Annotated in this window: 48 protein-coding genes and 1 other RNA gene (1 of these 49 running past the window's edge); 37 read left to right on the forward strand and 12 right to left on the reverse strand. The window is 63.2% G+C overall.

What is annotated here, in order from left to right:
- The 7 genes from G8E10_RS12275 to G8E10_RS12305 all read left to right on the forward strand — a co-directional run.
- A protein-coding gene (locus G8E10_RS12275) for an amino acid permease (protein ID WP_167129216.1) crosses the window boundary here: on the forward strand, positions 1–579 show its final stretch. 1,005 nt of this gene lie to the left of the window's left edge; only the last 579 of its 1,584 coding nucleotides appear in the window; its start codon lies beyond the left edge, outside the window; the stop codon is at positions 577–579.
- A gap of 89 nt (positions 580–668) precedes the next feature.
- On the forward strand, positions 669–2,033 hold the full coding sequence (locus G8E10_RS12280; RefSeq protein ID WP_167129218.1) for a glutamine synthetase family protein: 1,365 nt from the start codon (positions 669–671) through the stop codon (positions 2,031–2,033).
- Positions 2,034–2,106: 73 nt separating this feature from the next.
- Positions 2,107–2,538, forward strand: a complete 432-nt coding sequence (locus G8E10_RS12285) for a helix-turn-helix domain-containing protein (RefSeq protein ID WP_167129220.1) — start codon at positions 2,107–2,109, stop codon at positions 2,536–2,538.
- On the forward strand, positions 2,531–2,947 hold the full coding sequence (locus G8E10_RS12290) for a type II toxin-antitoxin system VapC family toxin (protein ID WP_167129223.1): 417 nt from the start codon (positions 2,531–2,533) through the stop codon (positions 2,945–2,947). The genes G8E10_RS12285 and G8E10_RS12290 overlap by 8 nt, the downstream gene beginning before the upstream one ends.
- 116 nt (positions 2,948–3,063) lie before the next feature.
- On the forward strand, positions 3,064–4,449 hold the full coding sequence (locus tag G8E10_RS12295; RefSeq protein ID WP_167129225.1) for an aldehyde dehydrogenase family protein: 1,386 nt from the start codon (positions 3,064–3,066) through the stop codon (positions 4,447–4,449).
- Positions 4,446–5,591, forward strand: a complete 1,146-nt coding sequence (locus G8E10_RS12300) for an iron-containing alcohol dehydrogenase (protein ID WP_132662919.1) — start codon at positions 4,446–4,448, stop codon at positions 5,589–5,591. Before G8E10_RS12295 ends, G8E10_RS12300 begins: the two co-directional genes overlap by 4 nt.
- 185 nt (positions 5,592–5,776) lie before the next feature.
- Complete coding sequence (locus tag G8E10_RS12305; protein WP_132447555.1) at positions 5,777–6,469, forward strand: ParA family protein; 693 nt, start codon at positions 5,777–5,779, stop codon at positions 6,467–6,469.
- A gap of 37 nt (positions 6,470–6,506) precedes the next feature.
- Here the strand turns inward: G8E10_RS12305 and G8E10_RS12310 are convergent, their stop codons facing one another.
- Positions 6,507–7,808: an NAD(P)/FAD-dependent oxidoreductase gene (locus tag G8E10_RS12310; protein ID WP_167129227.1), complete on the reverse strand. Its 1,302-nt coding sequence runs from the start codon at positions 7,806–7,808 to the stop codon at positions 6,507–6,509.
- A gap of 230 nt (positions 7,809–8,038) precedes the next feature.
- Positions 8,039–9,430 carry a L,D-transpeptidase family protein gene (locus tag G8E10_RS12315; protein ID WP_132447952.1) on the reverse strand — a complete coding sequence of 464 codons (1,392 nt, stop codon included), beginning with the start codon at positions 9,428–9,430 and terminating at the stop codon, positions 8,039–8,041.
- A gap of 203 nt (positions 9,431–9,633) precedes the next feature.
- On the opposite strand from G8E10_RS12315, the gene G8E10_RS12320 reads away from it, so the two are divergent.
- Both G8E10_RS12320 and G8E10_RS12325 read left to right on the forward strand, forming a co-directional pair.
- A complete protein-coding gene (locus G8E10_RS12320) occupies positions 9,634–10,473 on the forward strand; it encodes a DUF4432 family protein (protein WP_425530836.1) in 840 nt (279 codons plus the stop codon).
- 76 nt (positions 10,474–10,549) lie between these two features.
- On the forward strand, positions 10,550–10,891 hold the full coding sequence (locus tag G8E10_RS12325; RefSeq protein ID WP_092934460.1) for a protein tyrosine phosphatase family protein: 342 nt from the start codon (positions 10,550–10,552) through the stop codon (positions 10,889–10,891).
- An 89-nt stretch (positions 10,892–10,980) separates the two neighbouring features.
- Here G8E10_RS12325 and G8E10_RS12330 read toward each other — a convergent pair whose 3' ends face one another.
- On the reverse strand, positions 10,981–11,871 hold the full coding sequence (locus G8E10_RS12330; RefSeq protein ID WP_281517557.1) for an alpha/beta fold hydrolase: 891 nt from the start codon (positions 11,869–11,871) through the stop codon (positions 10,981–10,983).
- 222 nt (positions 11,872–12,093) lie between these two features.
- Between G8E10_RS12330 and G8E10_RS12335 the strand changes: the two genes are divergently transcribed.
- Both G8E10_RS12335 and ettA read left to right on the forward strand, forming a co-directional pair.
- A complete protein-coding gene (locus tag G8E10_RS12335; protein ID WP_167129234.1) occupies positions 12,094–13,146 on the forward strand; it encodes a ribonuclease T2 family protein in 1,053 nt (350 codons plus the stop codon).
- A 151-nt stretch (positions 13,147–13,297) separates the two neighbouring features.
- Positions 13,298–14,947, forward strand: coding sequence for an energy-dependent translational throttle protein EttA (ettA, locus tag G8E10_RS12340; protein WP_110799222.1), 1,650 nt, complete (start codon positions 13,298–13,300; stop codon positions 14,945–14,947).
- Between the two features lie 307 nt (positions 14,948–15,254).
- Here the strand turns inward: ettA and G8E10_RS26290 are convergent, their stop codons facing one another.
- A complete protein-coding gene (locus tag G8E10_RS26290) occupies positions 15,255–15,770 on the reverse strand; it encodes a P-loop nucleotide/nucleoside kinase family protein (protein WP_167129236.1) in 516 nt (171 codons plus the stop codon).
- Between the two features lie 154 nt (positions 15,771–15,924).
- Here G8E10_RS26290 and G8E10_RS12350 point away from each other — a divergent pair, with 154 nt between their 5' ends.
- Complete coding sequence (locus G8E10_RS12350; protein WP_167129238.1) at positions 15,925–16,938, forward strand: ArsR/SmtB family transcription factor; 1,014 nt, start codon at positions 15,925–15,927, stop codon at positions 16,936–16,938.
- Positions 16,939–17,853: a methylenetetrahydrofolate reductase [NAD(P)H] gene (gene metF, locus G8E10_RS12355; RefSeq protein WP_167129240.1), complete on the forward strand. Its 915-nt coding sequence runs from the start codon at positions 16,939–16,941 to the stop codon at positions 17,851–17,853. It abuts the gene before it with no gap.
- 476 nt (positions 17,854–18,329) lie between these two features.
- On the opposite strand, the gene G8E10_RS12360 is transcribed toward metF, so the two are convergent.
- A complete protein-coding gene (locus G8E10_RS12360; protein WP_167129242.1) occupies positions 18,330–19,268 on the reverse strand; it encodes a DMT family transporter in 939 nt (312 codons plus the stop codon).
- A gap of 337 nt (positions 19,269–19,605) precedes the next feature.
- Between G8E10_RS12360 and G8E10_RS12365 the strand changes: the two genes are divergently transcribed.
- Positions 19,606–20,904 (forward strand): cation:proton antiporter domain-containing protein, encoded by a 1,299-nt coding sequence (locus G8E10_RS12365; RefSeq protein ID WP_343289739.1) that lies wholly within the window; start codon positions 19,606–19,608, stop codon positions 20,902–20,904.
- A 68-nt stretch (positions 20,905–20,972) separates the two neighbouring features.
- Here G8E10_RS12365 and G8E10_RS12370 read toward each other — a convergent pair whose 3' ends face one another.
- From G8E10_RS12370 to G8E10_RS12385, 4 genes are all read right to left on the reverse strand, one after another.
- Complete coding sequence (locus G8E10_RS12370) at positions 20,973–22,232, reverse strand: lytic murein transglycosylase (RefSeq protein WP_281517544.1); 1,260 nt, start codon at positions 22,230–22,232, stop codon at positions 20,973–20,975.
- Positions 22,233–22,377: 145 nt separating this feature from the next.
- Entirely contained in the window at positions 22,378–23,178 is an 801-nt protein-coding gene (locus G8E10_RS12375) for a glycoside hydrolase family 25 protein (protein ID WP_110799216.1), read from the reverse strand.
- A gap of 243 nt (positions 23,179–23,421) precedes the next feature.
- Entirely contained in the window at positions 23,422–24,072 is a 651-nt protein-coding gene (locus G8E10_RS12380; protein ID WP_167129246.1) for a class I SAM-dependent methyltransferase, read from the reverse strand.
- Positions 24,073–24,077: 5 nt separating this feature from the next.
- Positions 24,078–25,358, reverse strand: a complete 1,281-nt coding sequence (locus G8E10_RS12385; RefSeq protein ID WP_167129248.1) for a BtaA family protein — start codon at positions 25,356–25,358, stop codon at positions 24,078–24,080.
- Positions 25,359–25,592: 234 nt separating this feature from the next.
- On the opposite strand from G8E10_RS12385, the gene G8E10_RS12390 reads away from it, so the two are divergent.
- Both G8E10_RS12390 and G8E10_RS12395 read left to right on the forward strand, forming a co-directional pair.
- Positions 25,593–26,975 (forward strand): putative bifunctional diguanylate cyclase/phosphodiesterase, encoded by a 1,383-nt coding sequence (locus G8E10_RS12390; RefSeq protein WP_167129251.1) that lies wholly within the window; start codon positions 25,593–25,595, stop codon positions 26,973–26,975.
- Between the two features lie 225 nt (positions 26,976–27,200).
- The gene (locus G8E10_RS12395) at positions 27,201–28,565 is read left to right on the forward strand and encodes a serine hydrolase domain-containing protein (RefSeq protein ID WP_167129253.1); all 1,365 of its coding nucleotides are present in this window, start codon (positions 27,201–27,203) and stop codon (positions 28,563–28,565) included.
- 149 nt (positions 28,566–28,714) lie between these two features.
- Here G8E10_RS12395 and G8E10_RS12400 read toward each other — a convergent pair whose 3' ends face one another.
- On the reverse strand, positions 28,715–29,749 hold the full coding sequence (locus G8E10_RS12400) for a lytic transglycosylase domain-containing protein (protein ID WP_167129255.1): 1,035 nt from the start codon (positions 29,747–29,749) through the stop codon (positions 28,715–28,717).
- Positions 29,750–30,028: 279 nt separating this feature from the next.
- Positions 30,029–31,243, reverse strand: a complete 1,215-nt coding sequence (locus tag G8E10_RS12405; RefSeq protein WP_092934434.1) for a pyrophosphate--fructose-6-phosphate 1-phosphotransferase — start codon at positions 31,241–31,243, stop codon at positions 30,029–30,031.
- A gap of 336 nt (positions 31,244–31,579) precedes the next feature.
- On the opposite strand from G8E10_RS12405, the gene G8E10_RS12410 reads away from it, so the two are divergent.
- The 17 genes from G8E10_RS12410 to murB all read left to right on the forward strand — a co-directional run bounded on the left by G8E10_RS12410 (position 31,580) and on the right by murB (position 50,209).
- Positions 31,580–32,287 carry a J domain-containing protein gene (locus G8E10_RS12410; RefSeq protein ID WP_110734637.1) on the forward strand — a complete coding sequence of 236 codons (708 nt, stop codon included), beginning with the start codon at positions 31,580–31,582 and terminating at the stop codon, positions 32,285–32,287.
- A complete protein-coding gene (locus G8E10_RS12415; protein WP_167129257.1) occupies positions 32,284–33,048 on the forward strand; it encodes an N-acetylmuramoyl-L-alanine amidase in 765 nt (254 codons plus the stop codon). The genes G8E10_RS12410 and G8E10_RS12415 overlap by 4 nt, the downstream gene beginning before the upstream one ends.
- Before the next feature lie 205 nt (positions 33,049–33,253).
- Entirely contained in the window at positions 33,254–33,886 is a 633-nt protein-coding gene (locus G8E10_RS12420) for a lytic transglycosylase domain-containing protein (RefSeq protein WP_245419864.1), read from the forward strand.
- A gap of 55 nt (positions 33,887–33,941) precedes the next feature.
- A complete protein-coding gene (locus G8E10_RS12425) occupies positions 33,942–35,123 on the forward strand; it encodes an NAD(P)/FAD-dependent oxidoreductase (RefSeq protein ID WP_167129258.1) in 1,182 nt (393 codons plus the stop codon).
- 64 nt (positions 35,124–35,187) lie between these two features.
- An RNA gene (gene rnpB, locus G8E10_RS12430) (RNase P RNA component class A) lies at positions 35,188–35,590 on the forward strand.
- 439 nt (positions 35,591–36,029) lie between these two features.
- Positions 36,030–36,470: a division/cell wall cluster transcriptional repressor MraZ gene (mraZ, locus tag G8E10_RS12435; protein WP_245417094.1), complete on the forward strand. Its 441-nt coding sequence runs from the start codon at positions 36,030–36,032 to the stop codon at positions 36,468–36,470.
- 14 nt (positions 36,471–36,484) lie between these two features.
- Positions 36,485–37,510: a 16S rRNA (cytosine(1402)-N(4))-methyltransferase RsmH gene (rsmH, locus tag G8E10_RS12440; protein ID WP_167129259.1), complete on the forward strand. Its 1,026-nt coding sequence runs from the start codon at positions 36,485–36,487 to the stop codon at positions 37,508–37,510.
- A 3-nt stretch (positions 37,511–37,513) separates the two neighbouring features.
- Positions 37,514–37,918, forward strand: coding sequence for a cell division protein FtsL (ftsL, locus tag G8E10_RS12445; protein ID WP_167129260.1), 405 nt, complete (start codon positions 37,514–37,516; stop codon positions 37,916–37,918).
- A complete protein-coding gene (locus G8E10_RS12450; RefSeq protein WP_110799206.1) occupies positions 37,918–39,669 on the forward strand; it encodes a peptidoglycan D,D-transpeptidase FtsI family protein in 1,752 nt (583 codons plus the stop codon). The genes ftsL and G8E10_RS12450 overlap by 1 nt, the downstream gene beginning before the upstream one ends.
- Before the next feature lie 64 nt (positions 39,670–39,733).
- The gene (locus G8E10_RS12455; RefSeq protein ID WP_167129261.1) at positions 39,734–41,227 is read left to right on the forward strand and encodes a UDP-N-acetylmuramoyl-L-alanyl-D-glutamate--2,6-diaminopimelate ligase; all 1,494 of its coding nucleotides are present in this window, start codon (positions 39,734–39,736) and stop codon (positions 41,225–41,227) included.
- 4 nt (positions 41,228–41,231) lie between these two features.
- Positions 41,232–42,668 carry a UDP-N-acetylmuramoylalanyl-D-glutamyl-2,6-diaminopimelate--D-alanyl-D-alanine ligase gene (locus G8E10_RS12460; RefSeq protein ID WP_167129263.1) on the forward strand — a complete coding sequence of 479 codons (1,437 nt, stop codon included), beginning with the start codon at positions 41,232–41,234 and terminating at the stop codon, positions 42,666–42,668.
- A gap of 74 nt (positions 42,669–42,742) precedes the next feature.
- Entirely contained in the window at positions 42,743–43,843 is a 1,101-nt protein-coding gene (gene mraY / locus G8E10_RS12465; protein ID WP_110728203.1) for a phospho-N-acetylmuramoyl-pentapeptide-transferase, read from the forward strand.
- 4 nt (positions 43,844–43,847) lie between these two features.
- Entirely contained in the window at positions 43,848–45,236 is a 1,389-nt protein-coding gene (gene murD / locus G8E10_RS12470; protein ID WP_167129265.1) for a UDP-N-acetylmuramoyl-L-alanine--D-glutamate ligase, read from the forward strand.
- Positions 45,237–45,308: 72 nt separating this feature from the next.
- Entirely contained in the window at positions 45,309–46,463 is a 1,155-nt protein-coding gene (ftsW, locus tag G8E10_RS12475) for a putative lipid II flippase FtsW (RefSeq protein WP_110728201.1), read from the forward strand.
- Between the two features lie 226 nt (positions 46,464–46,689).
- Positions 46,690–47,814: an undecaprenyldiphospho-muramoylpentapeptide beta-N-acetylglucosaminyltransferase gene (gene murG / locus G8E10_RS12480; RefSeq protein ID WP_167129267.1), complete on the forward strand. Its 1,125-nt coding sequence runs from the start codon at positions 46,690–46,692 to the stop codon at positions 47,812–47,814.
- Entirely contained in the window at positions 47,811–49,238 is a 1,428-nt protein-coding gene (gene murC, locus G8E10_RS12485) for a UDP-N-acetylmuramate--L-alanine ligase (RefSeq protein WP_132447533.1), read from the forward strand. The genes murG and murC overlap by 4 nt, the downstream gene beginning before the upstream one ends.
- On the forward strand, positions 49,235–50,209 hold the full coding sequence (gene murB / locus G8E10_RS12490; RefSeq protein WP_110807538.1) for a UDP-N-acetylmuramate dehydrogenase: 975 nt from the start codon (positions 49,235–49,237) through the stop codon (positions 50,207–50,209). Before murC ends, murB begins: the two co-directional genes overlap by 4 nt.
- A 445-nt stretch (positions 50,210–50,654) precedes the next feature.
- Here the strand turns inward: murB and G8E10_RS12495 are convergent, their stop codons facing one another.
- A complete protein-coding gene (locus G8E10_RS12495; RefSeq protein ID WP_167129269.1) occupies positions 50,655–51,959 on the reverse strand; it encodes an MFS transporter in 1,305 nt (434 codons plus the stop codon).
- 459 nt (positions 51,960–52,418) lie between these two features.
- Between G8E10_RS12495 and G8E10_RS12500 the strand changes: the two genes are divergently transcribed.
- The 4 genes from G8E10_RS12500 (at position 52,419) to ftsZ (ending at position 57,456) form a co-directional block, all read left to right on the forward strand.
- Positions 52,419–53,345: a D-alanine--D-alanine ligase gene (locus G8E10_RS12500; RefSeq protein ID WP_167129271.1), complete on the forward strand. Its 927-nt coding sequence runs from the start codon at positions 52,419–52,421 to the stop codon at positions 53,343–53,345.
- A 47-nt stretch (positions 53,346–53,392) separates the two neighbouring features.
- A complete protein-coding gene (locus tag G8E10_RS12505) occupies positions 53,393–54,268 on the forward strand; it encodes a cell division protein FtsQ/DivIB (RefSeq protein WP_167129473.1) in 876 nt (291 codons plus the stop codon).
- Entirely contained in the window at positions 54,265–55,596 is a 1,332-nt protein-coding gene (gene ftsA / locus G8E10_RS12510) for a cell division protein FtsA (RefSeq protein ID WP_110728194.1), read from the forward strand. Before G8E10_RS12505 ends, ftsA begins: the two co-directional genes overlap by 4 nt.
- Before the next feature lie 87 nt (positions 55,597–55,683).
- A complete protein-coding gene (gene ftsZ, locus G8E10_RS12515) occupies positions 55,684–57,456 on the forward strand; it encodes a cell division protein FtsZ (RefSeq protein ID WP_132447530.1) in 1,773 nt (590 codons plus the stop codon).
- Positions 57,457–57,671 lie beyond the last annotated feature (215 nt).

The following is a 57,671-nucleotide window of genomic DNA, read 5'->3' on the forward strand; positions in this document are numbered from 1 at the left end:
CTGTTGTGCCAGTGGCTCTGCGGCCTTGCGACCGTTACGTCGGTTTCCCGTATGATCTTCGCCTTCTCGCGTGACGGCGGCCTGCCGGCCTCCAAGGCTCTGGCCAAGGTCAGCCCGAAGTTCCGCACGCCTGTTGCGGCCATCTGGACGGGGTCGATCCTCTCGGTGCTCTTCGTCTGGGGCTCGTCGCTGATCACCATCGGCGAAACGCCGGTCTACACCATCGTCGTGTCCTGCACGGTCATCTTCCTGTTCTTCTCCTTCGCCATTCCGATCACGCTCGGCCTCTTTGCCTGGGGTACGTCGAAGTGGCCGGCACAGGGACCCTGGAATCTCGGCGAGGGCGTCTTCAAGCTCTTTGCCGGCCTGACGGTTCTGGCCATGATCCTGATCTTCGTTCTCGGCGTGCAGCCGCCGAACGGTCCGGCGCTCTACGTCACCGTCGGCTTCCTCGTGCTGACCGGCGTGATCTGGTTCGGCTTCGAGAAGCGCCGATTCCGCGGTCCGCCGATCGGCGAAGAGGTCAAGCGCCGCGCGGCCGAGATCGCCGCCGCCGAAAAGGCCGTGGGCCAGGCGTAACACCCTCTGCAAGCGAGGCGGCACCCGAAAGCCGGGTGCCGCCGATGACAGACACCAACGCATTCCGAAAATCGCAGACAGGACGCCCGATGACCTACTCGTTCGAAGAGCTGAAGACCGACGTTGCCGAAGGCCGTATCGATACGGTTCTTGCCTGCCAGATCGACATGCAGGGGCGGCTGATGGGGAAACGCTTTCAGGCCGAGTATTTCGTCGAGAGTGCATTTGAGGAAACGCATAGCTGCAACTACCTGCTCGCCACCGACCTCGAAATGGAGACGGTGACCGGATACAAGTCCACGAGCTGGGAGTCGGGCTATGGCGACTATACGATGAAGCCGGATCTCGGCACGCTGCGCCGGATTCCGTGGCTCGAAGGTACGGCGCTGGTGCTCTGCGACGTGCTCGATCACCACACGCATCAGGAAGTCCCGCATTCGCCGCGCGCCATCCTCAAGCGGCAGGTCAAGCGGCTGGAAGCCATGGGGCTGAAGGCCTTCATGGCGAGCGAGCTCGAATTCTTCCTGTTCGACCAGACCTACGACCATGCGCGCCAAAGCGGCTATCGCGACCTGAAGCTCGCCAGCGGCTACAACGAGGACTACCACATCTTCCAGACCACCAAGGAAGAGGACGTGATGCGCGCCATCCGCAAGGGGCTGCAGGGCGCCGGCATTCCGGTCGAGAATTCCAAGGGCGAGGCGTCCTCCGGTCAGGAGGAGATCAACGTTCGCTATGCCGAAGCGCTCGACATGGCCGACCGTCACGTCATCATCAAGAACGGCTGCAAGGAAATCGCCTGGGCGAAGGGCAAGGCGATCACCTTTCTCGCAAAGTGGCATATGAATGCGGCCGGCTCCTCTTCGCACATTCACCAGTCGCTCTGGAGCCTTGACGGCAAGACGCCGCATTTCTTCGACAAGCAAGGCGAGTACGGCATGTCGGAGACGATGCGGCACTACATTGCCGGTCTGCTGACGCATGCGGGCGAGATCACCTATTTCCTCGCGCCCTACATCAACTCCTACAAGCGTTTCATGGCCGGGACGTTCGCGCCCACGAAGGCCGTCTGGTCGAAGGACAACCGCACGGCCGGTTATCGCCTCTGCGGCGAGGGCACGAAGGGCATCCGCATCGAGTGCCGCGTCGGCGGCTCCGACCTCAATCCCTATCTCGCCATGGCAGCGCTGCTGGCCGCAGGGATTGCCGGCATAGAGGGCAATCTGGAACTGGAGGCGCCGTTCGTGGGCGACGCCTATTCCGGCAAGGACATTCGCGAGATCCCGAAGACGCTGCGCCACGCGACCGACCTCATGACGAACTCGGCCATGCTGCGTCAGGCTTTCGGCGACGACGTGATCGATCACTATACCCGTGCCGGCACCTGGGAGCAGGAGGAATACGATCGCCGGGTCACGGACTGGGAGGTGGCGCGAGGTTTCGAGCGCGCGTGAGATTATCACAACATTGAGATAAGTGGTGACAATATCGCATCTTTGGTGTATTTTTCACATCATGATGCGGAGAATGTACATGGCGATCAATACTGTGTGGTTTCATGACAGGCTCAATACAAAAGGGAAATCCCTGCGGGATCTCGCGCGGTTTCTCGGGCTCGATCCCAGTGCCGTTTCGAGAATGTTGAAAGGAGAGCGGAAGATGACCGCGGAAGAGCAGGACCAGATCGCCGAGTTTCTGGGCGTCGGCATTCTTGATGTCGCGGCGCATCGCCGTGGGGACCCGCAAGGCTTCCATGAGCATGGGTTCCGTGAAAGTATTCAGCAGGCTTATGTGCCGCAGGGCGGGCAAACGTCCCGCGTGCGTCTCGTCGAGTCTTCCGATCCCGCCTTCGTTCACCCGGCTTTCGGGTGCATGGTCGGAACCATGACGGTCCCTGACGATCTCGACCTCACCGCTCCGATGGATGTCGAATGGAGCGATACGCTCTATAATGCGTAACGAGATTCTTCTCGATACGTGCGCCGTCATCTGGATGGCGACCGGGCAACCGATGCGGCCGGAAGCGATCGATGTGTTCAAGGCGGCCGGGAGCGGAAACGGGCGATTGTACGTCTCCGCGATCTCGGCCTGGGAGATTGGAATGCTGATGTCGCGCGGTCGGTTGCCGGCAACGAAGGATGCGTTGTCCTGGTTCAATGAGTTCGTCGCAGAGGGAGACATCACGGTCGAAGCAGCGTCGCCGGATATTCTGGTCGCGGCGTCTTATCTTCCGTCGCTTGCGCACCGTGACCCTATCGATCGCATCATCATCGCGACGGCGCGCGAACGGGATCTGAGGATCGTTACGCGCGACCATGTCATTCTGGACTATGGTGCGCTTGGCAATGTGATGACGCTGGCCTGCTGACGCGTGCTTGCCGGGTTGATGATCTCCCAGCAGGCTTTCGTATTTGTATTTTCGTTTGTTGTCTCGAGACTTTGCTTTCCAGCTCGTCCCTGACAAATTTTATTCCGGAGACCCTGATGACGATGATCCAATGCATTTCGCCGATCGACGGCTCGGTCTATGCCGAGCGCGAGGCCATGCCCTACGAGGCCGCTTCCCAGGCGGTCGCCCGTGCGCGAAAAGCGCAAAAGTCCTGGGCCAAGCGCCCGCTCGAAGAGCGGGTGCAGCTCGTGCTCAAGGGCGTGACGCGGCTGAACGAGATGGCGGCCGACGTTGTGCCGGAGCTTGCCTGGCAGATGGGCCGGCCGGTAAAGTATGGCGGCGAGTTCCGCGGATTCAACGAGCGCTCGAACTATGTCGCCTCCATCGCCGCCGACGCCATGAAGCCGATGGTGATCGAGGAGAGCGACCGCTTCGAGCGGCGGATCGTGCGCGAGCCGCACGGCGTCGTCTTCGTCATCGCGCCGTGGAACTACCCCTACATGACCGCGATCAACACGATCGCGCCGGCCTTGATGGCGGGCAATGTCGTGATCATCAAGCATGCCAGCCAGACGCTGCTCGTCGGCGAGCGCATGGTGCGCGCTTTCACCGAGGCCGGCATGCCGGAGGACGTGTTCCAGAACCTCTTCCTCGACCACGAGACGAGCGCGCGGCTGATCGCTGCCAAGAGCTTCGACTTCGTCAATTTCACCGGCTCCGTCGAGGGCGGCCGGTCGATCGAGCGGGCAGCGGCGGGAACCTTCACCGGGCTCGGACTCGAACTGGGCGGCAAGGACCCGGGCTACGTCATGGAGGATGCCGACCTCGACGCCGCCGTGGATACGCTGATGGACGGTGCCACCTACAATTCCGGCCAGTGCTGCTGCGGCATCGAGCGCATCTATGTGCACGAAAGCCTCTACGACGATTTCGTCGAGAAGTCGGTCGCCTGGGTGTCGAACTACAAACTCGGTAATCCGCTCGATCCGGAAACGACGCTCGGGCCGATGGCCAACAAGCGCTTTGCCGCCGTCGTGCGGGCACAGGTCGCTGACGCGATCTCGAAGGGCGCGCGGGCGACGATCGATCCGAAGCTGTTCCCGGCGGATGACGGCGGCGCCTATCTCGCGCCGCAGATCCTCGTCGATGTCGATCACTCCATGGAATTCATGACCGAGGAAACCTTCGGTCCCGCAGTCGGCATCATGAAGGTCAAGACCGATGCGGAGGCGCTCGCCCTGATGAACGACTGCAAATACGGGCTGACGGCCTCGCTGTGGACGCAGGACCCAGAGCGTGCGGCCGCCATCGGCGCCGAGATCGAGACGGGTACCGTCTTCATGAACCGTGCCGACTACCTCGATCCCGCGCTCTGCTGGACCGGCGTCAAGGAAACCGGCCGCGGCGGCTCGCTCTCCATCTTCGGCTTCCACAATCTGACCCGGCCAAAATCCTACCATCTGAAGAAAGTCACGGCATGACCATTACCGCTAACTGGAGCTACCCGACCGCCATCAAGTTCGGGGCAGGGCGCATCAAGGAACTCGCCGAGCATTGCAAGGCTGTGGGCATGAAGCGGCCGCTGCTCGTGACGGACCGCGGCCTCGCGCCGATGGCGATCACGCAGAATGCGCTGGATCTTCTGGAGGCCGCCGGCCTCGGCCGCGCGATCTTTGCCGATGTCGATCCGAACCCCAACGACATCAACCTCGAAGCCGGGGTGAAGGCCTTCCACGATGGCGGGCACGATGGCGTCGTGGCCTTCGGTGGCGGTTCCGGGCTCGACCTCGGCAAGGCCGTCGCCTTCATGGCCGGCCAGACACGGCCGGTCTGGGATTTTGAGGATGTCGGCGACTGGTGGACACGGGCCTCCGTTTCCGGCATCGCACCGATCATCGCGGTGCCCACGACGGCGGGCACCGGCTCGGAGGTTGGTCGCGCCAGCGTCATCACCGATCACAAGACGCATACCAAGAAGGTCATCTTCCACCCCAAGTTCCTACCCGCCGTGACGATCTGCGATCCCGAACTCACCGTCGGCATGCCTCAGGTGATCACGGTCGGTACCGGCATGGATGCCTTTGCGCATTGCCTGGAGGCCTATTCCTCGCCGTTCTACCACCCGATGTCGCAGGGAATCGCGCTCGAAGGCATGCGGCTCGTGAAGGATTACCTGCCGCGCGCCTTTGCCGATGGGCAGGATATCGAGGCCCGCGCCAACATGATGAGCGCCGCCGCCATGGGCGCCGTGGCGTTCCAGAAGGGCCTCGGTGCCATCCACGCGCTGTCGCATCCGGTGGGCGCTCTCTACAATACGCATCACGGCATGACCAACGCCGTCGTCATGCCGGCCGTGCTGCGCTTCAACCGGCCTGCCATCGAAGAGAAGATCGCCCGGGCCGCCGCTTATCTCGGCATCTCCGGCGGGTTCGACGGGTTCACCGATTATGTGCTCGACCTGCGATCGAGCCTCGGCGTTCCCGATGCACTCTCGGGTCTCGGGGTCGGTACCGACCAGATCGAGCGCATGGCCGAGATGGCGATCGTCGATCCCACGGCCGGCGGCAACCCTGTCGAGTTGACGCTCGACGCGGCGCGGGCGCTGTTCATCGAAACGATCTGATGTCGAAATGCAGCCTGGCGCGAGCGTCTGCCGAAGCTCGCGCCAGGCTGTCTCTCATTGGTTCTCGTATGGCATGTTAACACTTCGTTAACCACGATTTGAAAGGTTCGGTTAACCACAGCGGCTTCAGGGGCTGGAGCTGTTTGAGGGGCAAACCGGGGCTTTGCATCCCCAACGAGGTTTCCATGCCAGTCATCACATTCGCCAACACCAAGGGCGGCGCGGGCAAGACCACCGCAGCACTCATTCTCGCAACCGAACTGGCACGCGCCGGTAACCGCGTGACGGTGCTCGACGCCGATCCGCAGCGCTGGATTTCGACATGGCATGAGCTCTCGGGCCGCGTTCCGAATATCGATGTCATCTCGGAAATCACGATGGCGTCGATCCAGGGCCACATCATCGAGAACCGTGGAAATACCGACTATTTCATCATCGACCTCGCCGGCGCGCGCAACAGCCTGCTCGCAACCGCGATCGGCCTTTCCGACCACGTGCTGATCCCCATCCAGGGCTGTTCCATGGATGCCAAGGGCGGGGCGCAGGTTCTGGAACTGCTCGCCCAGCTGGAGAAGCAGGTCGGCGTGCGCATCGATCATTCCGTTGTGCTGACCCGGGTCAGCTCGCTGGTAACGACGCGGGCGCTGCAGGTGGTAAAGGTGCTTCTGGCCAGCCGCAACGTGCGCGTTCTGGAAACGCCCATTGTCGAGCGCGCGGCGTTCCGCGACGTGTTCGATTGCGGCGGCACGCTGCAGACCATGGACCCGGCCCGTGTCAGCAATCTTGACAAGGCGCGGGAGAATGCTCGCGTGTTTGCCGAGGAGGTCCGCCGCCTCGTTCCGCTCCACGTCACCCGCGCCTTCCGCCGCGCCGCCTGATCTGGCTCTCGGGACGGGCCGCTATCGGTGTCGCGTCCTAGAAGCGTCGGTCGATCAGGTGCTTGGCCTGTGCGCCGACATGGTAGAAGGCCGACTTCACCGTACGCAACGGATCAGGTGTGAGCGGCGTTTCGTCAAGTGGCATTGCATGGGTGCCGCCGGTGATGTGATGGGCGAGCGCCCGGCCGAACACGGTGCCGGGCGCGATGCCGCGGCCATTATAACCGCTGACCGAGAGAACATCGGGCGCCACCGTGTGCAGGCGGGGCAGGGCGTTGGTGGTCATGCCGATGCGGCCATCCCACCAATATTCGAAATCGACATCGCCGAGCTGCGGAAAGAGCGCCGTTAGCGAGCGCTTGGCAAAGGCCCGATGCGTGCCCGTCGCCAAGGCATCGAGACGGCCGATGCTGCCGAAGATCAGGCGGTTCTGCTGGTCCATGCGGAACGAGGTCATCACCATGCCGGTATCCCAGCACCCCTGCCGTTCCGGCAGGATCGTTGCCGCGACATTTGCCGAAAGCGGCTTCGTCGCGAACTGGAAATAGGGCAGGATCGTCAGCTCCGTCGTCGGCGCGCTCCAGGGCATGCCGTCGACGAGCGTGCCATAGGCATTGGTGGCGAGAACGACTTTTGGCGCGGTTACGCTACCGGCCGGGGTTTTCAACACCCAATCATTCCCTTGGCGGGTGGCGCCGGTCAGCGGCGTCTCGGTGAAGAGCCGAACGCCGGCTTTGACAGCCGCATGCGCCAGACCCCGCGCATAGGCCAGAGGCTGGATCGTGCCGGCGCGGCGGTCGAGAAGGCCGCCTGCGAAACCCTCGGCACCCGTCAGCTGGCGCGCGCGATCCGCATCGAGCACCTCCACCGGCGCGCCGAAGCCAGCCCACTGTGCCTGCCGATCGGTAATGTCGGCAAGACCTTCGGCACCCACGGCCATATGCAGCGTGCCGTTGCGAACGGCCTCGCACCGGATCTCGTGCCGGGCGATCAGATCGAAGACGAGCGCCGGACCATCGCCGAGCGCATGCAGCAGGCGCTCGCCGGGCTCCTTACCGAGCGAGGCAATGAGATCGGCCGGCTTCGTCCACATGCCCGCATTGACGAGCCCGACATTGCGTCCCGACCCGCCGAAGCCGATCATGCGCGCTTCGATGAGGACGACCTTCACGCCCTGTTCCGCAAGGTGCAGCGCGGCCGACAGGCCGGTGAAACCACCGCCGATCACGGCGACATCTGCTGTCACATCCGCCTGCAGGGATGCGGTCTGCGGCGGGGGCGGTGCGGTCGCATGCCAGAGATTCGGCCCGATCTTGTAACGCGCGCGTTCATCCGCCATGCGGCAATCCTTGTCGTATCGCTAGGTCGTTCACCGCAGAGATAACCGATCCCGCTTGCGTTGCGTCATGACAATAGCGGATGACGTGATGAGCCGGCGCGATCCGGGACGCTAACTGACCGAGGATCACCGCGAGATTTTGCGGGACGGTCGGATTTTCCAGACAATTCCGTTTTCCGAACACCGTCCGGGAGCCCTTTTTCCCGTCGATGCGGCAGACCGTCGACCGCCTATTCGAGGAATTCCACAGTCGTGCCGACGCTCACCATCTTGGCCAGTTCCGTTGCATCCCAGTTGGTCAGCCGCACACAGCCATGGCTCTGTGTTTTGCCGATCTTCGACGGTTCCGGCGTGCCGTGAATGCCGTAGGTCGGCTTCGACAGCGCGATCCAGACCGTGCCGACGGGGCCGTTGGGGCCGGGCTGCAGGGTCAGGACCTTGTCGTTTTCGCCCTGCTTGAAATTGATCTTCGGATTGTAGGTATAGCCGGGATTGAGCGCGATCCGGTCGACCTGCACGGTGCCGGAGGGTGACGGCGTATCCGACGAGCCGATCGTCGCGGGATAGGCCGCAATCAGCGCGCCCGCCTCGTCATAGGCGAACACCTGCTTGCGCGCCTTGTCGGCGACGACGCGTGTGACCTTGCCCGTCTTCGGTTCGCCTGGATTTATGACCTTGATGATCGTTCCGGGAATCGTGAAATCGACCCCGGGGTTCAGTTCGCGCAGATAGGCCTCGTCCATATGGAAGCGCTCGCCGAGCATTTCCGTCGTCGAGGTGAAGGACATGTGCGGAAGCAGAGCCTTGTGGGCGTAGTCTTCCGGAATCTCCGCGACATAAGGCCCTGCCGCATCCGCCGCCGTGATGGTGTAGCTGGTGATCGCGAGCCCGCCGCTGAGGCGCAGGCGCTCCAGCGTGTCTTCCGTATTGTTCGGATCGAGCGTTTCCCCCGTCGCCTGCTGCCAGGCTTCGATGGCCTTGGTGACGTTCGAGCCGTTCTTGCCGTCGATCACACCGGGAGAGAAGCCTTCCCGATCGAGGAAGACCTGCAATGCGGTGATTTCCGCGCTGGACTTGCTGGTGATCGCTGCCGCACGGGGCAGGGTGGTGCCTTGCGATGCCGTCGGCTGTTCCGGCGGCAGTGCGGCCATGTCGTTTTCGTCTTGCGGAGCGTCCTGGCCTGCGGTCGGAAGATCGCCCCGCTCGACGCCCGGCGGCACGAAGTTGCGGTAATCCGGCACGCCATTCGCGCCACCGCGCTGCCGAATATAAGGACGTTCGCCATAGGCCTCGTTTCCGAAGGTCCTGTCGCGGGAGGGCTGGCCGCCGAAAGCTTCGTCGCCATAGGGTTCCGCGCCGTAAGGATCCGGCGGCGGGCGGCGGCGGCCTTCGTTTGCGGCACGCGATCCCATGACCGTTGCAACGATGTTGCCCCAGTTATCGACCAGCACCGTGCGGCCGCGCGCATCGCGCATCACCCGCACGTCGCCGTTCTCGGGCACATAGTCGAGAATATCGCCTTGCGGCGTCACCAGAACCTGATCTGGAGACAGCGCGATGCGGGACTGCGCCGCAGCCGGTGTGGAAACCGGCATGAGGCCGGCCGCCACGAGGGCGGCCATGAGGAAAGAAGGGATACGTCTCGGAGCGATGGTCACGACAAGAACCTGTTGATGGGCGGGCCGACCCGCGAGCTACAAGCGGAATGGGACGTTAATATGAAAAGACTGAATTCAACGTTAAAGAACTGCTAACCATATGCCGGGCAAGACGGCCAACGGCAAGAGAGACGCTTCGAGCGTTCCGAAGAGGTGACGATATGCGCATGGACGGAAGCCACGACGGGAAAATCGTGACGCTGCTTCTCGATCCCGCATCGGCCATGGATGTCGCGGCGCTGGTGGTCGATGGTATCGATCTCTCGCCGGGCCACGCCATCCCCTCTGACGGCGATCCGCGCATCGACCAAGCGCTGAAAGGCTTTCTCTTCACCTGCGGTCCCGACCATATCCGGCACCCCGAGCCGACGGCGAACGGCGGACGCTATCCGTTGCATGGCTCCCTGTCCGGCACGCAGGTGCCGACGGAAACGCTGACCGCGACGGAGAGCATGTGCGTTGCGATCGTCGATATCCGTCTCGCCGATGGCGGCAGCGCGCGACTGACGCGCAGATGGTCGATGACGCAAGGGGCCGTTCATCTCGAGGATCGAATCGAAAACATCGGCGGGGCGGCGTTCCCGCCCATGTGGATGTATCATCTGAACATCGCCGGTCGGTTTTTTGACGACAACACCCGCATCCGGGGAGACATGATTCCAGATGGGTCGCAGGGCTGGCGATTCGGGGATGACGAGAGCGCGCATGTGCTTTTTCCGGCGGTCGCTGATGATGGCTGGGCGAGGGTCGGCATCGGGCCGTTCCCGGCGCTGAGACATCGCATCCTTGAGGTCCGGTTCAAGACCGACGGCCTGCCGTTCCTGCAGATGTGGCGCTGCCAGCGCGGTGACGCCGATGTGGTCAGCATCGAGCCGGCATCGCACAGGATCGCCAAGCGTTCGGCGCTTTCCGAAAGCGGTGCGTTGTCCATGCTCATGCCGGGTGAGGCGATTGCCTATGAACTGATGTTCGGCCTCATTGATGACGCTTCGTCCGGCAAGGTGTGATTGACGTGCGCGGCAAAGGCGTCCTACATCTTCTTCAACGAAGGTTGCGGCACGCCGCGCGCCGAGGAGAACTTGCATGGACGACATCCGCCCGATCAACGATGAATATTCTGTAACCGGCCAGATAACGGCCGCCGATCTCGACCAGATCAAGGCCTTGGGCTTCAAGTCGATCGTCTGCCACCGGCCCGATCACGAACAGCCCGGCCAGCCGGATTTTGCCGAGATCGAACAGCGCGCGCATGCGCTGGGCATCGAAACGATGCACATCCCGGTCGGCCCTGCCGGCGTTACCGCTGACGCTGTTCACAAGATGGTCGATGCGCTCGATACGTTCCAGCGCCCCATTCTCGGCTACTGCCGCTCCGGCGCGCGCTCGACCGCGGTTTACCAGCAGACGCAGCATATTCGCGGCTAAGGTTGCTGGATGATTTTATCCTTAGACCGATTCCGGCTTAAGGAATTCTGCAGCGGGCGACGGGGGGCCTCCGGTGCCCCGCAACGTCCTCACGCAGCTGATGACTCGTCCCTTTTTTCAACGACACGCAGGCACCAGGCTGAAAAGTCGTCGATCGCCTGCTCCCTGATTGTGTCGTTCAGCGTCTCATGGCGCGCGCCCGGGTAAATGGTCGCCGTGACCTCTCGCAGCCCTGCTGTTTTCATCCGGGCCTGCAGCCACTGCATGGCCTTGCCCTTCTCTGTGGCCGGATCTTCTCCGCCGCCGACAAGGTTGATCGACATGCCGGGCGGCAACTGGCGGAGGCGGTCAGGCTGGGCGCCCGCGTAGCTCATGCGAAACAGGTCGATCCAGAGCGAAACCGTGACGTCGAATCCACAAAGCGGGTCGGCGATATAGCGATCGACCTCTGCCGGGTCGTGCGAAAGCCAGTCCAGATCCGTTCTACGCGCCGGTATCGTCCGCGCCCACGTTCCAAACGAGAGGCGGTCCACGAGCGGGCTCGGAACGTCCGAGCCTTTTAACATGCGCTCGATGGCCAGCAATCCCTGCCCGAACCGGCCGGCGAGGCCCGGGTTGAAGTTGGCGTTCCAGACGGCGAGGCAGTCATAGAGCCCGGGCTCTGCTTCGGCTGCATTCAATGCGATCAGGCCCCCCATCGAGTGCCCGAAAAGGATGACGGGAAGACCGGGATGACGTGAAACCGCATGGTTCCTGACGGCGGCAACATCCGCCAGAACCGCGCCGATCCCGTCATCGGGCGCAAATCTCCCCTGCAGGTGCGCAGCACTTCGCGTGGCGCCATGCCCGCGATGATCGTGCGTGTAGACCGCAAAGCCACGCGCCGCCATGGCCGCCGCGAAACTCTCGTACCGCCGAGCATGCTCTGCGAGACCATGGTTGATCAGAAGCACGCCGCGCGTCCCGCTGCTTGCAGCCATGTGGTAGAGCGCAAGATCCGCCCCGGACGGACTTGCGAGCCGACCCTCCTCGAATGCCACTGTCACCACCTCCCCAAGCCGTCCCAGACCGCCACTATCCCGCCCGGAAACGGGTTCTGTCAATATGAGGATCATCTAAAAAATTCGCCACCGTACATAAATCGTGCTTGCGTTATTCCTGTTTTAGTCCTCTATTGATCATGGTTTGTTCTGGAGGTTGAGATGACGTCAACATATATGGAAATGATGGTGATCGCTCTGAAGCGAGGGCTGCGCACCTTTCGTCCGGTGCTGGTATCCTGCGCCATCATCACGGCAAGTTGCGCTGCGTATGATGTGCATGCCGCGGAGTTGGCTGCTCCTCAAGCGGCCATCGGACGGAATACGCCCCATCTTGCCGACAGCGCATCTCCTATCGGGGTATCCGGGATCCTTCCCAGCGCGACGCCAGCTCTCCCCGTTGCAGCGGAGACCTCACCGCCAACATTTGTTCGGATACAGCCTGATCCCTCCGTCACGCAGAAGGGCGAGACACGTCAGTCGGCGCCCGGCAAAACCGGCTTCGTCCTCGGTCTCAGCTGGCTACCCGCCTTTTGCGAAACCAGAGCGAAGCGGCCTGAATGCGTTGGGCAAAGTACCGAGCGCGCGGACGGGACGCAACTGACACTCGCGGGGCTCTGGCCGGTCCGCAACAGCTTCTGCAAGGTCTCCGAGGCGCTACAGGCCGAGGATCGCAAGCGCGACTGGTTAGCCTTGCCGGCCGTACCACTGTCGGCGGATGTCGCGACCAAGCTTGCCGCTTCCATGCCGGGTACGGCCTCGGGCCTCGACCGTCATACATGGCTGCGCAGCGGCACCTGCCAGGTTCTCGATCCCGATGCGTATTTTTCCCTGCAGATCCGCTTGCTGGAGGCGGTCAACACGTCGGTTGTCGGCGCGCTGTTTCGAAGCCGGATTGGCAGCGACATCACCGAGGCCGAGGTTAAGGCGGCGTTCGATCAGAGTTTTGCGGCCGGAGCCGGGGATCGTATTCGTCTCCAGTGCCGGCAGGTCGGTGACCGTATGCTGGTCACGGGGCTGACGATCGGTCTCTCCGCGACGATGGAAGAGACGTCGGATCTTGGGGCCCTGATCCATGCGGCGGCGCCGACGCGTTCGCGCTGCAGTGGTGGCGTGGTGGATGCAGCCGGCCGGGTTCGTCCCGAACGTCAGGCCGTTGCTGGGCAAATGGCGCCCGGGGCGAGCGGGGCTGCCAAGCTGGTTGACGTTCGCTAGCGATGGCGCCCGGCGGCGGCCTCTGGCGCACGTCGGGCACGCGCTTCCGAAGGGCATGCGGGTGGAAATGACGGCGAGCGTCATTGCTCCCCCGGCGCAATTCGCCTACATAGCGGGCCAAATTCCAATTCCCGCGGAGCATTGATCGAGCATGGCGCGTCAATTTATCTATCACATGGCCGGGCTGAACAAAGCCTACGGCACCAAGAAGGTCCTGGAGAACGTCCATCTTTCGTTCTACCCGGACGCAAAGATCGGTATTCTCGGCCCGAACGGTGCTGGTAAGTCAACGGTCCTGCGCATCATGGCCGGCCTCGACAAGGAATATACGGGTGAGGCCTGGCTCGCCGAAGGCGCAACCCTCGGCTACCTGCCGCAGGAACCGCATCTGAATGCCGAGAAGGACGTGCTCGGCAACGTCATGGAAGGCGTGGCCCATAAGACGGCCGTGCTTGAGCGGTACAACGAGTTGATGATGAACTATTCCGACGAGACGGCCGACGAAGGTGCGCGTCTCCAGGACGTCATCGACAGCCAGAATCTCTGGGATCTCGACAGCCAGGTCGAAATGGCCATGGACGCCCTGCGCTGCCCCCCGGCGGATGCCGACGTCACTGCGCTATCGGGCGGTGAACGCCGCCGCGTGGCACTCTGCAAGCTGCTTCTGTCGCAGCCGGACCTTCTGCTTCTCGACGAACCGACCAACCATTTGGACGCCGAAACGATCGCCTGGCTCGAAAAGCACCTGCGGGAATATCCGGGTGCCGTCATGATGATCACCCACGATCGCTACTTCCTCGACAACGTCACGGGCTGGATCCTCGAGCTCGACCGCGGCCGCGGCATTCCGTACGAAGGCAACTACTCCGCCTACCTGCAGTCCAAGGCCAAGCGCCTTGCTCAGGAAGGTCGCGAGGACGTCGCCAAGCAGAAGGCGCTGTCGCGCGAACAGGAATGGATGGCGTCCAGCCCCCGTGCCCGTCAGGCCAAGTCGAAGGCGCGTATCCGGGCCTATGACGAGTTGGTGGAAGCAGCGGAAAACCGGAAGCCCGGCGAAGCGCAGATCGTTATCCCGGTCGGAGAGCGGCTGGGGACGGTGGTCATCGAGGCCGAGAACCTTTCGAAGAGCTATGGCGACCGCTTGCTGATCGACAACCTGACGTTCAAGCTTCCTCCGGGCGGCATCGTCGGCGTGATCGGGCCGAACGGCGCCGGCAAGACGACGCTGTTCCGCATGATCACGGGTCAGGAAACACCGGACAGCGGCTCGATCACTGTCGGTGAAACGGTCGATCTCGGCTATGTCGACCAGAGCCGCGACTCGCTCGGTGGCGACAAGACCGTCTGGGAAGAGATTTCCGGCGGAAACGACATCATCAAGCTCGGCAAGTACGACATGAACAGCCGCGCCTATTGCGGTGCGTTCAACTTCAAGGGCGGCGATCAGCAGCAGAAGGTGGGCTCGCTCTCGGGCGGTCAGCGTAACCGCGTGCACCTCGCCAAGATGCTGAAGGACGGCGGCAACGTCATCCTCCTCGACGAACCGACCAACGACCTCGATACGGAAACGCTCTCGGCCTTGGAAGAGGCTCTGGAAGCCTTCGCAGGCTGCGCCGTGATCATCAGCCACGATCGCATGTTCCTCGACCGGCTCGCCACACATATTCTCGCTTTCGAGGGCGACAGCCATGTGGAATGGTTCGAAGGCAACTTCGAAGACTACGAAAAGGACAAGGTCCGTCGTCTCGGCCCGGACTCCGTCAACCCGCGCCGCGTCACCTACAAGCGCCTGACGCGGTAAGTGCTGGCTCGGTCGGATCGCTTTGAGCGTGCCGTTTCTTCGGGAGCGGCACGCCGACAGTTGTCGAGTGTGTCGATTGCACGCGAGATAAGGCGTGACTCAGGCCAGACGTCATGTGCCTCTGGGTAAAGCTCATGCGTTGGATGTGAAGCACGGTGGTGACCTCGTAGGCGTATCGTTTGCATTGCGAGTGTTATTCGGCCTGTACCGCACGAATCTTCGATTGGAAACGATTTCAGGATAAACTTGCGCCAGTTGTAGAGTGTCGCGGCGTCCCTGAGCGCGTTATATATGACGCAGCAGCACTTTAGGGCGTGGGCCTCAAGCTCTGAATGTGGGTCGAAACTTGTCTTGCCAGTGCATCCGGGTGGGAAATCGCTGTGTCCAAGGTCAGATCGGGTGGCACGTCCCATGGCTCGTAGCGATGTGTCACGATCCGATCCCATGATGGTTTGACCAGGCCGATGACATCGCTTTGACGGGTTTCAGCGCGCCTCCGGTGTTCGTCGAGATCGCTGCAGATCAGGGCTACGTCGAGTGCCATTGTGCCTGTCTCTGCCGCAACGGACCGCCATGCCTTTCTGGATGCTTCGACCGGATTGACGCAATCGGCGACGACAATGTGGCCAAGACGAAGGTTGTCGGCGGCAATAGCTTGGGCGACGACATATCCGAGCGGACTATCTTCCTTATGACGGTGGTCGGAGTGGAGAGCATGCTCGATCGTGTCGATGCGGAGATGGACGGCGTGCAAATGGCGGCAAACGCGGGTTGCGATCGTCGTCTTTCCGATTCCTGGCAAACCTGAGAAAACGATAAGCATCGACACACCACGTGCTTTGGAGCCGGTTGGACAACGTTAGTATCCTACGTTTCATGACCGTCCTGTCCATGACGGATATCGTCAAGCCCGTCTTTCCGCTTGCAGGCCTCCCATTTATCACATAAACATATCTTTATGTGTTGATGGGAAGAGCATGATAAACGAGACTGGATTGCGGCTGGATGAGGTGGTGGATGTGCTGAAGGCGGCGGGGGAGCCGACGCGCCTGCGATTGCTCGCTCTTCTGGCTGCCGGAGATCTGACGGTGACGGATCTGACCGAGATTCTCGGGCAGTCGCAGCCACGGATTTCCCGTCATCTCAAGCTCCTCACGGAAGCCGCCCTGATCGACCGCTATCAGGAAGGGGCCTGGGCGTATTTTCGCCTGAGGGGGCAGGGACAGAGTGTCGCGTTGGTCCGGCAGATCCTCGGCGCGGCGGATGGCGACGATGCCGTTCTCGCCCGCGATAGCGAGCGGCTGACCGCGCTGAAGCAGGCCCGGTCCGATCGTGCGCAGGCCTATTTCAGCCGCAACGCTGCGGAGTGGGACGCCATGCGGCGGTTTCATGTGAGCGAAGCGGAGGTCGAGGCAGCGCTGGTTGCCGCCGTCGGGCCGGAGCCGGTCGAGAGCCTGCTCGATCTCGGGACAGGCACCGGACGTATCCTGCAGCTCTTTCAGGGTCTCTACCAGACCGCCACGGGCGTGGATGCAAGCCGGGACATGCTGGCGGTTGCACGCGCCAACCTCGACCGCACCGGGGTCTCCACGGCCTCCGTGCGCCACGGCGATATCTTCAACCTGCCGCTCGATGGCCGTCAGTTCGATCTGGTGACGATCCATCAGGTCCTCCATTTTCTCGAAGCGCCGGAAGCGGCGATCGAGGAGGCGGCGCGCCTGCTGGCGCCCGGTGGACGTCTGGCGATCGTCGATCTCGCGCCGCACGCGCTCGAGCATCTGCGGCAGGACCACGCCCATTTCCGCCTTGGGTTTTCCCACCAGATCATGGGGGAGTGGCTGGAGACATCCGGTCTTGCCGTCCAGCGCGTCATCGATCTCTCGCCGAAGGCGGCGCAGGATACGCCGCTCACCGTGACCATCTGGATCGCCGGCAAGCCCGCCGATTCCTCTGCCGACCAGACCCGACGTCTTGCTTCAGGAGCCCGCTGAATGTCCACCCGCACGCTTTATCCGGCCGAGCGCGGCGATCTGCGCCTCTCCTTCGAGTATTTTCCGCCGAAATCCGAGGAAATGGACGCGCAACTGACGCGGACGGCCGCGACCCTGAACGCGTATGCCCCGGAATTCGTCAGCGTCACCTATGGGGCGGGCGGCTCCACCAAGGCACGCTCGCTCACCACGGTTCGCCGCCTGATCGACGACTGTTCCATTCCGGGCACGGCGGCGCACCTCACCTGCGTCGGTGCGACGCGGGCCGAAGTCGATGCCGTCGTCGAGGAGTTCGCGGCGGCCGGTGTCCGGCATTTCGTGGCACTGCGCGGCGATCCGCAGGGCGGCATTGGTGCGCAGTACCAGCCCTTTCCGGATGGCTATGAGAATGCCGCGGCGCTCGTAGCTGCGCTTTCCCGCAGCGGCCGGTTCCAGATTTCGGTTTCCGCCTATCCCGAGAAGCATCCGGAAAGTTCGGATGTCGATGCCGATATCGATATGCTCAAGCGGAAGGTCGACAATGGCGCGACACGGGCCTTGACCCAGTTCTTCTTCGACAACAATGACTTCGAGCGCTATCTGGAGCGTGTTCGCAAGGCCGGCATCTCGATACCCGTCGTTCCCGGCATCCTGCCGATCAATCAGTTCGGGCAGGTTTCGAAGTTTGCGGGTCTCTGTGGCGCGCGTATTCCCGAAGCCTTGTCGGCCCGGCTTGCTCATCTCGACGAGTCTCCGGAAGAGCGTTTCAAGGAGGCGACGCATATTGCGGCCGAGCAGATCGTGGATCTCGCGCGCCGCGGTGTTCGGGATTTTCATCTCTACACGATGAACCGCTCGCCGCTGATCACGGCCGTCTGCGATCTTGTGGGTTTCAAGCGTACGGATGAGGCAGTTGTCGAGGGTGCCGCTGCCTGAAATTGAGCCCGGACGTACAAAAGCCCTCGAAGGTTCATTTCGAGGGCTTTTGCATGCCAGATCAGGGAGACGATATCCTCCCGTCCCACGCTGAGAGTTTCCCGTCGGCCTCCATCCTCAAGGCCACCGGGATTTTCATCTCCTCCTAGATGAAGAGCATCATCGCAACGAATGCGAACGAGGCACCTATCATGAGAACATTCACGGACCGTGCGATTCCCATTCAACCCTCCAAGCGTTAACGCGTGAAACATAGGTTGAAAATGTCACACCTCCAAGGAAATCTTGTGCTGCACTGCGGTGCCTTGGGAAGCGGAAAGGTGCGCAAAAAGTCTAGGTCCTTGCGTTTGCTGATCTAATCCGCATTAACGGATTGTTCTCAGCTGTTAACAACTTCCTGCGCCAGGGCGATGATCGTTAACGCCTGCGGCCGAAATGCGACAGATCGGATGGCGATGTCCCGTGTCGCGTGATGTCTATGGCGTCCTGCTGCGGGCCAGCAGGCGCCCATCCAGCACGATCAGGCCGGCTGCAATCAGCGTCATGCCGCCGATGTCTGTGGCGTCGAGACGCTCGCCGAGGAACACGAGCCCGAAGAGGAGGGCGCTCGGCGGCACCAGCAGGGTGACGAGCGAGGTATTCGTCGCGCCGGCCCGCGCCATGATCCGGAAGAACAGGATATAGCCGTAGGCGGTGGAGACGAGCGCCAGCGCGAGGATGGCGAGGATCGTCGTCAGCGGCGGCATCGCCAGCGTCCAAGGATGATCCGCCAGCAGCGAGACGGGCAGCATGATCAGGCTCGAGGCGGTCAACTGGCCGGCGGCGGTGACCGGAGGCGCGAGCGAACGGAAGCGGCGGCCATAAATGCCCGCAAGGCCATAGCTGACAGCGGCGCCGAGCGGCAGGAGCAAAGCCCAGAGCGGGATGCCAGCGGAGGTTGCGCCGAGATGGCCGAGAGCGCTCGGGCCGATGAGGAAGACCGTGCCGGCAAGGCCGAGTGCGGTGCCACCCAGTTTCCGCGGGCTCAGCTTCTCGTCGTCGGTCAGTGCGTGGGCAATCAGCACGGTCCAGATCGGCGTCGTCGCATTGAGGATGGAGGCGAGGCCGGCACCGATCTGCGTCTGCCCAAGGAAGATTAGGCTGTGCGGGATCGCATTGTTGATGAGCCCGAGGACGAGGAACGCACGCCACCGTGCGACGAGCTGGGCGTAGATGTCGAACCGGCCGCGAATGAAAAGATGGAGTGCTATCGCGGCAATGGAGACGCGCAGGAACACCAGCGTGAAGGCGGGAACGTGCTGAACGGCGATGCGGCCGAAGAAGAACGAGGCGCCCCAGATGAGCCCGAGCAGCGCCAAAAGGCCCCACGTAAGCGGCGTCATCCGCGTTTCCACCGGTGTCATTGCGATCGACATGCTGCGTCCCTCTTCCTAGCCTGAATGTCCGCTCCAATATTTGTACGGCGGGACATGATGCTCCGGGCTGTAGCGTTTTGCATGTGCGTCCTCCACCCGTTTCTTGCGGTGCTCGGCAGGAAGGGCAGGAGCATCGGGCCGCCGATGTCCCGATGGGTTGACCTTGCCGGCTTGATGTCGATCATGACGGCATGTTCGCATCCGTTGCCGTATACCGGTGGCGCGCTGAGTCGATGCGCATGGACCGAGGGAGACGACGCTGCAGCCATTATCCGCCGCACACACGGCCGCAGAGGCGGCCGGTCATGGACAGGATCTTGTCTCGATCGCGCTGGTCATCGCGGTAGCCGCCCTCATGGGTCTGGGCTTTTTGCGACTGCGCCAGCCGCCGCTCGTCGGGTTCATCCTGGCCGGCGTCGCGCTGGGGCCGACAGGTCTCGGGTTCATCGCCGATAGCGCCAATGTGACGCTGCTGGCGGAGATGGGGGTGATCGTGCTCCTGTTCTTCATCGGCATGGAGCTCTCCATCCGCGCCTTCATCCTCAGTCTCCGGCAGGCCTTGCTGGTTGCAGGCGGGCAGATCGGTGTTTCCGTCGGGGTGGCCCTGCTGGTCTCGGCGATATCCGGCACGCCGTTTGCCGAAGGGCTCATTCTCGGTTTCGTGGTTGCGCTTTCGTCCACCGTCGTTGCGATGAAGATGCTCGACGATCGCGGGGAGCTGCGCAGCGAGACCGGCCGCATCGCCGTCGGCGTGCTGATCGCGCAGGATATTGCCGTCGTGCCAATGCTGATCCTCGTCACCAGCCTCGGCGGTGCGGATAGCGGTGAGATCGGGGTGCTGCAGATCGCGGTCAAGATGCTGCTTGCGATCGGGCTGCTTGGCGGTTTGCTTTGGTGGCTCGGGCGACGGGGTAAGCTGCGGCTGCCGTTCAGCGCGGCTATCGAGGACAAGGTGGAGATCCTGGCGTTGGGCGCGCTTGCCGTATGTTTTTCCGCCGCTGCTCTGTCGGGCGTTGCGGGCATGTCGCCGGCCTATGGCGCCTTTCTCGCCGGTATCGTTATCGGCAATTCGACGCTGCGGTCGCGGGTCATTCCGGTCATTGAGCCGATCCAGAGCGTGCTTCTCGTCGCCTTCTTCCTGTCGATCGGGCTTCTGATCGACCTGACCTTCATGGCCGAGCATCTGTTTCTGGTGCTCTCGCTGGCCATCGTGGTCATCGCGGCCAAGACGGTGCTGAACATCGCGCTGTTGCGCCGCACCGGTTCGCCGCCGCAGGTGGCGCTGGTAGCCGGGCTTTCCATGGCGCAGATCGGCGAATTCTCGTTCGTGCTGGCCGCCGCAGGGCTGTCGGCCGGGGCGCTCGATCTCGATGCCTATCGCATCGCCATCGCCGTTACGGCCCTGTCTCTGCTCGTGTCGCCGCTCTGGGTATCGATCATGCATCGGCTGGACGGGCTGGCCGCCGAACACCGCGAGAGCTACCGCCATGCCTTTGCGATCGCCTATGCCCGGGAGCTTGCCGAGGTGTCGCGCGGCGGGGCGGCGCTGTTGGGGATCGGGCGGGCACTTCGCGTCCGCTATCGCGCGTTGCGGCTTGCCCGGCAGCATCGGCGTGATCGAGCTGACGGGGAGTGATCGCATAACGCGAAACGCCGCGGTCGTTTCCAACACGCGGCGTTTCGGAGCCTCAGGATTGCAAGGGCTTACGGCAGGGCGTCGAGAACGGCCTGCGTCGCCCAGCCATCTGCGGGGATGCCGAGGCGCAGCTGTTCGCGCTGCAGCGCGGCGCGGGTGCCGGAGCCGAGAATGCCGTCGATCTTGCCGACGTCATGGCCGATGGCGTCGAGCTTGGTCTGCAGCACCTTCATCTGCTCGTCGTTCAGGCCCTGGTCCGGGTTGCGTGCCTCATAGGGCGGCGCGCCGGCGAGGCGGGTGGCGAAGTAGGCGGCGGAGGTCGTGTAGATGAACGACTGGTTCCATTCGAGATAGATGTTGAAGTTCGGATAGGTCATGAACGCCACGCCCTTGCGGCCCTGCGGAATGACCACCGAGGCGGCGAGATCGCCGAACTGCGTGTTGCCGTCGCGCGGTTTTATGCCGAGTGCGAACCACTGTCCCGTGGTCATGCCCGGCTGCAGGCCCGTTTTCTCCCAGGGCAGATTCTCAGGCAGGGTGACTTCCTGGATCCATGGCTGTCCGGCGGTGTAGCCGAGGCTCTTGATGAACTTTGCCGCCGTCAGGATGGCGTCGGCCGAGCTTTCCTTCAGATTGACGTGGCCGTCGCCATCGCCATCGACGCCCTGCGCGATGATGTCTTCCGGCAGCATCTGGACCTGGCCGATCTCGCCGGCCCAGGCACCCGTCGTCGTCGCCGGATCGAGGTCGCCATGCTGAACCATCTCGATGGCGGCGATCAGCTGCGGGCGGAACATTTCCGGTCGGCGGCAGTCATGGGCGAGCGTGACCAGTGCGTTGCGGGTGTTGAAGTTGCCCTGCACGGCGCCGAAGTCGGTTTCCATCGCCCAGAAGGCGGTGATGACAGGGGCGGGCACGCCATATTCCTGCTCGGCGCGGGCAAAGACGCTGGCATATTCCTTCATCTTCTTCGCGCCGATATCGAGCCGCGCCTTGCTGACGGTGCGGTTGGAGAATTCCGCGAAGGTCTGCTTGAAGACGCCCTGCGCCCGGTCGCGGCCAAGCACTTTCTCATCGATGACGGCGCCGGCCAGCGCGCGATCGACCACGTCGGCCGGAATGCCCTTGGCGACGGCTTCCGTCTTCACACCGCTGAGGAAGGCTGCCAGATCGCCGCCGCAGGGTGCTGCTGGTGCCGCAGCGGCCGGAGCCGCGACCGGCGGTGTCGCGGTCTGTGCCGATGCCGTTCCCGAAACGGCAGCCGACGTCATGAGCGCTAGCAAACTGGCGGTGACGAGGCGGGACGAGAGCGGGCGTGTGCTAGGCATAGGTGGGTCCTTCAAGACGGTTCGGGCAAGATGACGGCAAACAGAGGGCCGCCGGTCGCAGGACCGGCGGCGTCAGGCCGATTTCACACGGCAATAGGGCGGAATGAAGAGCGGCGGCCAACGAAAAGCAGCAGGCGCAGGGCCGTCAGTTTCCGGCCACCTGCTTCGGCTCGGAAACGGCCTTCACCCACTTGCGCCAGTTCTTCTCGGAACCTGCGAAGACGTTGATGTCGGTGTTTCCGGAAATGCCGGGGATCTGGCCGGTGCTGGTGTACTGCCAGAAGGCCCAGCGGCGGTCCTTGTAGATTTCGACCGGATGCTTGGCGACGGAGCGCACCCAGAAGTGATGCTCGTTAAACTGCCCGACGAGATTGTCGCGGTGGAAATCGACGGAGGTATAGATGATCGGGCGCTTGCCGTAATAGGCCTCGAGCCGGTCCATGAAGCGCTTCATCTCGCTCTGGACGGTCAGCGGCGAGGGGCGGTAGCGGCAGGTCTTGGATTCGCCGTTCCACTCCACGTCCAGCACCGGCGGCAGGTGAACGGCGCTTCTGGGAACGTTGCGGATGAACCAGTCGGCCTGCTCGTCGGCTGTCGAGCAGAAGTAATAGAAATGATAGGGCGCGTAGGCGATGCCGGCCGCGCGGGCCTTCGGCCAGTATTCCGAGAAACGCGTATCGACCACGTCCTTGCCCTCGGTCGCCTTGATGAAGGCGAAGGACACGCCGGACTGCTTGACGGCTGCCCAGTCGATATCGCCCTGCCACTTGGACACGTCGATGCCGTGAATGCTGTGGTGCTGGGGCGTGCGATCACCGAAATCCTGCGGGTCCTTATCGTGGAAACGCGGCGGTATGGATGCCGTCTGTACGAGGTCGTAATCGGTGGACGTGCACGCAGACAGGAGCGTGACAAGCGGCAGAAGAGCGAGGAGCAGCCGGCGCATGGAGTTCCCGTTCGTTGATGATGGAACGTTGTGCCTCACCCGTGGCTGCCCATTCGTGCTGACCCCCCGGAGACCTTGAACCCCATTTTCATCATATCAACGTAAAAATTGGGTTAGTTTCAAGCCCTGATCGTAGCATAGCGTTCGTGGCTTGTGTCAGACGGCCCATTCGGACGGCTCGTTCCGGCGAGATTTCCGGCCTTCAGCTGCGTTTTGCACCGGTCCCGGCGGTTGGGAGAAATGTCATGTGCGCCGGCAGGTGATGAGCCAGGCATAGCCCCGGCCGATGGATCGGGTCGCGGTGACCATGCCGCGGGCATGAGCCTTCGCTGCGACGACCGACATTAGATGCGCCCGAGGCGTGACGTGGAAGCGGGTGAGCCAGGCCGTGAGGATGCGGCGGGCGATCGGCGGCAGGCCTTCCTGCTGGCCGAAATCCGCGATGTGCAGGGCGCCGCCCGGTGCGAGCGCGTCGAGCGCGGTCTCCACGGCCTTCTCCCAGTCGGGAATCATCGACAGGGCGTAGGAGATGACGACGTGGTCGAAACCCTCGACACCGAAGGCGCGTGCGTCGAAATCCGTGGCATCGGCCGTCTTCAAGGTCGCGTTTCTGCCGGCGAGCGCCTTCTCGGCGGATATGAGCATTTCCGTCGAAATATCGAGGCCATAAAGCTTTGCACGGGGGTAGCGTCTGGCAATCAGCGCCAGATTTCGCCCGGTGCCACACCCCACTTCCAATACGCTGGCACCGCTTGCCGCGCCCAGCTCTTCTATGAGCGTATCCCGCCCGAAGAGGTAGTATTTGCGCGTGGCATCGTAGATGTGACGCTGTGTCCGGTACATCCGGTCCATGCGACCGGCATGGGCGCTGTCGGAAACCATGGCGTCGCGCATGCGGCTCACGCCTGCCTGCGGTAGATGTGGAAGCCGCCGTAGATTGCCGAGCGGTCCTTGACGTTCAGGGCGCCAGACCTCGTGCGGTCGTAGTGCCAGTGTGAAAGCAGGCTTTCCGACACGCGGCCCTCGAGGATGCTGCGTTCGGCCGCGGTGCGGAAGATGACGACGGCGCCCGGAGCGGCGGTGCGGGTGATTTCGGTCCAGAGGTCGTTGAGCTGCTGGTCCGTCATCCAGTCCTGTGCATCGAGAAGGACATAGCGATCCACCGTGCCCGGCTGCTTGCGCGCGAGGAGGTCGGTAAAGCTTTCGTGATGGACGTGCACCCGCTCCGCATTGTCGCGAATCGCCTCGTAGGCTTCCGGCTGGAGATGGAGCGGCAGCATGCCTTCGTGCGGCAAGGGGTAGCGGCGGCCGAAGGCCTGCCAGGCGAAGTAGTTGTGTCGAAGCGGGAAATGGCAGACGAGCTTTTCCAGCCGGTGGCGAAGCACCGGCGCCAACGTCTTCTCGGTGCTGAGGCTTGCCAGCTCGTCGAACTGCTGCGGCGGGATGCCGAGGCCGAAGAGGGAACTCTTGCGGCCCGTCAGCCAGCGGATCACAGGACGCTCGAACAGAGGCGCAAGGCGCTCGTCGAAGAACTGGCGTTGCTCGCGCAGGGAGCGGGTGGCGACAAGTTCGGAAGGATCGACGCCATGGGCGCGGGCCAGCATGTGGCTGAGCCAGATGAAGCGCCCGAGCAGGCCGGTGCGATAGAGATTGGCGCCGAAGACGGAGATGCGCCGGCGACCGTTCAGCTTGCGGCCTTCCCAGTAGCTGCGCGTGGACGCATCGAGATGCGGCGCGATGAACCGGTCGTAGGCGGCGACGTTGGACGTCAGCTGTTCGCGGGCGAGGAAGCGGACGAGGTCGCTATGCGCGGGAAGATGGCGGAAGGCGGCAAGCTTCAGCCGGTTCAGCGCCACATGATGCCTGTTCAGATCCACGACATCGATGCGCTCCGGCGTGGCGGAGAGATAGGCGAGCATATTGCAGCCGCCGGAGCCGATGGTAACGATGTGGTGCTCCGGGCGGATCTGCATCGCCTCCATGTCCACGGCGGGATCTTCCCAGATCTGGGGATAGACGAGGCCGGAGAAGAGAAGACCGAAGAGACGCTCCGACAGTCCGGACGCCGTCAGTGGCTGGTGCTGGATCAGCGCCTTGCGAAGCTTCTGGTTCTTGCGCCCGCTGGGCGCATCCGCAACGCGCGGGGAGGAGACGAGATCGATGGGCGCCAGATCGGTCATGGTTAACAGCCGTTCGTTGAAGATGCGACGCTTCTAGGATGCTTGCGCAACACTTTCGTGACGCGGGCTGTGGACCTCCGGTGCAACGCCCGGATCGTTTACCAAACCTTCAGAGTCCGCTTGGCAGGCCGCTGCAGATCAACCAAAAGTATAGCTTGGCGACGTCTGCCGGTCGTCTAAACGGCCGCGGAGGGCGTGGCGCCCGCGAAGCAGGTGATTCCTTTTGGAAAGAACATGATGTTGACGTGGCTGCAGAAGAGGCGATGCGAGCGAAAGAGCGTGACGGATACGAACGGCGACCGCGACACGGCGTCACCGATCGCACCGATCCTGCACATCGATCATCTCACCGGCATTTCCAACCGTTTCGCGCTCGAACACGACCTGACGGCGGTGTTGAGCCGTCCGCAGGGTCAAGGGCGAGGTGCGCTGCTGTTGATTGATCTCGACCGGTTCAAATTCATCAACGACGCGATGGACCATTCTGCCGGCGATGAAGTGTTGATCCGCATCGCCAAGCGTCTCTCCAATGTGCTGACCGGGGTTGGAACGATCTACCGGCTGGGCGCAGACGAATTCGCGGTCCACGTTGCCGGATCTCCGTCCCGTGGCAAGATCGAGGATATCTGCGCGACGATCAAAACCGTTCTGGGTACGCCCTTTGAGCTCACGGCCGGCGAGGTCTGGATCGTGGGGAGCATCGGCATCGCCGTGCCGGCGCCCGAGGACGTGTCCATGTCGGCGCTGTTGCGTCGCGCGGATCTCGCCGTGATGAAGGCAAAACAGATCGCCGGCAACAGCCATGTCTTCTACGAGACTGGCATGTCGGCCGAGGCATCGGCCCGCTCGGAGCTGGAATACGATCTTTCGCGGGCGCTCGACCGGAACGAGTTCTTCCTCGAATACCAGCCGATCGTCTGCTCGGAAACGCGCATGATCAAGGCTTTCGAAGCGCTGATCCGGTGGCGGCATCCGCAGAAGGGCGTGATCGCACCCGACCAGTTCATCTCCATCGCCGAGGCGACGGGCCTCATCCTGCCGATCGGGAATTGGGTCATTCGCACGGCCTGCGAGGAGGCCATGCGCTGGCCGTCGCCGATCGGCGTTGCCGTCAATGTGGCGGGCGATCAGTTCCGCGATCCGACCTTCCTGCCCTATGTCCGGGATTGCTTGCGCCAGTCGGGTCTCGCGCCCGAGCGCCTGACGGTCGAAGTGACCGAATCGATCTTCTCGGTCGATCCTTCCATCATCTCCGACAGCCTGACGGAACTCCGGGCGGAGGGCGTGAAGATCGCGCTCGACGACTTCGGTATCGGCTTTTCCTCGATCAACAATCTGCGCCGGTTCCCTCTCGATCACCTGAAGATCGACCGGTCCTTCACCGCGGCCATGCTGGGCAGCAAGCGGGATGCGGAGCTTGTCGATATCATTCTGAAGCTCGGCTCCACCTTCGATGTGTCCACGACGGTCGAGGGCGTGGAAACGGAACCGCAGCTGGAATATGCGCGCTCGCGTGGCGCCAATGCCATACAGGGCTTCCTCATCTCGCGCCCCGTGGCGGCGGGCGACGTTTCGGCCATTCTGGACCGTAACCGCGTGCACCACGCGAAAGCCTGAGCCAAGCGACAATCGGTCCTGCGGGTTGCGCTCCCCCCGTCGAAACGGCCATAGTGGTAACGGCGTCGGCTTGGGCGCGGCGTCCTGCCGCCGCCCGGCTTCCGCTCGCGCACGTTATCGCTTCTGTCCTGCAGAACGTGACGTCGTGGCAGCTTCATCTGCTGCATGGCCTGTCGTCCTGCCGCTTCGGCCGGCTGCTGGCATGCAGTCATGCGGAACCGGATCATGCGTAGACGCACGTTTCTCATGTCGATGGCCGGCGGGCTTTTCACGCTCGTTGCCGGTGTCGGCACCTGGCTGACGGTCGCTCCCCCCGACCTCCTGAAGCTCGGCGACAGCTATGCGGCAAAGATGGTCTGTTCCAGCCTGTTCGTTGCCGGACGCAATGCGTCGGAGGTTCTCGCCGACGACGTGCAGGCGCCGGGCCATCCCTTGCTGCGCTTCATTCGCGTGTCCGTGGACGAGCAGCGCAAGACCGTGACGGCGCGAATGTTCGGCTTTGCCGCACCCGGGCACGCGATCTTTCGCGACGGCCTCGGCTGCTCCAACGTGACCGACGGGGCCTTTGCGGCCTTCCCCGGCAACCGGTCGCTGCGCCGTCGCAGCGTGGAGCCCGACACGACGCAGCCCTGGCCGGATGGTGGCGCGCTGGTGGCGGATGCCGGCGTTCAGGCGCTGATCGAGGACGACCAGCGGGCAGGGCCCGGGCTGCGCGGGCTTGTCGTCATCCGCGGCGGGCGGATCATCGCCGAACGCTACGGACGCGGCTTCTATGCCTCCACCCCGCTTCTCGGTTGGTCCATGACGAAGACGGTGACGGCGGCGCTCATCGGCTTGCGCGTCCGGGACGGGCAGATGGCGCTCGACAAGGCCGATCTCCTGCCGCAATGGCGCAACGACGAGCGCAGCCGGATCACGCTGTCGGACCTGCTCGGCATGCAGAGCGGCCTCGGTTTCAACGAGAGCTATGGCAGCGTGACGGATGCCACCCGGATGCTTTTCCTCGAAAACGACATGGCGGCCTATGCCGCGTCGAAGACGCTCGACACGGCACCGGGCACGCAGTTCTCCTATTCCAGCGGCACGTCCGTCATCCTCTCGCGCCTTTGGATGAATTCGTTTGCCAGCCCCCGCGAGGCGCTGACGTTCCCACGCGCGTCCTTGTTCCGGCCGCTCGGCATGAGCAGCGCGATCCTCGAGCCGGATGCGCATGGCACCTTCGTCGGTTCGTCCTACATGTATGCGACGGCGCGGGACTGGGGGCGGTTCGCGCTCTTTCTGCTGCAGGATGGCGTCTGGAATAACGAACCGATCCTGCCGCCGGACTATGTCCGCCTGATGCGCACGGCGACCTCAGCCTCCAACGGCCGGTTCGGCTCCGGGCAGGTGTGGATGAAAACGGGGCCGGAGGCTCAAGGCTTTCCGAGCGACGCCTACTGGATGCGGGGGCATGACGGGCAGTCGATCCTGCTTGTGCCCTCGATGAAGCTTGCCGTGGTCAGGCTGGGCCTGACGCCGCGCCTGATGGGCTATGACGACAGCGCGCTCCATCGCGACATCATCGCCGCGCTGGCAAAGCCGCAACCTTGAGAGGGGCTGTGGCGTTCGGCGTTGACATGCAGGGAGTAAAGGGAGTGCCGAAAGGATCAAGCGGCTGAGCCTGAGATCCGGTGCGATGCTCAGGGGGACGGAAGCGTGAGCCAGCCGTCAACCGCAGGTCGGCCTTCCGGGACGTGCGATCAGCGCATGCCGAGGGTGTCGAGCAGGCCCTTGCGCTTGGCGTGGTAGTAATAGCCGCTGGCATAGAGCTTGACGGCATTGTCATTCTGGTTTTCAGCCACGACCCAAGCGCCGCGCAGATACTGCGTCGCGTACTTCAGGTTGGTTTCCGCATCGAACAGGCCTTCCGGCGGGCCGTCATAGCCAAGGCCCTTGGCCGTGTTGTAGCGGATCTGCATGAGGCCGTAATTGCCGTTGTGATAGGCGCGGGGATTGTAGGTGCTCTCGCGGCGGACGACGCGATGGACCAGATCTTCCGGGACGCCGTTCAGCTTGGCATAATGGGTGATGAGCTTGTCGAGTTCGGGACGCGAGCTCGTCGGCTTTTCGCGGCCGAGGAGGACGCTGGCTGCCGATTCCATCTTGGAATAGGCGACGGAAATCAGCTGCGGCTTGGCGGCGGGAACGATCATGCGCTTGGCGACGAGCGTTTCCAAGCCGACCGGTTCGCCCGTGTCGAAGTCCGAATCCATGGCGCCGGCGCTGGCGATGGTCGGCTGTACCGGCACTTTGCGCACGGTGATCATCGCGTTTGCGGTTTCCGGCAGGGCGTCGGTCGCGGTGCGGGCGAGAAGCGGATTGGTAGCTGTCGTCGCTTTGGCCGGAGCCAGCGATGCGACCTCGGTATTGGCCAGTGCCGTCATGGCGGACGGTGTGGCCGGCGCAGTCTTTGCGGCCTCTGCCGAAGCGGTGGCCACCGCTGCATTGGTCGTTGCCGCGGCAATGCCGGGTGCGGTCGCAGAGGGCGTTGCCGAAGCGTTGGCCGTCTGGGCGGCGAGGGCGGCTGCGGCCGTTGTGGCTGCGCCATCCGGCGTCGGAAGAGCGTAAGCCGTCATTTCCGTTCCGGGCTTGGCAAGCGGCGTGACCGACTGCGCTGCCATCAACTGCTCCATCGGGGTGCGCTCGACGCTCGAGCAGCCGGCCATCAAGGTCGCCGAGATCAATGCACATGCCGTAAGAGATTGTTTATGAACGGAAAGACGTGAAACTGCCATGCTGTCGCTTTCGTGCTTTGTGGCCCCGTAGCCTTACCAGTGCTGCAGCCAAAAGCCGCCATGTCGTGCCCGTCATTAACCTATATGAAGGCCGGTCGCAAGCGAGGGCGGGACATGGGCCTTGTCGGCGCACGTTTCCACAGGTGCGAAAGCCCGGAAATGCGGGCGCCGGAGCTTCTGTTTTTCCAAGCCCCGGCGCCGTGTCCTGCCGTCCATCAGCACCCGGGAGCATGGCGGCGGATCACAAAACCAGCCGCCATGCTCCCGGATTTCGTGTCGTCAGTGTGCCGGCTTCCAGCTCTGGCCGATCGCATCCATCACCTCGCCGAACCATGGCGTGGCCGTGTTGAAATGCTTGCCGCCGCGGATGCGGGGGAATTCGATGGTGCGCAGCTTGCCGCCTTGATCCTCGTCATGGCCGGTGACGCCCGAGACCTTGTCGAGGGCGCTCTGGACCGCGAGATCGACCATGCCCTGGATGAGGCGGAGGTCGTCGATATTGGCCGGGGCCGAGCGTGCGTAATAGCCCGACTTCTGCACCATGGCACGCTGGGCACCGAGAAGGTCCGCGAACTGCTTGGAGAACCAGTTGCCGACATTGATGGTGTCGAGCTTGACGTGGCCGAAGGCGTCGCGCTTGACCGTTTCGCCAGCCGCTTCGCGCTCGGCAACGATCGCATCCATGCAGGCGCCTTCGCTCACGAAGAGGGTGACATAGCCGGTCTTTGCCATGACGGCGCGCAGGCGCTCGGCTTCCGCCTGCAGATCGAAGGCTGTTTCCGGGAGATAGAGCCCGTCGATGGTCTTCAGCGCCTTGTTCATCATGAAGCCATCGACGAACTCGGTCTTCTCGACCGTCTGCATGTAGGAACGTGCCGTGGCGGCGGTCAGCCAGCCGCAGTGGCGGCCCATGACTTCGTGAACGATCAGCGTCTTGGGAGCCGCGCTCTGTTCGTTGCTGACATTGTCGAAGAACTTCGCGCCATATTCGGCAGCCGTCCAGGCGCCGAGCGACTGGCGGATCGGCACGACGTCGTTGTCGACGGTCTTGGGCAGGCCGACGACGGTGAGGTCGTAGCCGTTGGCACCGAGATAGGCGGCAAGGTCGGCGGCCGTCGTGTTGGTATCGTCGCCGCCGATCGTGTGGAGGATCGTCACGCCGTCGGAGGCGAGGCGCTCGGCTGCGACGCGCAGCGGGTTTTCACCTTCCTTGACGAGGCCGCGCTTGACGCAGTCGGCGGCATTGGTGAGCTTGACGCGGCTGTTGCCGATGGGCGATCCGCCATAGCGATGCAGAAGGCCAGCCTTTTCGCGCATCTGCGGCGTGATTTCGATCCGGTCGGCCAGAAGCAGGCCGTGATAGCCGGAGCGGTAGGCCATGAGTTCGATATCGGGGGCGATATCCGTATAACGCTCGATCAATCCGCCTACGGCAGACGACAGGCACGGGGCAAGACCGCCCGCCGTGAGCATTGCGACTTTCTGCTTGGCCATGATTCCTCCTCGGGATATTGCCATTCATCGGGTTCCGCACCTGTCCTAGCCCAGATCCCCCGTAAGTAAAATGACATGAGCCGCACGGCTGCCGAGCGTGGAGCGCAAATTGCAGCATGAAAATAGTGAGGGCCATCACAAAAGTGTCATTCGAGGCCTTGCTCGTCTTGCAATCGCCGGCGACATCTGATCAGACTTCGGCTCCTTGCGGGACCGTGACCGGAGATGTCTGCGGTGCTGATGCAACAAATCGCACGTGCGACGCTCTAGTCCTGACGTTACCGCCGGACGAAACGGGCCTGAAAACAGGCCGGACAAACGGGAAAGATAATCCTCATGTCGATCTGGGATCGCCTCATCGGAATCGTGACATCGACCGGCAATGCGCTGTCGGGTCTCGTCGAAGCGATCCGGACGCTGTTCGAGGGCGACCCGGAGACACGCCGCAAGGTCGCCTTTTCCGTTGCCATGATCGCGCTGTCGGCCAAGATGGCGAAGGCGGATGGCGTGGTGACGGAGGCCGAGGTTTCCGCCTTCCGCCAGATCTTCAAGTTCCCGGAAGACCAGGCACAGAACGTGGCCCGGCTCTACAATCTCGCCCGCCAGGACGTGGCCGGATACGAGGCCTATGCCGAGAAGCTGTCGGGGCTCTGCGTTTCCGGCGAAGCCAATTGCCCGGTGCTTGAGGATATCATCGACGGACTGTTCCACATCGCCAAGTCCGACGGCGCGCTGCACGAGAAGGAGCTCACCTTCCTGCGCCGCGTCGCCGAGATCTTCGGCATGGACGATATGAAATTCGAGGCGATCCTCTCGCGGCACGCCTATCTTGAGGGTGTCGATCCCTATGATCTGCTCGGCGTTTCCCGGAAGGATGATTTCTCGACCATCCGCAGGCGTTATCGCGTGCTTGTGTCCGAGTACCATCCCGACCTTCTGGTCGCCCGGGGCGTTCCGGCCGAGCAGCATGCGACAGCCAACGACCGGATGGCCGCCTTCAATGCTGCCTATGAGGCGATCGAGAGAGAACGTCGCGCGGCATGAGCCTTCCCGTTTGCGATTTCCCGACGGCGCGGTTTGTCGCTTCGCCCAATCATAACGAGCGGCTGGGCGTTTCCGGCCCGGATATGATCATCCTACACTACACCGGCATGCCGACAGCGGCAGGCGCGCTCGACTGGCTGTGTCGTGAGGAGAGCCAGGTCTCCAGCCATTACTTCGTGCATGAGGATGGCTGGGTGGACCAGCTCGTGGCGGAGGACCGCCGCGCCTGGCATGCGGGCAAGAGCGTCTGGAAGACAGAGACCGACATCAATTCGCGCTCGATCGGCATCGAGATCGCCAATGCCGGCCATCCCGGCGGTCTGCCGGACTATCCTGCGATCCAGATCGCGGCGGTCGTCGAACTGTGTCGGTTTTGTGTCAAGCGCTGGTCCATTCCCCCCGAGCGGGTGCTGGCACACAGCGATATCGCCCCTGTTCGCAAGGTCGATCCGGGGGAAAATTTCCCCTGGAAGAACTTGTATGAAAACGGCGTTGGTCACTGGGTGGAACCGGCACCTGTCGGTGGCGGACGCTACTTCCAGCGCGGCGACAAGGGCCAGCCGGTCGAGGCCGTGCAGGGCATGCTCTCCCTCTACGGCTATGGCCTTGAGGTGACTGGCGAATTTTGCGATAAGACCCACGGTGTCGTGGAGGCTTTCCAGCGGCATTTCCGACCGAGCCAAGTCGATGGAATCGCGGATATCTCGACGCTCGACACGCTGCATCGGCTGCTCGGTTCGCTGCCGCAGTTCACGCGCTGACGACAGCCGCCCCATTTACCGTTCCGCAGCAATTTGCTGCATCGCCATATCATGACCATGTTCCACACGGATTTTGACACCGTACCGAGGGCGGGGTCCTGAGGGTTGCGTACCGTTCCCCGCTGATGACCATGATCATGGATCGGACGAGGCCGGGGCGGGGCGTCCGCTGGCTTCCCGAATCCCAGCGGAGTTTACAACATTCATGAGACGAACGACTGTCGTCCAGGCAGCCGCCTGTTTTTGCGTGCTTTTTTCGGGGGTTCAACCATCTTTCGCCGGTGCTTTCGCGCCGGTCGTGCCGGCACCGGAAGCCGCTTACCAGACTGCATCCACAGACCTTTCCCTTAAATCCTCTCCAACGAGAACGGCCTCTCTTGAAGACGTCAGGACATCCGAGATGACACGTGCGCTGCCGGAGATCGGGCGGGCGCTCGGCTTTCCGCTCACGAGTTTCGAGATGGACGCTCCGGCCTATTCCGGCCTCATCGCCACCTATGCACAGGCCTTCGGCGTGCCGATCGATCTGGCGCATGCCGTCATCCGGGTCGAGAGCAACTTCAACCCGAAGGCGCGCGGCAGTGCCGGCGAAGTCGGGCTGATGCAGATCAAGCCGGCGACGGCGCGCATGATGGGGTATGGCGGCAGCCGGGCAGGGCTGTTCGATCCGGAAACCAACATCAAGTTCGGCATGAAGTATCTCGCCAAGGCACATCGTCTTTCCGGCGGCTTCACTTGCGGCACCATCCTGCGCTACAACGCCGGCCATGGCGCTACCCGCATGAACCCGGTCTCCAGGCGCTATTGCGGCAAGGTCCAGACGCTGCTGGATTCGTGAACGACAGGTCTGATGGAGACCCCCCGTTTGAAATTGGTGAAAACCGGAGATGGCGATGAGCGGAACGTTCGACACAATCGTGATCGGCAAGGGCATGATGGGCGCGGCCGCCGCGCGCCATCTGGCGGTGAGCGGGACGAGCGTCGCCCTGATCGGTCCGGACGAACCGCGCGATTGGGCTACGCATGATGGCGTGTTCTCCAGCCACTACGACAACGGCCGGATCACCCGCACCATCGATAGCGACAGCGACTGGGCGCGCATGGCCCGCCGCTCCATCGAGCGCTATCATGGAATCGAAACCCGATCCGGCGTTTCCTTCTATACCGAGGTCGGTTGCCTGATTGCTGCGGCAGATGGAGGTGCCTATCTCCGCAATGTCGATGCCGCTGCAAGAGGCTTAGGCGTATCCGTCGCCCACATGGATCCGCCTGGCCTGCAATCTCGCTTCCCCTATTTCTCCTTCCAGGATCATGAAAGCGGGATCTTCGAGGCGCGCGATGCCGGGCATGTCAATCCGCGGGCGCTGGTTGCCGCGGAAACCGTCTGCGCGGCAATGGCCGGCGCGTCCGTCATCAGCCATGAGGTGACCGGTCTTGCCGAAACGGCAGACGACGTGACGGTGACCACAGCCGATGGCGCCACCTATCAAGCTCAGAAAGTGCTGGTGGCGACCGGCGGGTTCGCGCTGTCGGAGAGGCTTCTGCGCCGCAAGCCTGCCATGCAGGTCCTGGCGCGCACGGTGCTTTTCGCGGAAGTTGCGGAGGCGGACAGGGGGCGCCTGTCGGCCATGCCGTCGCTCATTCGCAACGGGCCGACGGAAGCCGAAAGCTTCTATCTTCTGCCGCCGATCGTCTATCCCGACGGCAAGACCTATATCAAGATCGGTGGCGATCCGGACGATCTTCAGCTTCATGACGAGGCGCAGATCCGGTCGTGGTTCCGCGGCGGCGGACGGGAAGAGGCAGCAGCGCATCTGGCGCGGCATCTTGCCGATATCCTGCCGGACGTCACGCCGACGTCCACGTATTTCTCGCCTTGCGTCGTCTCGCTGACGGAAACCGGCTATCCCTATATAGGCTATGTCTCATCCGATCGCGTCGCGGTTCTCACCGGCGGCAATGGCATGGCGGCGAAGAGCTGCGACGAGATCGGCCGGCTCGGGGCTTCGCTGATCCTCGACGGCAAGGTGGACGACGACGGCTACAGCCAATCCTTCGCGCCGGTCTTTGCCTGAGACCTTCCTTCTCTATCGTTGATAAAGCTGGCCAAGGCCGGAAGTCTCCGCTATCAGGGCGCTGCCAGTCGGCCGGGCAGCCGCTCTCCGCTATGACCGAAAGGTTGCGGGGGGAGGAAAGTCCGGGCTCCACGGAAAAACGGTGCCGGATAACGTCCGGCGAGGGCGACCTCAGGGATAGTGCCACAGAAAGCAAACCGCCCGCGTCTGACGCGGGTAAGGGTGAAAGGGTGGGGTAAGAGCCCACCGCGCGTCTGGTAACAGGGGCGGCACGGTAAACCCCACCGGGAGCAAGACCGAATAGGGATGACGTGGTAGCCGCAAGGCTGCCGGCCTGTTCCGGGCCAGTCATCCGGGTGGGTTGCACGAGGCGGCGCGCGAGCGTCGTCCCAGATGAATGGCTGCCACGTTCCGGTCCTCAACCGGCCGGAGCCATACAGAACCCGGCTTACAGGCCGACTGGCGCTTTTTCCCTTCCTACCATCCCTGCGTGCGATGCGCCTTATTTCAGGTCACGCCGATTTTCTCCTATGTCGCTGTTCTCTCACGTATTTGAGCTTTATCGAATGCCGCCTGCGGTATTGGGAATGTTTCCGATCGCGCTTTGCAAACAAAGTGTTGCCTGAGCGATCGTAACCATTTGTTAAACTTAACAGTCTATCAATGATGGGTGGAGGCGGCCCCTCCGACGACCCAAATCCCATTGACCCCCATATGGTCCCATGCTATCCCAATCATGCACTGCACAGGGGTCGTTGACGGCCCGATCATCGCGAGTTTGGTGGTTGCCCCGACAGGGGTTTTGGAACGGGTTTGTCGCCCGGCGGTGGCGTATTGTGTCTGCTTCCGGGGTTGCTTGCGGGCGTTTTCCGTCGGCGCATTGGATGAAAACGGCTGTTGCGCGTCATGAACCGCTTTCTCTCGCATGCCACGAACCGTATCGATGCGAAGGGACGGGTTTCCGTTCCCTCGTCGTTTCGCGGCGTGCTGGCGAAGCTGGATATTGCGGAGCTGTATTGTTTCCAGGATTTCGTGTTCCCGGCCATCAGTGCGGGCGGGCCGGAATTGCTGGACCGTTTCGAGCGGCAGATAGCGGGCGAGGATCCGTTTTCGCCGCAAGCCAACGAGATGTCGCTCCTCATTCACGGGGGCGGGGTCTTCATGAAGCTCGACCAGGAAGGTCGGTTGATGGTCACGGATTTTATCCGCGACTTCACCGGCATCACCAACGAGGTGACTTTCGTTGGCCGGGCGGATCACTTTCAGTTATGGGCGCCGCAGGTGTTTCAGGAAACGCAAGCGGCGGCACGTCAGGAACGCAGGTTGCGAGGTCTGCGCCCCGGCTAGCATGGAGAGACGGAATGGTGGCGGATCTTGGCGACAGTGCAGCTGGAGCCGATGGCGGACCGGTCCGCCACATTCCGGTTCTTCTCCCAGAGGTTTTGAACAGTCTTCAGCCGGAAACGGGTAAGACGATCCTCGATGGCACGTTCGGTGCCGGCGGATATGCCTCCGCGATCCTTCAGGGTGGCGCCGACGTCATCGCGCTCGATCGCGATCCGAACGCAATCGCTGCCGGACAGGCCCTTGTCGCGGCGAGCGGCGGTCGCTTGACACTCATTCACGCACAGTTTTCCGAGCTGGCCCGTCATGCGCCCGAAGGCGGGCTGGACGGTGTCGTGCTCGATATCGGCGTCTCCTCCATGCAGATCGACGAAGCGGATAGAGGCTTTTCCTTTCAGCGCCGCGGCCCGCTCGACATGCGCATGTCGAGCCATGGCGTTTCCGCGGCGGATGTCGTCAACCGCGCGAAGGTCGGCGATCTCATCCGGATCTTCGGTTTCCTCGGCGAAGAGCCGCAGTCGGGCCGTATCGCGCGCGCCATCGAGAAGCGCCGTGTGGAAACGCCGTTCGAGACGACGCGCGATCTGGCCGGGTTGATCGAGGTGGTGACCCCGCGCAAGGCCAAGGACAAGATCCACCCCGCAACCCGCGTCTTCCAGGCGCTGCGCATCTTCGTCAACAACGAGCTCGGCGAACTGGCCGAGGCGCTGTTTGCCGCCGAGCGCGCGCTGAAGCCCGGCGGTCGGCTGAGCGTGGTGACCTTCCATTCGCTCGAAGACCGGATCGTCAAGAAATTCTTCCAGGACCGGGCCGGCAAGGCTTCGGGTTCGCGTCATCTTCCCATCATGCACGAACGCCCGGCAACCTTCGCACCAGTTGGTAAGGCGATGATTGCTGCCAGCGAAGACGAATCATCCAGGAATCCGCGCGCCCGCTCCGCCAAGCTGCGGGTCGGGGAACGCACGCATGCTCCAGCCGAGGCCGCCGACATGTCGATTTTCGATCTGCCAGACCTTGCAAGTCTTTCGAAGCTGGGAGGCTGACGCATGCTGAGAACGCTCGATATCGTGTTGATCGTCGTCATGACCGCTGCGGCGACCGTGACCTATACGATCAAGCACAAGGCCGAGAACAAGCTCGAGGAAGTCCGCTCGCTCGATGCGCAGATCAAGCTCGAGGAAGACACGATCGACCTTCTGCGGGCCGACTGGGCCCTGCTGACTCAGCCGAACCGGCTCGACCGGCTGGTTACGGCCTATGACAAGGACCTGCAGCTCGTTCCCACGGATCCGACGCAGCTTGCGCATCCCGAAGAGCTGCCGATGCTGAAGGCCGACGTCCCTCCGCCGGAAGAAAAAGACAGCAAGGGCAAGAAGAAGGCCGCTCCGGCCGTCGCTGCTCGCGAAAGCCAGGAGACCGACGAAATCTCAACAGGTTCGGTGGCGCGCTGATGTCGTTTCTTTCCCGCATCATGGTCGTCAAGAGCAAGGCGCACTTCTCTGCCGGCGGCAACAATCATCCCGGCGATCTTTCGCGCGGCGCGCCCTTCGAAGGCATCCGCAAGCGGCGCGGCAACCAGGCCCGCAGCCGCGTTGCCATCGTCATCGCCGGCTTTTCGGTCGTCTACTGCATCATCGGCGGACGCCTGATCCAGTACGGTTTCGCCCAGCCCGAGACGGTATCGAGCATCGGCCGCGCCGACAATCTGATGGCTTCGCGGCCCGACATTCTCGACCGCAACGGCCAGATTCTGGCAACCGACATCCGCACCGTCTCGCTCTTTGCCGAACCGCACAAGATTGTCGATGCGGACGAGGCTGTCGAGCAGCTGGCGACCGTGCTGCCCAACCTCAACAATGCAGACATCTACAACAAGCTGAAGTCTAAATCCCGCTTCCAGTGGCTGCGCCGCCAGCTGACGCCGAAGCAGCAGAGCGAAATTCTCGCGCTCGGCATTCCCGGCATCGGCTTCCGGCCGGAGAAGCGCCGCTTTTATCCGGGCGGCGTCACCGCCTCGCATGTCGTCGGCCACGTCAATGTCGATAACCGCGGCATTGCCGGCATGGAGCGCTGGATCGACAACCAGGGCCTTGCGGACCTCGCTGCCATCGGCATGACGAGCGATGCGAAGCTGGAGCCCGTGCGTCTGTCGATCGACCTGCGCGTCCAGAACATCATGCGCGATGTCGTCGTCGATGCCATGGTCAAGTTCAAGTCGCTGGCCGCCGGCGGCGTCGTCATGGATGTGAAGACCGGCGAAATCCTCGCCATGGTTTCCTATCCCGATTACGATCCGAACAAGCCGGCCGATGGCGCCAAGGAAGGCTGGATGAACCGCATGTCGAACGGGACGTTCGAGATGGGCTCCACCTTCAAGTCGTTCACCACGGCCATGGCGCTCGACAGCGGCAAGGTCAAGCTGACCGACAGCTTCGATGCGCGTTTCCCGATTCGCATCGGCGGCTTCACCATCAAGGACTTCCACGGCAAGCATCGCGTGCTGACCGTGCCGGAGATCTTCCAGTATTCGTCCAACATCGGCACGGCCAAGATGGCCGATCTTGTCGGTATCGACGCGCACAAGGAGTTCCTGACGCGGATCGGCCTTCTGACGCGGATTCCGACGGAACTGCCGGAAATCAAGATGCCGAGCCAGCCGAAGGTCTGGAAGAAGATCAACTCGATCACGATCTCGTTCGGCCACGGCGTCTCCACCACGCCGCTGCAGACGGCGGTCGCGGGTGGGGCGCTGATCAACGGCGGCAAACTGATCGAGCCGACCTTCCTGCCGCGCACCATCGAAGAGGCCGCTGCCGCCTCCACGCAGGTCATCAAGAAATCGACCAGTGACGACATGCGCTACCTGTTCCGCTGGAACGGTGTCCACGGATCGGGCCGGAACGCCCGCGTTCCCGGCTTCAATGTCGGCGGCAAGACGGGCACGGCGGACAAGGTGGTCAATGGGCGCTATTCGAGCGACGCCAACTTCAACGCCTTCCTCGCCGGCTTTCCGATCGACGATCCGCGCTATGTGGTGCTGACCTTCATCGACGAGCCGAAGACGGACAAGGGCAACGGCGCGGCGCTCGCCGGCAACACGGCGGCCCCGATGGTTCATGACATCATCAGCCGTTCTGCGCCGCTTCTGGGTGTCGAGCCGAAGTTCGGTGTCGATGGTTCCGCCTTGCTTGTGGCGTATTGAGCGGTAAAGGACGGTCACGCGGCCGTGATGGCCTAAGGGAATCGTGTTGGGAAAAGTGCAATCGATGAAGATCAGTGACCTTGCGATGCTTGCAGACGGGTATGACGGAGCGGGCGCGTTGCTGCCGTCAGGTCAGGCCGATGCCGAAATCGGCGGACTGACGGCCGACAGTCGCAAGGTTTCGCCCGGCACCCTGTTCGTGGCGGTTCCCGGCAACAAGGCGAACGGCAGCGTTTATGTCGATGACGCCGTGTCGCGCGGTGCGGTTGCCATCGTGACCGAGGAGGACCTCGGCTCGACCCTTTCCGTGCCCGTCCTTCGCGTCGCTTCCACCCGCACGTTTCTCTCTCGCGCGGCAGCGCGTTTCTATGACGCGCAGCCGGAAACCATGGTCGCCGTCACCGGTACGGCGGGGAAGACCTCGGTCGCTTCGTTTACCCGCCAGATCTGGGCACATGCCGGGCTTGCCGCTGCGATGATCGGCACGACCGGCGTCGTTGCGCCCGGCCGGAACGACTACGGCTCGCTCACCACGCCCGATCCGGTCTCGCTGCACCAGCTGCTGTCAGAACTGGCTGCGGCCGGCGTGACGCATGCGGCCATGGAAGCCTCCAGTCACGGGCTCGACCAGAGCCGGCTCGACGGCGTGCGCCTCTCGGCTGCCGCCTTCACCAATCTCGGCCGCGATCACATGGATTACCATCCGACGATCGAGCATTATCTCGGCGCCAAGATGCGCCTGTTCGAAGCGCTGCTGCCGAAGGGCGCTCCAGCCATCATCTTCTCCGACGACGAATGGTCGGATGCCGCGATCCGGGCAGCCAAAGCAGCCGGCAGCGATGTGCGCACCGTCGGCCGCAAGGGCGACTATCTCGCTCTGAAGCGCGTCGAGCATTTCCGCCACAAGCAGATCGCCGAAGTGCATGTCGACGGGCGCATCTTCGAGGTGAACCTGCCGCTCGCGGGTGACTTCCAGATTTCGAATGCGCTGGTGGCCGCAGGTCTTGCCCTGTCTACGGGCGTCGATGCGCCCACGGTCATGCTGGCGCTTGAAAAGCTGCAGGGTGCTCCGGGCCGACTAGAGCTTGTGGGTCAGACGCCGGATGGCGCGCTGGCCTATGTCGATTATGCCCACAAGCCGGATGCGCTGGCGCAGGTCCTGTCCTCCGTCCGGCCCTTCACGACCGGACGCGTCGTGACGGTGTTCGGCTGCGGCGGCGACCGCGACAAGGGCAAGCGGCCGTTGATGGGTGAGATCGCGACCCGGCTGTCCGATGTTGTGATCGTGACGGACGACAATCCGCGTTCGGAAACACCGGCGACGATCCGCAGCGAGATCCTGGCCGCGGCACCCGGCGCCACAGAGATCGCCGATCGCGCGGAGGCCATCCGCCATGCCGTCGGCATACTGGGGCCGAGGGATACGCTGATCGTCGCCGGCAAGGGTCACGAGCAGGGGCAGACGGTCGGCACGGTCACGCTGCCCTTCTCCGATCATGCCGAAATTCGCAAGGCTCTTGGTGCGCAGCAGACGGCTGGCCAGGATATGGGAGGCTGACGACATGGGTTTTCTCTGGACTAGCGCCGACCTGCTGGCCGCCATGCACGGTCGCCCGGTGGGCAACCTGCCGCAGGGCATTACCGGCATCTCGATCGACAGCCGTGCCATGGGCAAGGGCGAGGCCTTCTTCGCCATCAAGGGCGACCGGGTGGATGGGCATGACTATGCTGGTCTCGCCATTGCCAATGGTGCCGCCCTTCTCGTGGTGAGCGAAGGCAAGCTGCCGGCACTCGGACGCCTGATCGCGCCGATGATCGTCGTGGATGACGTTCTCGCGGCCATGGTCCGGCTCGGCTGCGCGGCGCGCGACCGGAGTGCGGCCAAGATCATCGCGGTCACGGGCTCCGTCGGCAAGACGACCACCAAGGAGATGCTGCGGCATGCGCTGTCGCCGAGCGGCCGGGTTCACGCGTCCGTCGCCTCCTTCAACAATCACTGGGGCGTGCCGCTGACGCTCGCGCGCATGCCCGAGGCCACAGATTACGGTGTCTTCGAAATCGGCATGAATCATCCCGACGAGATCCGGCCGCTGGTGCGCATGGTCCGTCCGCATGTCGCCGTCATCACCACGATCGCCCCGGCGCATCTCGGCAATTTCCGCGATCTCGACGAGATCGCCACGGCGAAGGCCGAGATCATGGAAGGGCTGGTCGATGGCGGTCACGTCCTTCTCAACCGCGACAATGCGCAGTTCGGCACGCTGGAAAAGGCGGCCGCGATGCTCGGCGTCTCCAGCGTCCATAGCTTCGGCGTCGATCAGCGCGCCGATTTCCGGATGATCGAATATGCGGCGACGCCGGAAGGCGGCACGCTCTGGGCGATGATCGACGGCCGCACGCTCGAGATCCCGCTCGGCGCACCGGGCCGCCACATCGCCGAGAACGCGCTCGCCGTGCTCGGTGCGGCGACGCTCGTCGGCGCAGACCTCGACACGGTGATATCCGCGCTCGCGACGCTGCAGCCGGAAAAGGGCCGCGGCGAACGCCATCGTCTGTCCGTGGGCACGGGCACGATGACGCTGATCGACGAGAGCTACAACGCCAATCCCGCCTCCATGCGCGCGGCCATCGCGCTTCTCGGAGAGGCCGAGATCGGTGTCGAGGGCGGACGACGGATTGCCATTCTCGGCGACATGCTGGAGATGGGCACGCATTCCACACAGGCACATGCGTCTCTTGCCGGCGCGCTCTCGGAGCAGGGGATCGACACGGTCTGGCTTGCCGGACCCGAGATGACGCATCTGCAGGATGCTCTGCCGGAGACGGTCTCCGTGGTGCATTGCGATGCGGTCGATGATCTGCGCAATCACGCGGTCGCCTCGGTGCGGGCGGGCGATGTCGTCATGATCAAATCCTCGAAGGGAACGGGCTGCGGACGGATCGTCCAGGCTCTTCTCGATACATTTCCGGCGCAGGCCGAAACGGAGCAGGCGCTCTAGCGCTCGCTCCATCTCATTTTCCTCTCCGGTCGGGAGAGGCATGTCGATATCGAATTTTCGGGGAAGGGTCCCTCATGCTCATCTGGCTTGTCGAACTGGCGGACCATTTCCAGTTTTTCAATCTGTTCCGGTACATCACGTTCCGCACCGGTGCGGCGCTCTTTACCTCCGCCATGATCGTCTTCCTGTTCGGGCCGAAGATGATTTCGTCGCTGCGCGTACGACAGGGCCGGGGACAGCCGATCCGCGCCGATGGGCCGCAGACGCACTTCAAGAAGGCGGGGACGCCGACCATGGGCGGCCTGATGATCCTCGCCGGCATCGTCGTCTCGTCGCTGCTCTGGGCCGACCTTTCCAGCGTCTATGTCGTCTCGACCCTGCTCGTCACGCTCGGCTTCGGCGCCATCGGCTTTTATGACGACTATCTCAAGGTGACGAAACAGTCGGACAAGGGCTTTTCCGGCAAGGCACGTCTTGCGATTGAGTTCGCGGTCGCCGCCGTCGCCGTGTTCTTCATGATGCGGTCGGCAATCTCCGCAGGCACGGCCGGCTCCACCTTCGGCTCCTCGTTGACATTCCCGTTCCTCAAGGACTTCACGCTCAATCTCGGCTATTTCTTCATCCTGTTCGGCGGCTTCGTCATCGTCGGCGCCGGCAATGCGGTGAACCTGACGGACGGGCTCGATGGTCTGGCCATCGTGCCGGTGATGATTGCTGCGGCATCCTTCGGCGTCATCGCCTACCTCGCCGGCAACGCGGTGTTCGCCAATTACCTGCAGATCCACTTCGTACCCGGCACGGGGGAGCTGGCCGTCATTCTCGGGGCGGTCATCGGGGCGGGGCTCGGCTTTCTCTGGTTCAACGCGCCGCCCGCCGCCATCTTCATGGGCGACACCGGGTCGCTGGCGCTCGGTGGTCTCATCGGCACCGTCGCCGTCGCCACCAAGCATGAGATCGTCATGGTCATCATCGGCGGCCTGTTCGTCATGGAGACGCTGTCTGTCATCATTCAGGTTTTCTGGTTCAAGCGGACGGGCCGCCGCGTGTTCCTCATGGCGCCGATCCACCACCATTTCGAAAAGAAGGGCTGGACGGAAAGCCAGGTCGTCATCCGCTTCTGGATCATCGCCGTCATCCTGGCCATGGTCGGCCTTTCCACGCTGAAGCTGCGGTAAGCCGATGATCCCCGTCACCACGCTCAGCGGCCGTCACGTCGCCCTCTTCGGTCTCGGAGGCTCCGGGCTCGCCACCGCGCGCGCGCTGGTTGCCGGCGGCGCGACGGTGACCGCGTGGGACGACAATGCCGAGAGCGTGGCAAAAGCCGCTGCCGAGGGTATCGGCACCGGCGATCTGCGGCAGGCCGACTGGTCGATATTCGAAGCTTTCGTCCTGTCGCCCGGCGTGCCGCTGACGCATCCGAAGCCGCACTGGACGGTCGATCTTGCGCGCGGCGCCGGGGTCGAGGTGATCGGGGACGTCGAGCTGTTCTCGCGCGAACGACGGGCTCTTTCGCCCGAAGCACCGCTGATTGCCATCACCGGCACCAACGGCAAATCCACGACCACGGCGCTGATCGCGCATATCCTTTCCGCCAGCGGCCGCGACACGCAGCTCGGCGGCAATATCGGCACGGCGGTGCTGACGCTCGACCCGCCGGCAAAAGACCGGTTCTATGTGGTCGAGTGCTCGTCTTACCAGATCGACCTGACGCCTTCTCTGGAGCCGACCGCCGGCATCCTCCTCAACCTCACGCCCGACCATATCGACCGCCACGGGACCATGGAAAACTATGCGGCGATCAAGGAACGCCTGGTCGCTGCGAGCCATACCGCCATCATCGGCGTGGACGATGCCTGGTGCGAAGCCATCGCGGATCGCGTGGCGCTCGCCGGTCGTCCCGTCATCCGCATCGCCCGCCACCGATCGCTCGGCGATGGCTACTACGCTGAGGGCGCCGCCGTGATGCGCGCCGAGGGGGGGCTTGCGGAGGTCTTTGCCGACCTCTCGGGCATCGCGACGCTTCGGGGAAGCCATAACGGTCAGAACGCGGCTGCGGCGATCGCCGCCTGCCTTGCGGTAGGGGTGTCGAAAGCGGAGATCCTGTTGGGGCTCGCCTCCTTCCCCGGACTCAAGCATCGCATGCAGCCGGTTGCGACGGTCGGCGACGTCACTTTCGTCAATGACAGCAAGGCGACCAATGCGGAGGCCGCGGCACCGGCGCTGTCGAGCTTCGAGCGGATCTACTGGATTGCCGGTGGCGTGCCCAAAGACGGCGGCATCGCGTCGCTCTCTCCCTATTTCCCGAGGATCGCCAAGGCCTACCTGATCGGCCGTGCGGCCGACGAGTTCGCGGCAACGCTTGGCCATGCCGTTCCGTTCGAGCGGTCGGAGACGCTGGAGAAAGCCGTTGCGGATGCGGCTGCGGATGCGGCACGGGACGGGTTGCCTGCCGCGGTTTTGTTATCCCCGGCTTGCGCAAGCTTCGACCAGTACAAGAATTTCGAGATGCGCGGGGATGCGTTCGTGGCCCATGTGGCAGCACTTCCCGGCGTGACCATGCTGATTTGACAGCCGTGGCGGCTCTGTCGCCGCGGCCGGACGGTTTACGGCGCGACTGCGCTTTTTGACGAGGATGAAGACATGGTGAGTCGTGCGGAGCGTGGCCCGGTGGCCGACTGGTTCTGGACCATCGACAGGTTCTTCCTGGCGACGTTCATTCTGTTGATGGGTATCGGGTTCATGCTGTCCTTCGCCGCGAGCCCTGCGGTCGCGGAGCGGCTGGGCCTCGACAGCTTCCATTTCGTCAAGCGCCAGGCGGCCTTTCTCATTCCGTCGCTGGTCGTCATGATCGGCCTGTCGTTTCTGACGCCGCGTCAGGTGCGTCGCACGGCCATCGTCATTCTCGCCGCGTCCATCGCCATGATGATTCTCGCACTGTTCTTCGGTGTCGAGATCAAGGGCTCGCGCCGGTGGTTCTCGATCGGCCCGATCGGCATCCAGCCGTCCGAGTTCATGAAGCCTGCTTTCGTCATCGTCTGCGCCTGGCTCTTCTCCGAACACGCCCGCCAGCCGGAAATTCCCGGCAATCTCTTCGCGATCCTGCTGTACGGCATCGTTGCCACGCTTCTCATCGCCCAGCCCGACCTCGGGCAGACCATCCTGACGACGGCCGTCTGGGGCGGCATGTTCTTCATGGCGGGAATGCCGTGGCTCTGGATCGTCGTTCTCGGCGGCTCGGCCGTCGGCGGTCTCGTCGTCGCCTATACGCTGCTTCCCCACGTCGCCGGCCGTATCGACCGGTTCATGACCGGCGAGGGCGATACGTTCCAAGTGGACACGGCGCGCGAGGCGATCATTCGCGGCGACTGGCTGGGACAGGGTCCCGGCGAAGGCATCATCAAGCGGATCATCCCGGACAGCCACACCGACTTCATCTTCTCGGTCGCGGCGGAAGAGTTCGGCATCGTGTTCTGCATGGTCATCGTCGCCATCTTCTCGTTCCTCGTCATGCGCGGCCTCAGCCACGCTTTCCGTGAGCGCAACGACTTCAACCGCTTCGCCGTCGCTGGCCTCGTGCTGCAGATCGGTATCCAGTCGATCATCAATGTTGGGGTCAATCTCGAACTGCTGCCCGCCAAGGGCATGACGCTGCCGCTGATTTCCTACGGTGGTTCCTCGATGATCGCGATCTGCGTCACCGCCGGCTTCATTCTGGCTCTCACCCGCCACCGCCCGGAAAAGCGCGCTTTGGAGCGCAGCCTGTTCCGTACCGGTGCGCCTGTCGCTGCGGAATAGAAATACGGCATTCCACGCGCGCTCGGTAAGCGCGAGGCCGACCAAATGACAGCGTCGCGCGTCCTTCCGACACGCGACGCTGTGGCACTTCAAGCGGCTGCAGAATGGCTGAGGAAACCGGTCCCGGTTTTTGGCATTATGCGCTAGAACATTTCGTCCGTGCTTTTTTGACACATCTTCGCTGCGCTGCTTTGCGCAACACGCTTCGTACTGGAGGTCTCGAGTCTTGACCAAGGGCATCGTCATGCTAGCCGCCGGAGGTACCGGCGGTCATCTTTTTCCAGCCGAGGCGCTCGCGCACGAACTGGCCGCACTGGACTTCACGGTGCACCTGATCACCGACCACCGGGCCGAGCGCTACGCCGGCTCCTTCCCGGCCGAGCGCATCCATGTCGTGCGCTCCGCCACGATCGGCTCGCGCAACCCCGTGAAGGTCGCGTCCTCTCTCTGGCAGCTGTGGAGCGGCCTGCGCGAGGCCCGCAGTATCCTGAAGGAGGTAAAGCCGAAGGTGGTCGTCGGGTTCGGGGGCTACCCGACCGTGCCGCCGCTTCTCGCCGCCAGCCGGCTGCGCATCCCCACCATCATCCATGAACAGAACGCCGTGATGGGTCGCGCGAACAAGGGCCTCGCCGGGCGCGTCACCGCAATCGCCGGCGGCTTCCTGCCGGAAACGGATGGACGCTATGCGCAGAAGACGGTGACGACGGGCAATCCCGTGCGTCCCGCGGTTCTCGAAGCCGCCGAGGTTCCCTATGCGGCGTCCGGCCCGGGCGAGACGTTCCGGCTCGTCGTGTTCGGCGGCAGCCAGGGCGCGCAGTTCTTTTCCAAGGCCATTCCCGCGGCGATCGCTCTGCTCGAGCCCGAACTTCGCGCCCGGCTGCACGTGACGCAGCAGGCCCGGCCGGAGGATCTCGACGGCGCGCGGACGGCGATGTCGAAATTCGAACTGACGGCGGAAATCTCGCCCTTTTTCACCGACATGGCCGGACGGATTGCCGCCGCCCATCTGCTCGTCTGCCGCTCCGGTGCCTCCACCGTGTCGGAAATTGCCGTCATCGGTCGCCCGTCCATCCTCGTGCCTTATCCCTTCGCGCTCGATCACGATCAGGCGGCAAATGCCGCGGCCCTTGCCGAGACCGGAGCGGCACGGCTCGTGCCGCAAAAGGACCTGACGCCGGAGGTTCTCGCTGGCTTCATTCGCGACGCGATGAACAACCCTGAGAGCATGACGGAGATGGCGACCAGTGCCAAGGCCGCGGGCCGGCCGGATGCCGCGCGCTTGCTTGCCGGCATGGTAGAGGCTATTGCCAGCGGCCAGACGATTGCCCAATTCAAGGAAAAACGCTCATGAAACTGCCGCAGACGATCGGCCTCGTCCATTTCATCGGTATCGGCGGGATCGGGATGAGCGGCATTGCGGAAGTGCTGCACAACCTCGGCCACCGCGTCCAGGGCTCGGATCAAGCCGATAGCGCCAACGTCCAGCGGTTGCGCGAGAAGGGCATCGAGGTCTTTGTCGGCCACAAGGCTGAGAACCTCGGCGAGTCCGAGGTTGTCGTCGTTTCCACGGCGATCAAGAAGACCAATCCGGAACTGATCGCGGCCCGCGAGAAGCTGCTGCCCGTCGTGCGCCGCGCCGAAATGCTGGCCGAGCTCATGCGTTTCCGCAGCTCGATCGCTATCGGCGGTACGCACGGCAAGACGACGACGACGTCGATGGTCGCGGCCCTGCTGGAAGCCGGCGGTCTCGACCCGACCGTCATCAATGGCGGCATCATCAATGCTTATGGCACCAATGCGCGCATGGGTGCCGGCGAGTGGATGGTGGTGGAGGCCGACGAATCGGACGGTACTTTTCTCAAGCTTCCGGCCGATGTGGCCGTGGTCACCAATATTGACCCGGAGCATCTCGACCATTACGGCACGTTCGACCAGGTGCGGGCGGCGTTTCGCCAGTTCGTCGAAAACGTGCCGTTCTACGGCTTCGGCGTAATGTGTCTCGACCATCCCGAGGTCCAGACGATGGTCTCCAAGATCGAGGACCGCAAGGTCATCACCTATGGCGAGAACCCGCAGGCGGACGTTCGTTTTTTCAACATCCGCATGGACGGGGCGACCTCGATCTTCGACGTCGCTATTCGCCGTCGCCGTACGGGTCAGTTGATCGAGTTGAAGGATCTGCGCCTGCCGATGCCCGGCCGCCACAATGTCTCCAACGCGACGGCCGCCATTGCGGTCGCGAACCGGCTCGGGATGAACTCCGAAGATATCGCCAAGGGCCTTGCGGCCTTCGGCGGCGTCAAGCGGCGCTTCACCTTTACCGGTGAGTGGAACAACGTTCGGATCTATGACGACTATGGGCACCACCCGGTCGAGATCAAGGCCGTGCTGCGGGCCGCGCGTGAGGCCAGCCAGGGCCGAATCATCGCCGTGCACCAGCCGCACCGATTCTCTCGCTTGCAGAGCCTGTTCGAGGATTTCGCGGCCTGCTTCAATGATGCGGATACGATTCTTCTGTCGCCCGTCTACTCGGCCGGCGAGGAGCCGATCGAGGGGATCACCTCGCAGGAGCTGGTTTCCCGGATCAAAGCGGGCGGACATCGCGATGCCCGCTATGTGGAAGGGCCGGAAGCCCTTGCGCCGCTTGTCTCCACCATTGCACAACCCGGTGACTTCGTGGTTCTTTTGGGCGCCGGCAGCATTACCTACTGGGCTGCCGCGCTGCCGAAGGAATTGGCCGATATCACAAAGCAGGGGACAGGACAGGACGCATGAAACAGGTCGACGGAACAAAGCTGCTCGCATCGCTTGGCGAGGGCGTCAACGCGCTTCGGGGACGGCTGACGCCGGATGCGCCCATGGACCGCGTGACGTGGTTCCGCGCCGGCGGGCTGGCCGAGTTGATGTTCCAGCCGCATGACGTCGATGATCTCGTTACCTTCCTGAAGCTCGTTCCCGAGGAAGTGCCGGTGATGGTGGCCGGCGTCGGCTCCAACCTGCTGGTGCGCGACGGCGGCATTCCCGGTGTCGTGATCCGTCTCTCGGCCAAGGGTTTTGGCGATATCGAACTCGTGGGCGACAACCGCGTGAAGGCCGGCGCCATCTGCCCGGACAAGAACCTCGCGGCCATGACGCTCGATCACGGGATCGGTGGCTTCTTCTTCTATTACGGCATCCCCGGCACCGTCGGCGGCGCGCTGCGCATGAACGCGGGCGCCAATGGCGGCGAGACGCGCGAGCGGGTGGTCGAAGTGCATGCCGTCGACCGGCAGGGCGAAAAGCACGTGCTGAGCAATGCCGACATGGGCTACAGCTATAGGCATTCGAGCGCCCCGAAGGACCTCATCTTCACGCATGCGGTTTTCGAGGGTTATCCGGAAGACAAGGCGAAGATCCGGGCCGACATGGATGCCGTGCGGCAGCACCGCGAGACCGTTCAGCCGATCCGGGAGAAGACCGGCGGCTCGACCTTCAAGAATCCGGAAGGGCATTCCGCCTGGAAGCTGATCGACGAAGCCGGCTGCCGCGGCATGATGATCGGCGGTGCGCAGATGTCGCCGATGCACTGCAACTTCATGATCAATACGGGGCAGGCGAGCGGCTACGAGCTCGAATATCTCGGCGAAACCGTGCGCCAGCGCGTGATGGAGCATTCCGGCGTCAAGCTGGAGTGGGAGATCAAGCGGATCGGCAAGTTCATGGCCGGTTATGAGGTGAGGGAGTTTCTGGGCCGGGCAACGGTGTGATGGCGAGCGGTAGCGATTCGCCTCTCGTTCACAATGAGCGGGTGAAGCTCGCTGCCAATTCGATCGACCGCCTCGCGACGGCGTCCATTGCGGCTGGGTTCATAACGCCGGTTGTGTCGCTTGCGAACGGGCAAGTGCTGTTCGGTCTGTCAGCGCCGCTTGCTATTTCGACGATCACTTGGCTTTTAACAGCGCTCGCATTACATTGGGCAGCAAGACATATGCTCGGGAAACTTAAGCAGTGACATTCGGGACCATCTTTTACCTCTATCTTCTGCCCGTTTTGCTGGCAGCTTCCGTGTGGGGTGCGATCTGGATTTCCGAGTGGAGATCCGGGCGTCGTGACAGGCTGCATCCCGGGGAGTGACCTTCCGCGCTATCATATAAAAAGGCCGCGATGTCAGTGACATCGCGGCCTTTTTGTTTGTTCTGATTCCGCTTGAACTCAGACTTCGTTTTTGCCCGAGAGCAAAATGCAGACGAGCGTGATGACGGTTGCGAACAGGAGGTAGTAGCCGACAGCGGTCATGCCGTAGGTCGCCTGCAGGTAGGTGGCGATGTAGGGCGCCAGAGAGGCGCCGAAGATGCCGGCGAAGTTGAAGGTGATCGAGGAGCCGGTGTAGCGTACATTGGTCGGGAAGGGTGCGGCCAGCGCCGTTCCGATCAGGCCATAGGTAATGCCCATCAGCGCCATGCCGATGACGACGAACAGGACGACGCTCGCTTCACCGCCGGTCAGGAGACCCGGCAGGAAGAAGGAGAAGATGCCGATCAGCACGGTGACGCCGATCAGGATCTCGCGGCGGCCGAAGCGCTCGGCAAGTTTGCCGGCGATCGGGATGAAGATGCCGAAGAGAACGGCGCCGAGCAGCTGGATTTCCAGGGCATCGACGAAGGGCAGCTTCAGGACCTTGATGTTGTAGGACAGAAGATAGGCCGAGCCGATGTAGAACAGCACGAAGGTGGCGAGCGCCACGAAGGTGCCGAGAACCAGGCTGCGCTTGTGGTTGCGGAAGAGTTCGACGACCGGAACCTGAACGCGCTCTTGTTGGTCGATGGTCTTCTGGAACGCCGGCGTCTCGGTGATGGAGAGGCGGACCCAGAGACCGACTGCGATCAGCAGGATCGAGGCGATGAACGGCACGCGCCAGCCCCAGCTGAGCAGCGCTTCCTGCGACATTACATGCAGCAGCAGCCAGAAGACGCCGGAGGAGAGGAAGAGGCCGACGGGCGCGCCGAGCTGCGGGAACATGCCGTACCAGCTCTTCTTGCCTTCGGGCGCATTTTCCGTCGCCAGCAGAACGGCACCGCCCCACTCGCCGCCGAGGCCGAAGCCCTGACCGAACCGGCACAGTGCCAGAAGCAGCGGTGCGAGAACGCCGATCGATTCGTAGGAGGGGAGAAGGCCGATGATGACGGTGGAGATGCCCATCGTCAGAAGGGCTGCGACCAGCGTGGTCTTGCGGCCGACGCGGTCTCCATAATGGCCGAAGACGACCGCGCCGAGCGGGCGGGCGAAAAAGGCGATGGAGAAGGTGGCAAACGATGCCAGCAGCGCCGTCGTCGGATCGGTGTTCGGGAAGAACAGCGTTGGGAACACAAGGACGGCAGCCGTTGCGTAGACGTAGAAGTCGAAGAATTCGATGGTGGTGCCGACGAGGCTCGCCAGGAGCACGCGAGCCGGGGAATTGGTAGCGCGTGCGTCCAAGACATCTGCCTTCGACGATACCGGAGATATCGCGTTGCTCATGATCTTGTCCGTGTTGAGGATCCGCCACCCTCATAGGTAGCTGACGGCTTCTTACGGCAAGTTAATGTCGGAAGAAACCCTTTTTGCGCAAGAATATGACGCGATTTCCGGCTGTTTCGCATCAGATGAGACGATGTCGCATAGCCTCGTCATAAGTCGCCTCACCGCTGCCTTGTCTTTGGGCGAAAGCATGGTGGGGGACGGACTCCTCGACCGGAAAGCGTCTCGGAATCCGCTTCAGCCATGCAGGATCCGCACCCGTGCCATTTTGAACACAGAGGCCATTTGCTGTGCCGAAAGTCCCTGCCTGATACGCCGCTCACCGCTCCGGGTTAACGAAAGTAAACGGTTCGTTAACCTTAATGACGCTTTAGTGAGCGCAGGCAGGCAAGCTTTGAGTCGGGATTCGGCCCGGTCGCTTCGCTGCCGCATGATGGATCAGAAAGGTCGGGGGTTTTCATGAGTGGCAAACACGTCGCAGTGCTGATGGGGGGCTTCTCGTCGGAGCGGCCGGTCAGCCTGTCTTCGGGCGCCGCCTGTGCCGATGCCCTGGAAGCCTTCGGCTATCGCGTCACCCGCATCGACGTCGACCGGGATATTGCGACGGTTCTCGGCGCCCTGCGCCCGGATGTGGCGTTCAACGCGCTGCACGGCCCCTTCGGCGAAGACGGCACGATCCAGGGCATTCTGGAATATCTCGAAATCCCCTACACGCATTCCGGCGTGCTGGCCTCGTCGCTCTCCATGGACAAGGGACAGGCAAAGATCGTCGCAAAGGCCGCAGGCATTCCCGTCGCCGAAGCGAAGGTCATGGACCGGCACGATTTCGGCCAGGATCATCCGATCCCGACGCCCTATGTCGTCAAGCCGGTGCGCGAAGGGTCGAGCTTCGGCGTCGTCATCGTCCAGAAGGACCAGTCGCACCCGCCGCAGATCATCACATCCAGCGAATGGCGCTATGGCGATCTCGTCATGGTCGAGCGGTACATTCCCGGACGGGAGTTCACCTGCGGCGTCATGGGCGGCGAAGCGCTTGCCGTAACCGAGATCATTCCGCAGGGCCATGCCTTCTACGACTTCGATGCGAAATACGCAGCCGGTGGATCGAAGCATGTCATTCCAGCGGAAATTTTACCGAATATTTACCAAAACATTCAAAGACTGGCCGTTGCGGCACATCATGCGATGGGGTGCCGTGGTGTCAGCCGCTCCGACTTCCGTCTCGACGAAAGTGCATCTGGAGAGGGTGAACTGATCTGGCTCGAAATCAACACGCAGCCGGGCATGACCCCGACATCGCTGGTTCCTGAAATGGCGGTTCATGCCGGCCATTCCTTTGGTGAGTTCCTCAGCTGGATCGTGGAGGATGCGTCGTGTTTGCGTTGAGAGGTCGTTTCCAGGAGCGCGTCCGTGCGCCGCAGGAATTCCGGGACATGGATGGCCATGTGGTCCTGCCGCGTCCGCTGCGCCGCGTCGTCCGCTTCTTCGTTGCGCTCGGCACGGGCCGGATCCATTTCGCACCTTATACAGGTACCGTTTCTGCGCTGGCCCTGTTCGCCGCAACGGGCCTCTACGGCATGGCGATCGGCGGGCACACGCCTGAAGTCGCAAAGGCAACCACGTCGGCTGCCGGCTTTGCCATCGAGGACGTGAAGATTGCCGGCAACGATCAGACGTCGGAAATCGACATTCTCCAGGAGATCGGTCTCGATGGTGCGACGTCGCTTGTCGCGCTCGACATCGATGCCGCCCGCTTGGCGATCGCCAAGATGCCCTGGGTGGAAGAAGTGACGGTCCGCAAGGTCTATCCCGGCACCATCGAGGTCAACCTCAAGGAGCGCAAGGCCTTCGGGATCTGGCAGCACGGGTCCGACCTGTCGCTCATCGAAAAGAGCGGCAGCGTGATCGCGCCGCTGCGCGACAACAAGTTCGCCGAATTGCCGCTGTTCGTCGGCCGCGATGCGGAAACGGCTGCGGCCGACTTCTATGCCCGCTTCGCCGACTGGCCGGCAATCGCCGGCCGCGTGAAGGCTTATGTCCGCGTCGCCGGTCGTCGTTGGGATCTGATTCTCGACAACGGCGTCATGGTGAAGCTTCCCGAGCAGGATCTCGACCGCGCCATGCAGGTGCTGTCCACGATGGAAGAGGGCCAGCAACTGCTGGAACGCGACATCGCCGCCGTCGATCTTCGTCTCGAAGACCGCACCACGATACAACTGACCCCCGGCGCCGCAGAGCGCCGACAGGTCGCCCTTGAAGCCCGTACCAAACAGCTCAAGAAACTCGAGAGCCAAGAGGACCGCATATGAGCCTGTTCGGTTCGTCGCATTTCGGCCTGCCGCGTCTGAAGCCCCTGTCGGCGAAGCGATCCCACATCGTTTCCGTTCTCGACATCGGTTCGACGAAGGTCGTCTGCATGATCGGCCGCCTGACACCGCGCGCCGAAAGCCAGATCCTGCCCGGTCGCACGCATGCGATCGAGGTCATCGGTCTCGGCCATCACAAGTCGCACGGCATGAAGAACGGCGTCATCGCCGATCTGGATGCTGCCGAAAGCGTCGTACGGCTTGCCGTCGATGCCGCCGAGCGCATGGCCGGGCTGACCATCGACAGCCTGATCGTCAACGTCTCCGCCGGCCGCCTGCAGAGCGACATCTATACGGCCTCCGTCGATCTCGGCGGCCAGGAAGTGGATGGGGCCGACCTGAAGCGGGTTCTCGCCGCGGCCGGTCAGCGCTCGCAGCGTCAGGACCGGGTGATTCTCCATTCTCTGCCGACGGGCTTCTCGCTCGACGGCGAACGCGGCATCCGCGATCCGCTCGCGATGTTCGGCGATACCCTCGGCGTCGACATGCATGTGCTGACGGCCGAGCGTGCGGCGCTGAAGAATCTCGAGCTGTGCATCAACCGGGCGCACCTCTCGGTCGAGGGCATCGTGGCGACGCCTTATGCCAGCGGCCTGTCCGCACTGGTGGACGACGAGGTCGAACTCGGCTGCGCCTGCATCGACATGGGTGGTGGGACGACGACGATCTCGGTGTTCGCAGAAGGCAAGCTCGTGCATGCCGATGCTGTCAGCCTTGGCGGCCATCACGTGACGACGGACCTTGCACGCGGTCTCTCGACCCGAATCGAGGATGCCGAGCGGCTGAAGGTCGTGCATGGCTCGGCCATGCCGAACGATGCCGACGAGCGCGAGATGGTCACGGTTCCCCCGATCGGCGAGGACGACCGCGATCAGCCGACTCACGTGCCGCGCGCCCTCGTTTCGCGAATCGTCCGCGCCCGCGTCGAAGAGACGCTCGAACTCATTCGCGACCGCATCCAGCGTTCCGGCTTCTCGCCGATCGTCGGCAAGCGCGTCGTTCTGACCGGCGGCGGAAGCCAGCTGACGGGCTTGCCGGAAGCGGCTCGCCGTATTCTCGCCCGCAACGTGCGGATTGGTCGTCCCCTCGGTGTTTCCGGCCTTCCGCCGGCCGCCAAGGGCCCGGCCTTCTCCACGGCTGTCGGCCTGATGATCTATCCGCAGGTCGCCGAAATGGAGACGCATGCCGCCCAGGGCGGGATGCTGTCTGCGCTCGGCGGCGGCGACAGCCGATTTGCCCGAATGGGGCAGTGGCTGAAAGAGAGTTTCTAGGTTCGCGTAAGGTAGAACCGCCATAAGGGTAAATTGAGATCTGGCCGGCTCGGCAAGGCGACCAGAAACCAGGAAGGAACGGGTAAAATGACCATCAACTTGCAGAAGCCGGATATCACCGAGCTCAAGCCCCGCATCACTGTCATCGGTGTCGGCGGCGGCGGCGGCAACGCCGTCAACAACATGATCACCGCAGGTCTCCAGGGCGTCGACTTCGTCGTTGCCAATACGGACGCCCAGGCGCTGACCATGACCAAGGCTGAACGAATCATCCAGATGGGTGTGGCCGTTACCGAAGGTCTCGGCGCGGGTTCGCAGCCGGAAGTCGGTCGCGCAGCCGCCGAAGAGTGCATCGATGAGATCATCGATCACCTCTCCGGCACGCATATGTGCTTCGTCACCGCCGGCATGGGCGGCGGCACGGGTACGGGTGCTGCTCCGGTCGTCGCACAGGCGGCCCGCAACAAGGGCATCCTGACCGTCGGCGTCGTCACCAAGCCTTTCCACTTCGAAGGCCAGCGCCGCATGCGGCTTGCCGATCAGGGCATCGCCGAACTGCAGAAGTCGGTCGATACGCTGATCGTCATCCCCAACCAGAACCTCTTCCGCATCGCCAACGACAAGACGACGTTCGCCGATGCTTTCGCGATGGCCGACCAGGTCCTGTATTCGGGTGTCGCCTGCATCACCGACCTGATGGTCAAGGAAGGCCTCATCAACCTCGACTTCGCCGACGTTCGTTCGGTGATGCGCGAGATGGGCCGTGCGATGATGGGCACCGGCGAAGCCTCGGGCGATGGCCGCGCCATGGCCGCTGCCGAAGCCGCGATCGCCAACCCGCTCCTCGACGAAACGTCGATGAAGGGTGCGCAGGGCCTCTTGATCTCGATCACCGGCGGTCGCGACATGACCCTGTTCGAAGTCGACGAAGCCGCGACACGTATCCGCGAGGAAGTCGATCCGGACGCCAACATTATCCTTGGCGCGACGTTCGACGAAGAGCTCGAAGGCATGATTCGTGTCTCCGTCGTTGCAACCGGAATCGATCGTACGGCCGCGGAGGTGGCCGATCGGACTTCCAGCTTTCGCCCGGTAGCATCCAAGCCACGTCCGGCAGCACCTGCCGCCGCGCCCGCCCTGCAGGCCCAGCCGGCGCCCGTTATGCAGCAGGCGGCTCCCCAGCCGCAGGCACCGCAGGCCGATCATATCGCCGAAGCCATCCGCCAGGCCGAAATCGAACGCGAACTCCTGATCCAGGCGCGCGCTGCCGAAAAGGCTCAGGACGACTTCCGTCCGCAGAGCAAGCTGTTTGCCGGTGCACCGGAAACCGCACCCGCCATGCGGGCTCCGGCTCCCATGCAGCAGGCTCCGGTCGAAATGCCGGTCTACCAGCAGCAGCCGATGCAGGCCGCTCCGATGCATGCCCAGCATGCTCCGGCGCAGCACATGCAGCATGAGCCGATGGTTCAGCGTCACGAGCCCGCTCCGATGATGCGCCAGCCGGAACCTGTCCGCATGCCGAAGGTCGAAGACTTTCCGCCGATGGTGAAGGCCGAAGCCGAACACCGGTCCCAGCCGGCCGCCGCGCATCACGAAGAGCGTGGTCCGATGGGCCTTCTCAAGCGAATCACCAATTCGCTCGGCCGCCGCGAAGAGGAAGATCATTCCGTCGCGTCGGACATGACCTCGGGAGCACCGAGCGCTGCATCGCAGCAGCGCCGTCCGCTGTCCCCCGAGGCGAGCGTCTACGCACCGCGTCGCGGTGCGCTCGACGAACGCGGCCGCGTGAACCCGCAGCCGCGTGCGCAGGACGACGATCAGCTCGAAATTCCGGCGTTCCTTCGCCGTCAGTCGAACTGATTTTCCACCCGCCTTCTACCTTGCCGGAACGCCTGGGCCCCAAGCCCAGGCTTTTCCGTTTTTTCGAACCTTTGCAGGGACATAGAGGGCGAGGAAGAAGCGTTACAAAGCGAAAGAAACAGTGATTTGGAATGGCTGCTCGCGGGCCTTATCTTCGGGCTTGAAAGTCTGCGCATATCAAGGCTCCCGATCGTGTCGAAGGCTGGGGGCGGCAA

It is taken from the genome of Ferranicluibacter rubi, assembly GCF_011603255.1.
GTDB lineage: Bacteria > Pseudomonadota > Alphaproteobacteria > Rhizobiales > Rhizobiaceae > Ferranicluibacter > Ferranicluibacter rubi.

What these genes read in the sequence shown, in the direction of transcription:
- G8E10_RS12460 (WP_167129263.1), top strand. Translation starts at nt 41,232, where the DNA reads ATGGGTTTTCTCTGGACTAGCGCCGACCTGCTGGCCGCCATGCACGGT.
- G8E10_RS12380 (WP_167129246.1), bottom strand. Translation starts at nt 24,072, where the DNA reads ATGCGCGACGCCATGGTTTCCGACAGCGCCCATGCCGGTCGCATGGAC.
- murB (WP_110807538.1), top strand. Translation starts at nt 49,235, where the DNA reads ATGAAACAGGTCGACGGAACAAAGCTGCTCGCATCGCTTGGCGAGGGC.
- metF (WP_167129240.1), top strand. Translation starts at nt 16,939, where the DNA reads ATGTCCACCCGCACGCTTTATCCGGCCGAGCGCGGCGATCTGCGCCTC.
- G8E10_RS12420 (WP_245419864.1), top strand. Translation starts at nt 33,254, where the DNA reads ATGAGACGAACGACTGTCGTCCAGGCAGCCGCCTGTTTTTGCGTGCTT.
- mraZ (WP_245417094.1), top strand. Translation starts at nt 36,030, where the DNA reads ATGAACCGCTTTCTCTCGCATGCCACGAACCGTATCGATGCGAAGGGA.
- ftsL (WP_167129260.1), top strand. Translation starts at nt 37,514, where the DNA reads ATGCTGAGAACGCTCGATATCGTGTTGATCGTCGTCATGACCGCTGCG.
- G8E10_RS12495 (WP_167129269.1), bottom strand. Translation starts at nt 51,959, where the DNA reads ATGAGCAACGCGATATCTCCGGTATCGTCGAAGGCAGATGTCTTGGAC.
- G8E10_RS12315 (WP_132447952.1), bottom strand. Translation starts at nt 9,430, where the DNA reads ATGGCCGCCCTCGTGGCGGCCGGCCTCATGCCGGTTTCCACACCGGCT.
- G8E10_RS12360 (WP_167129242.1), bottom strand. Translation starts at nt 19,268, where the DNA reads ATGTCGATCGCAATGACACCGGTGGAAACGCGGATGACGCCGCTTACG.
- murD (WP_167129265.1), top strand. Translation starts at nt 43,848, where the DNA reads ATGATCCCCGTCACCACGCTCAGCGGCCGTCACGTCGCCCTCTTCGGT.
- ftsW (WP_110728201.1), top strand. Translation starts at nt 45,309, where the DNA reads ATGGTGAGTCGTGCGGAGCGTGGCCCGGTGGCCGACTGGTTCTGGACC.
- G8E10_RS12390 (WP_167129251.1), top strand. Translation starts at nt 25,593, where the DNA reads ATGATGTTGACGTGGCTGCAGAAGAGGCGATGCGAGCGAAAGAGCGTG.
- G8E10_RS12330 (WP_281517557.1), bottom strand. Translation starts at nt 11,871, where the DNA reads ATGGCTGCAAGCAGCGGGACGCGCGGCGTGCTTCTGATCAACCATGGT.
- G8E10_RS12500 (WP_167129271.1), top strand. Translation starts at nt 52,419, where the DNA reads ATGAGTGGCAAACACGTCGCAGTGCTGATGGGGGGCTTCTCGTCGGAG.
- G8E10_RS12290 (WP_167129223.1), top strand. Translation starts at nt 2,531, where the DNA reads ATGCGTAACGAGATTCTTCTCGATACGTGCGCCGTCATCTGGATGGCG.
- G8E10_RS12305 (WP_132447555.1), top strand. Translation starts at nt 5,777, where the DNA reads ATGCCAGTCATCACATTCGCCAACACCAAGGGCGGCGCGGGCAAGACC.
- G8E10_RS12405 (WP_092934434.1), bottom strand. Translation starts at nt 31,243, where the DNA reads ATGGCCAAGCAGAAAGTCGCAATGCTCACGGCGGGCGGTCTTGCCCCG.
- G8E10_RS12395 (WP_167129253.1), top strand. Translation starts at nt 27,201, where the DNA reads ATGCGTAGACGCACGTTTCTCATGTCGATGGCCGGCGGGCTTTTCACG.
- mraY (WP_110728203.1), top strand. Translation starts at nt 42,743, where the DNA reads ATGCTCATCTGGCTTGTCGAACTGGCGGACCATTTCCAGTTTTTCAAT.
- G8E10_RS12425 (WP_167129258.1), top strand. Translation starts at nt 33,942, where the DNA reads ATGAGCGGAACGTTCGACACAATCGTGATCGGCAAGGGCATGATGGGC.
- G8E10_RS12310 (WP_167129227.1), bottom strand. Translation starts at nt 7,808, where the DNA reads ATGGCGGATGAACGCGCGCGTTACAAGATCGGGCCGAATCTCTGGCAT.
- rsmH (WP_167129259.1), top strand. Translation starts at nt 36,485, where the DNA reads ATGGTGGCGGATCTTGGCGACAGTGCAGCTGGAGCCGATGGCGGACCG.
- G8E10_RS12455 (WP_167129261.1), top strand. Translation starts at nt 39,734, where the DNA reads ATGAAGATCAGTGACCTTGCGATGCTTGCAGACGGGTATGACGGAGCG.
- G8E10_RS12450 (WP_110799206.1), top strand. Translation starts at nt 37,918, where the DNA reads ATGTCGTTTCTTTCCCGCATCATGGTCGTCAAGAGCAAGGCGCACTTC.
- G8E10_RS12415 (WP_167129257.1), top strand. Translation starts at nt 32,284, where the DNA reads ATGAGCCTTCCCGTTTGCGATTTCCCGACGGCGCGGTTTGTCGCTTCG.
- G8E10_RS12280 (WP_167129218.1), top strand. Translation starts at nt 669, where the DNA reads ATGACCTACTCGTTCGAAGAGCTGAAGACCGACGTTGCCGAAGGCCGT.
- G8E10_RS12335 (WP_167129234.1), top strand. Translation starts at nt 12,094, where the DNA reads ATGACGTCAACATATATGGAAATGATGGTGATCGCTCTGAAGCGAGGG.
- G8E10_RS12375 (WP_110799216.1), bottom strand. Translation starts at nt 23,178, where the DNA reads ATGCGCCGGCTGCTCCTCGCTCTTCTGCCGCTTGTCACGCTCCTGTCT.
- ftsZ (WP_132447530.1), top strand. Translation starts at nt 55,684, where the DNA reads ATGACCATCAACTTGCAGAAGCCGGATATCACCGAGCTCAAGCCCCGC.
- G8E10_RS12295 (WP_167129225.1), top strand. Translation starts at nt 3,064, where the DNA reads ATGACGATGATCCAATGCATTTCGCCGATCGACGGCTCGGTCTATGCC.
- G8E10_RS12505 (WP_167129473.1), top strand. Translation starts at nt 53,393, where the DNA reads ATGGATGGCCATGTGGTCCTGCCGCGTCCGCTGCGCCGCGTCGTCCGC.
- G8E10_RS12400 (WP_167129255.1), bottom strand. Translation starts at nt 29,749, where the DNA reads ATGGCAGTTTCACGTCTTTCCGTTCATAAACAATCTCTTACGGCATGT.
- ettA (WP_110799222.1), top strand. Translation starts at nt 13,298, where the DNA reads ATGGCGCGTCAATTTATCTATCACATGGCCGGGCTGAACAAAGCCTAC.
- G8E10_RS12350 (WP_167129238.1), top strand. Translation starts at nt 15,925, where the DNA reads ATGATAAACGAGACTGGATTGCGGCTGGATGAGGTGGTGGATGTGCTG.
- G8E10_RS26290 (WP_167129236.1), bottom strand. Translation starts at nt 15,770, where the DNA reads ATGCTTATCGTTTTCTCAGGTTTGCCAGGAATCGGAAAGACGACGATC.
- murC (WP_132447533.1), top strand. Translation starts at nt 47,811, where the DNA reads ATGAAACTGCCGCAGACGATCGGCCTCGTCCATTTCATCGGTATCGGC.
- G8E10_RS12300 (WP_132662919.1), top strand. Translation starts at nt 4,446, where the DNA reads ATGACCATTACCGCTAACTGGAGCTACCCGACCGCCATCAAGTTCGGG.
- G8E10_RS12320 (WP_425530836.1), top strand. Translation starts at nt 9,634, where the DNA reads ATGGACGGAAGCCACGACGGGAAAATCGTGACGCTGCTTCTCGATCCC.
- ftsA (WP_110728194.1), top strand. Translation starts at nt 54,265, where the DNA reads ATGAGCCTGTTCGGTTCGTCGCATTTCGGCCTGCCGCGTCTGAAGCCC.
- G8E10_RS12325 (WP_092934460.1), top strand. Translation starts at nt 10,550, where the DNA reads ATGGACGACATCCGCCCGATCAACGATGAATATTCTGTAACCGGCCAG.
- G8E10_RS12385 (WP_167129248.1), bottom strand. Translation starts at nt 25,358, where the DNA reads ATGACCGATCTGGCGCCCATCGATCTCGTCTCCTCCCCGCGCGTTGCG.
- G8E10_RS12285 (WP_167129220.1), top strand. Translation starts at nt 2,107, where the DNA reads ATGTACATGGCGATCAATACTGTGTGGTTTCATGACAGGCTCAATACA.
- G8E10_RS12370 (WP_281517544.1), bottom strand. Translation starts at nt 22,232, where the DNA reads ATGCCTAGCACACGCCCGCTCTCGTCCCGCCTCGTCACCGCCAGTTTG.
- G8E10_RS12410 (WP_110734637.1), top strand. Translation starts at nt 31,580, where the DNA reads ATGTCGATCTGGGATCGCCTCATCGGAATCGTGACATCGACCGGCAAT.